The organism is Thalassotalea agarivorans (assembly GCF_030295955.1).
Taxonomy (GTDB): domain Bacteria; phylum Pseudomonadota; class Gammaproteobacteria; order Enterobacterales; family Alteromonadaceae; genus Thalassotalea_D; species Thalassotalea_D agarivorans.
Genome location: NZ_AP027363.1, coordinates 1 through 57,671 on the forward strand (window position 1 = coordinate 1; position 57,671 = coordinate 57,671).

The following is a 57,671-nucleotide window of genomic DNA, read 5'->3' on the forward strand; positions in this document are numbered from 1 at the left end:
CACAGTTTTATAACATTTTAAGTCGCTTATACGTGTTTACTGTTGAATAAGTAACCATATTTATACACAGTTAAGTCGAGGTTGTAGGTAGTAAACACGACTATTTAACTTTAATTTTTATGGGTTTACGAGGTTTAGCGGAAATAAACGTATAAATTACTCTTTTCTATATTGCACTTGTGGATAAGTGGGTAGATAATAGCTTATTCACCAATTCTAATTATAAGAATTTACCAACATTGCCATATGTTAGGTAATTCCGCATAGCGCCATCAAGGAAGCATGGTTTTAGGAGTCATTTTGGATCAATTACTTTGGCAGAGATGTTTATCTGTACTTCAAGAAGAATTGCCCGCTCAGCAGTTTAGTATGTGGATCCGTCCACTCCAATGTGTATTAGACAATAATGTAATGACGCTTTACGCGCCAAATCGATTTGTACTCGATTGGGTTAAAGATAAGTATGTATCGCGCATCAATGAACTTGTTAAGTTACAAGATCCTGATGATCCGCCGCAGCTGCGTTTTGATGTTGGTAGCATAGGTAAAAAGGTAAATGGTAATGACGCTGATACATCTGCAGTTACGCCAATGCCAACGAGCAGTGCACCTGTCAATGTAGAACCTGAAATCAATCTGCCTAAAACCACTAATATTCGAGTTAAGTATACCTTCGATAATTTTGTTGAAGGTAAATCAAACCAGCTGGCTAGAGCGGCAGCGTCTCAAGTAGCAGACAATCCTGGTAGCGCTTATAACCCACTATTTATATATGGCGGCACGGGCCTAGGTAAAACTCACCTTTTGCATGCGGTGGGTAATGGCATTTTAATGAATAACCCAAATGCAAAAATCGCCTATATGCATTCTGAGCGTTTTGTTCAGGATATGGTTAAGGCGTTGCAAAACAATGCTATAGAAAAGTTTAAACAATATTATCGCAGTGTTGATGCATTACTTATAGATGACATTCAATTCTTCGCAAATAAAGAACGCACACAAGAAGAGTTCTTTCATACCTTTAATGCCTTATTAGAAGGTAACCAACAAATAATTTTAACCTCTGATAGATATCCAAAAGAAATTGAAGGGGTAGAAGATAGATTAAAATCTCGTTTCGGTTGGGGTTTAACCATAGCGATCGATCCGCCAGAGCTAGAAACACGTGTAGCCATTCTAAAAAGGAAGGCGCAAGAGAGCAGCATTAACCTAGCCGACGAAGTCGCCTTCTTTATTGCAAAGCGTTTAAGGTCCAATGTTCGTGAACTTGAAGGTGCGCTTAATCGTGTTATTGCAAATGCTAATTTTACCGGCCGTGCAATCACCATAGATTTTGTTAGAGAAGCGTTAAGAGATCTGTTGGCTTTACAAGATAAATTGGTGACCATAGATAACATCCAAAGAACCGTTGCCGAGTATTATAAAATCAAAGTCTCTGATATATTGTCTAAACGAAGAACGCGTTCAATTGCTAGACCTAGACAGATTGCAATGGCATTATCTAAAGAGCTAACAAACCATAGTCTTCCAGAGATTGGAGAGGCGTTTGGTGGTAGAGATCATACTACGGTTTTACACGCGACGAGAAAGGTCGAAGCGCTTCGTCAAGAAGTGCACGACATAAAAGAAGATTATTCAAATTTAATTCGCACGTTATCGTCTTAGAAAAATAAACAAACAGGTGCTTACGATGAAATTTTCGTTAAACAGGGAATCTTTATTAAAACCGCTTTTATTAGTATCAGGTGCAGTAGAACGAAAAAGCACATTACCCATTCTTGGTAATATACTAATGGATGTAAGTGGGCAATCACTTACTTTGACGGCCACTGATTTAGAGCTTGAGATGGTTTCTTACGCAGAAATCGATAATCAAGGTGAAGACGGCAAAGTAACCGTACCTGCTCGCAAGTTACTCGACATATGTAAGAGTCTTCCTGAAGATTCTGTTCTAACGTTTGAATCAGATCACGATGCAATAAAAATTAGTACCGGTAGAAGCCGCTACTCGTTATCAACGTTATCTGCTAATGATTTCCCTAACATTGAACAGTGGCAGGGCGATGTAGAGTTTAGTTTATCTAAAGCTGACTTACTGCGCTTAATAGAAAGCACGCACTTCTCAATGGCAAACCAAGATGTTCGTTACTACCTAAACGGTATGTCGATTGAAACTGAAGGCGATGAAATAAGAAGTGTTGCTACAGACGGTCATAGACTTGCGATTTGTAAGATTAAAGTAGACGGTTTGTCACTACCTGCTCGCCAAGTCATTGTGCCAAGAAAAGGCATTTTAGAAACTATTCGTTTGTTGGACCCAGTTGATGAAACGGTACAAGTTTATTTAGGTGCTAACCACGTAAGAATGGTAGATAAAGCATTTTCATTTACTAGTAAACTTGTGGATGGTCGTTTCCCTGATTATCGCAGAGTGCTGCCACAAAATGGCGATAAGGTACTTGAAACGAATAAAGACGAACTTAGACAAGTGCTTTCTCGCGCGTCTATTTTGTCTAATGAGAAATTCAAAGGTGTTCGTTTAAATTTCGCGGAAAGCGAACTTAAAATTACAGCGAATAATCCAGAGCAAGAACAAGCAGAAGAAGTGATTGAAATTAACTTCCCTTATGAAGCGGTAGAGATTGGTTTCAATGTAAGTTATGTACTTGATGTGCTTAATGCTGTTAAAGACAACGATGTTAAGTTTACCCTTTCTGATGGTAACAGCAGTGTTGTATTAGAAGGTAGTAATTCAAGCGAAGCGTTATACGTAGTAATGCCAATGCGATTGTAATGAGTGTTGTTAAATTTAATACGCAGCATTTTAGAAATTTAAAAGATACGTCAGTAGAGTTCGACCCACAGGTTAATGTTATTCTTGGAAATAACGGCAGTGGTAAAAGCAGTATATTAGAAGCGCTTTTTTTTGTTGGACATGGTAAGTCGTTCAGAACGACCAAGGTTAATAAATTAGCAGCGCTTGGTGAGCAGCAGTTTGTTGTTAGCTTGCTTGACGATAAAAGTAATCGCTTAGGTTTAAGTAGAGACATACAAAGCACTTCCACGTTAATAAAAATTAACGGTGAAAAGTCAAATAAGTTATCTCAACTGGCCAGCCATTTTGCTGTTCAGATTGTGACACCAGAAAGCTTCAAATTGTTTTTTGGTGGCCCAAAAGAGCGCAGAAAATTTGTCGACTTGGGAATGTTTCACGTGAAACATGAGTTTTTGCATTTATGGAAAGACTTTTCTCGAGTGCTTAAACAACGTAACGCTTGTTTAAAAATCAAAGACAAACGAACGTTACAATATTGGGATCAGCAGTTTGTTAGCTTGAGTAATGACATTACTCAGATACGTAAAAAGTATATTGAAGAGTTAACAAGCGAACTTGAAGAGTGGTTAGCCATATTACTGCCACAAGTTAAACAAGATTTAGAAATCGCTTATTTCTATGGATGGAATAAAGCAAAGGCATTAGAAGATCAACTAGCTGATGCTTTAGATAAAGAATTGATGCAAGGATATAGTCAATACGGTGCACATAAGTTTGATTTACGATTTACCTGTAAACAAACACCGGTAGATATATCTTTGTCTCGAGGACAACAAAAGTTGTTTTTACTCGCTCTGACTTTGGCACAAACATCGCTAATAGCCAAAGCACAACGAGTAAAACCAATTTTACTTATAGACGATTTTGGTGCTGAGCTTGATACAACATCAAGAACAGCGGTATCAAAAGCGCTTAGTAAGTTAGATAGTCAAATAATTATTACGGCTATCGAAGAAGGAATATTGAAAGAATTGTATGATTCTATCAAAGGAAATTTTAAAATGTTCCACGTGGAACATGGAACATTAACAGTAAAGAGTGAGTAGGCTATAAGCTATGACAGTTGAAAATGAATATGACTCGTCCAGTATCAAAGTCCTAAAAGGCTTAGATGCGGTAAGAAAAAGACCAGGTATGTATATTGGTGACACGGATGATGGCACTGGTTTACACCACATGGTTTTCGAGGTTTTGGATAACTCGATTGATGAGGCTTTAGCAGGGCATTGTAATGACATTGTAGTGACTATTCACTTAGATGGCTCTGTTTCTGTACGAGATGATGGTCGTGGTATCCCAACAGAAATTCACCCTGAAGAAGGTGTGTCGGCAGCTGAAGTTATCATGACGGTTCTACATGCTGGTGGTAAGTTCGGTGGAGAAGACTCTGGTTATAAAGTCTCTGGTGGTCTACATGGTGTTGGTGTTTCAGTAGTTAATGCGTTAAGTGACAAACTTACGTTAACGATTCGTCGTGGCGGTAAACTTCATGAACAAGAGTATCATTTAGGTGAGCCTAAAGCGCCTTTAGCTGAAGTTGGAACAAGTGACCACACTGGAACAGAAGTTCGTTTTTGGCCAAGCGCTGAAATCTTTTCTGATATTGAATTTCACTACGACATCTTAGTAAAACGTATTCGTGAATTATCTTTCCTAAACTCTGGTGTTTCAATTCGTCTAATCGATGAACGCGAAGAAGGTAAGGAAGAGCACTTCCATTATGAAGGTGGTATTCAAGCGTTCGTTGATTATTTAAATACCAACAAAACGCCAGTTAACGAAGAAATTTTTTATTTCGATTTGGCGCGTGAAGACGGCATTGTGGTAGAAGTTGCCATGCAATGGAATGATGGTTTCCAGGAAAATATTTTCTGTTTTACTAATAACATTCCTCAACGAGATGGTGGTACTCACTTAAGTGGTTTTAGAGCAGCTTTAACCAGAACGCTAAATAGCTATATGGTAAAAGAAGGACTTAATAAAACTAAGAAAGGTGAAACAAATACCTCAGGTGATGACGCACGAGAAGGTTTAACTGCTGTTATCTCTGTTAAAGTACCTGACCCTAAGTTCTCTTCTCAAACTAAAGATAAGTTAGTTTCTTCTGAAGTTAAAACTGCAGTAGAACAAGCGATGGGTGAAAAGCTAGGAGACTACCTACTAGAAAATCCTGGTACTGCTAAAACTATTGTCATGAAGATAATAGACGCTGCTAGAGCGCGTGAAGCAGCACGTAAGGCACGTGAAATGACACGTCGTAAAGGTGCGCTAGATATCGCAGGATTGCCAGGTAAACTTGCAGACTGCCAAGAAAAAGACCCCGCATTATCTGAACTATATATAGTGGAGGGTGACTCAGCGGGCGGTTCTGCTAAGCAGGGTCGTAACCGTAAGAACCAAGCTATTTTGCCACTTAAAGGTAAAATTCTTAACGTAGAGAAAGCTCGTTTCGATAAGATGATTTCTTCTGCTGAAGTAGGTACGTTGATTACTGCTTTAGGCACAGGCATTGGACGCGACGAATATGATCCAGAAAAACTGCGTTATCACAGCATTATTATAATGACCGATGCTGATGTCGATGGTTCTCACATTCGTACGCTATTGCTAACATTCTTCTATCGTCAAATGCCTGAGATTATGGAGAGAGGCCATGTGTTTATCGCTCAGCCACCTCTATATAAGGTTAAGAAAGGTAAGCAAGAACGTTATATTAAAGATGACGAAGCACTTACAGAGTATCTAACAACATTAGCGTTAGAAGGTGCTTCTATCCATGTAAACGAATCTGCGCCAGCTATTTCTGAGGTAGCATTGGAATCTTTAGTTAATCAGTACAGAGATACCATGCATACTATTTCAACGTTAGGCAGAATTATGCCAACTGAGATATTAGAAGAAATGGTTTATACGCAGCCTATCAACGCAGAAGACTTCAATGACAAAGCAAAAGTTGACGCTTGGTCTGCAGACTTATTGAAGTCTTTAGAAAACCTAGACGCCAACGGTTCTTTATATTCGTTAGAAGTAAAAGAAAATACTGAACGTGGTATTTTTGCACCAACATTTAATGTTCGCCAACACGGTATCGATAGACAATACGACATGAGTTTCGATTTAATTCAGTCTAAAGAGTTTGCTTCTATTATTAAGCTAAATAATGCAATTAACGGCTTAATGGAAGAGGGTGCATACGTTAAACGTGGTGAAAAGGTTAAGCCAGTAACATCGTTTGAAGAAGCGCTTAATTGGTTAATGGCTGAATCTCGTCGCGGTCAATACATCCAGCGTTATAAGGGACTTGGTGAAATGAACCCAGATCAACTTTGGGAAACAACCATGGACCCTGAAACACGCCGTATGCTTCGCGTTACGATAGAAGATGCGATAGCTGCCGACCAGTTGTTCAACACGCTTATGGGCGACCAAGTTGAACCAAGGCGAGACTTCATTGAAGACAACGCGTTGAAAGTATCTAACTTAGATATCTAGTATAAAAAATGCCCGGTCACCATATCGGGCATTTTTGTCTTTGCGACAACTTATCTTTCTTTTTTAATTCTTATTTAGTCATCGCTTTGAATAAGTTTCATTTTATCAACAATTGTTCGCTTATTAACCCTAGAGGAATGAGCGCGCAAAAGGTATAATGCCCGACTTTCGATGCTAAAAACCATTAACAGATCAGAGTCATGAGTAACTTTAATATAAAGACGTTTCAAGGCTTAATCCTGCAATTGCAAGATTTTTGGGCCAGACAAGGTTGTGTCATCATTCAGCCACTTGATTTAGAAGTAGGTGCCGGTACTTTCCATCCGATGACATTCTTACGTGCCGTAGGTCCAGAGCCTATGAGTAGCGCATACGTGCAACCGTGTCGTCGTCCTACAGATGGTCGTTACGGTGAAAACCCTAATCGTCTGCAGCACTACTATCAATTCCAAGTAATGCTTAAGCCGTCTCCTAAGAATATCCAGCAACTTTACTTAGACTCATTGCAAGAGCTTGGCATAGACACACTTGTCCATGACATTCGTTTTGTTGAAGATAACTGGGAATCGCCAACACTTGGTGCTTGGGGATTAGGCTGGGAAGTTTGGTTGAACGGCATGGAAATTACTCAGTTTACTTATTTCCAACAAGTTGGTGGCTTAGAGTGTGCACCGGTAACGGGTGAGATTACTTACGGTTTAGAGCGCCTAGCTATGTACATCCAAAATGTGGATAGCATTTATGATCTTGTTTGGACCGACGGTCCAATGGGTAAAGTATTGTATGGCGATGTATTCCATCAGAATGAAGTAGAGCAGTCTACTTACAACTTTGAATACGCAGACGTTGATGCACTGTTTGCGCAGTTTGATCAATGTGAAAAGGAAAGCCAATTACTCATTGAAAAAGGTTTACCGTTGCCAGCATATGAACAAGTAATGAAAGCATCTCATGCGTTTAACTTACTTGATGCTCGCCACGCTATATCTGTGACAGAAAGACAACGTTACATATTACGCGTACGCACCTTATCAAAAGCATGTGCTGAAGCTTACTATGCAGCACGTGAAGCATTAGATTTTCCATTGTGTAAGAATGTTGAGCAAGGTAGTTAATGATGAACAAAGACACATTACTTATCGAACTTGGTACTGAAGAGTTACCACCAAAATCTCTAAAAACATTAGCTACTAGCTTTTTTGAGGGTATTAAAGCTCAACTTGATGATGCTAAATTGTCTTATGACACTATTACGTGGTTTGCGACACCACGTCGTTTAGCAGTAAAAGTAACTTCTCTAGAAGCGGCGCAAGCAGACGCTGTTGTTGAAAAGCGCGGCCCATCAGTAAGTGTTGCTTTTGATGAAAACGGTGTTGCTAGTAAAGCCGCTGAAGGCTGGGCACGTTCTAATGGAATTACTGTAGAACAAGCTGGTCGAGTAAAAACAGATAAAGGCGAGTGGTTGCTTCATAAAGCTACTGTTACTGGTAAGCACGTTTCTGAATTGTTACCTGACATGGTAAATAAAACGCTTTCGAAACTACCTATTCCTAAGCCGATGCGTTGGGGTTCCGCGCGTACTCAATTTATTAGACCAGTACATACTTTAACCATGATGTTTGGTGATAGTGTAATTTCTGGTGAAGCGCTTGGTGTTAAATCAGACAATAAATTGCAAGGCCATCGTTTCCATAGCAACGGTTTGTTGACGCTAGACCACGCTGACAACTATGAATCATTGCTAGAACAGGCTTATGTTTTAGTCGACTATGATCAGCGTAAATCTATGATTGTAGAGCAAGCTAATGCAGCAGCAGACGCTTTAGATGGTGTCGCTTTGGTTGATGCTGACCTACTTGAAGAAGTAACGTCATTAGTTGAGTGGCCAGTTACACTTACAGGTAGCTTTGACGAGGCATTTCTTGAAGTACCGGCTGAACCTTTAATTTATTCAATGAAAGATCACCAGAAGTACTTTCCAGTAAATAGTAAGTCAGGCGAGCTTTTAAATAAATTTATCTTTGTTTCTAACATTGAAAGTAAAGACCCTCAAGAGGTTGTTAAAGGTAACGAAAAAGTTATTCGTCCACGTTTGGCGGATGCAGAATTCTTTTTTAAAACTGATAAAAAACAATCACTTGAATCAAGATTAGATAGCTTGTCCAATGTCTTGTTTCAAAAACAATTGGGCACACTAAAAGACAAATCAGATCGCATAAGTGCGTTAAGTGGTTTAATTGCATCTCAATTGAACGAAGATGAAGCAGCAGCTAAACGCGCTGGTTTATTAAGTAAAACAGACCTTATGTCTGAAATGGTACTCGAATTCCCTCAAGTGCAGGGCACAATGGGTAAGTACTATGCACAGCATGATGGAGAATCAGACGCAATTGCTCAGGCATTAGAAGATCAATATAGACCACGTTATGCTGGTGACGCATTACCTAAAGGCAACATTGGAAGTGCTGTAGCAATCGCAGATAAAATTGACTCTCTTGTTGGTATATTCGGTATTAATCAACCACCTAAAGGTGACAAAGACCCTTTTGCTTTGCGACGTGCAGCTATTGGCGTTATTCGTATTATTATTGAAAAAGACTTACCACTAGACATTGCGACACTTGTAGAGAAGAGCATAGCGCTATATGGAGACAAGCTTACAAACGCTAACACAGCTAGTGATGTAATCGACTTCGTAATGGGACGTTTCAAAGCGTTTTACCAAGAACAAGGCGTTGCAATCGACGTAATTTTAGCTGTACTAGCTAAAGCGCCAACAGCACCGTTAGACTTTGATAAGCGCATTAAAGCGGTAACTTATTTTAGAGGGTTAGAGCAGTCAGCGTCATTGGCAGCGGCAAATAAACGTGTTGGTAATATCCTAGCTAAATACGATGGCGCATTGTCAGATACATTTGACGCATCATTAGCGACTGAAGCGGCTGAAACAGAGCTAGCGACAACCTTTGCTAGTGTAGAGCAGGATATAACACCTAAATTGGCTGCAGCAGATTACCAGGGTACGTTATCTAGCTTAGCTAACTTAAGAGAGCCAGTTGATGCTTTCTTTGATAATGTTATGGTGATGGCAGATGATGAAGCGATTAAAAAGAACCGTTTAACCTTGTTAAATGCGATTAGAGAACGCTTCTTAGCAATAGCGGATATATCATTACTTCAATAAAATAAGGCGCTTCAAGCGCCTTATTTATTGTTCACCTTTTCGAATAACGTAATGAAAGGGTTTTTCATCGGTTTTTTGCGAAACAAGTTGATGGTCCATAAAACGACAAAAACTCGGGATATCTCGAGTCGTTGCCGGATCATCAGCAATAACCAATAACGTTTCACCGATATCCATCTTTCTGACTTTTTGTCTGATCATCATGACTGGCTCTGGGCATCTTAGGCCGAGCGTATCAAGTACATAGTCTGTGGTTTCTGACATATTGTCGCTTAATTAGCTAAAATTAGGCATATTGTAGAGCAACGTATAAAAAGTGCAATTTGCACATCGCAGGATTTTATTATGACAACCTTAGCTTCGCTATATCCAGCTCATCTAGAAACATTGATGAAGCGTGCCAAAGATGCACTTTCCCTACATAAACTGGATAGCTATGTAATTCATTCTGGGCAGGATCTGGGTGTGTTCTTAGATGACATGCATTATCCTTTTAAAGCGAACCCACACTTCAAACATTGGGTACCTGTAACAGATGTTACCAATAGCTATATTATTGTCGACGGTAGTAGCAAACCTACTTTAGTGTATTATCAACCGGTTGATTTCTGGCATAAAGTGTATGAATTACAAGACGATTACTGGACGTCTTTTTTTGACATTAAGCTAATAGCAAAAAAAGAAGATATAGCGCAGTACTTACCTACTAGTTTAAACAATGTTGCCTATGTAGGTGCACATCAAGACTATGCAGCATCTTTAGGCTTTTCTCAGATTAATCCAACGTCTTTTTTACATTACTTGCATTACTACAGAGCGTACAAAACGCCTTATGAGCAAGAATGTATGCGCCTTTCTAATGCTAAAGCGGTAATAGGGCATCAAGCGGCCAAAAATACATTTCTAGCAAGTGGTTCAGAATTTGATATTCAACAAGCTTATCTCGCCGCTACAGGGCATACTGCGAATGAAACACCTTATGGCAATATCGTAGCCCTTAATGAAAATGCTTCGATACTTCATTACACCGCTTTAGAAAAAGAAACACCATTCGAACATCGCTCATTTTTAATTGATGCGGGTGCAAATTTCCATGGCTATGCCTCAGACATTACCCGCACCTATGCATTTGAAAACAATGAGTTTGCCGCGTTAATCGCTAGAATGGATAATTTAATGTTAGCGGCTGTCGAGAAACTACAAGCCGATACTAGCTATGTGGACCTTCACATTCAAACGCATTTTGAAGTCGCAAAAGTATTGTCAGAGTTTAACTTTATTACCGTAGCGCCAGAATCTGCCGTTGAAAGTGGCGTTGTTTCGGCGTTCTTTCCGCATGGTTTAGGCCATCATTTAGGCTTGCAAACACATGACGTTGGCGGCTTTATGGCAGATGATACAGGTACCCATGTTGCAAGTCCGACCGAACATCCGTTCTTACGTACAAGTCGACCTGTTGAAGCTGGTATGGTGTTTACTATAGAGCCAGGTTTGTACTTCATTGATTCACTATTGCAGCAAGCCAAAAACGATGGCTTTGGTGATCAAATTAACTGGACAAATGTCGACTTATTTAAACCGTTTGGTGGTATTCGTATCGAAGACAATATTATTGTTCACCCGCAGGGGAATGAAAATATGACCCGAGATCACGGCTTAGACTAATACACATTTTAATGTCGGCTTATTCTGTACCTGCAACGGCTTTAATTGACGAAACCATCGTTAATAAGAGCCGTTTTATTTGTTATATTGAACATGTCACGTCGCCTAATGAGGCAAAGACGTTTATAGAGTCTATTCAACAAGCTCACCCAACAGCTTCTCACCATTGCTACGCTTTTGTCGCTGGCGCACCCAATAATACCCAAGTTTATGGCTTTTCCGATGATGGTGAACCTAGCGGTACTGCGGGAAAGCCGATGTTTGCTGTGGTTCAAGGCAGTGGCTTAGGCGAGTTGTGCGCCGTTGTTGTAAGGTATTTTGGAGGTGTTAAATTGGGTACTGGCGGATTACAACGTGCCTATGGCGGCAGCGTTAAAGAAGCCTTAGCCAAGTTGCCAACAAAAGTAAAAATTCCTATGGTGCATAGGAGCTTAGCGTGTCAATATACACAAATAAATGATATTCAACGCATTGTTGAATCGTTAGACGGTGCTATTATTAGTCAAACCTTTGCTGAGTCGATTGATTTGGTGGTTGAAATACCGTTAGCTAATGAAACAGCATTTTGTGAAAAAATAACAAATGTATCTGCTGGGCAAATACAACTAAAAGAAACTAGATAAAAAGACACTGTGCAATATAGAAATATAGTAAGGATATTAGGGCTGTTAGTTGCGCTACTGAGCGTTACTATGTTGCCGCCTGCTTTCGTTTCGCTCATTTATCGAGATGGCGGCGGTGTGCCTTTCTTGATGGCATTTGTGTTTTGTATCGTCACCGGTTTGTTAACCTGGTACCCCAATAGAGATCAAAAAAGTGAATTGAGGGCTCGAGAGGGTTTTCTGATCGTAGTCTTGTTTTGGGTGGTTTTAGCAAGCTTTTCAGCAATACCGCTTATTTTAACCAGTGAACCTAATTTAACCATTACCGACGCCTTCTTTGAGTCATTTTCTGGTTTAACTACCACGGGTGCAACCATACTCACCCACATAGATGGCTTACCACATGCAGTATTGTATTACCGACAGCAACTGCAATGGCTTGGTGGTATGGGTATTATCGTTTTAGCGGTAGCCGTATTACCTATGTTAGGTATCGGTGGTATGCAGTTATACAGAGCCGAAACTCCGGGGCCGGTAAAAGACTCTAAGATGACCCCCAGGATTGCCGATACGGCAAAGCATCTTTGGTATATTTATTTAACCTTAACCATATCTTGTGCATTAGCGTTCTGGCTTGCGGGTATGTCAGCTTTTGACGCGATATGTCACGCCTTTTCAACGATTGCAATTGGCGGTTTTTCAACACATGACGCATCGATAGGGTACTTTAATAGCCCAGTTATAAATCTTATTTGTGTGGTATTTCTTATAATTGCCGGTATTAACTTTGCTTTGCATTATGCTGCTGTAACCAATCGCTCGATTAGAACCTATTTTTACGATCCAGAGTTTAAAGTATTCATCGGTATCCAGTTTGCTATTACTTTAATTTGTTTCTTAGTGCTGGTTACTCATGGTACCTACGACAGCGCCAACCAAGCGCTAGATCAGGCGCTGTTTCAATCCGTTTCTATTAGTACTACCGCAGGCTTTGCCACCGACAATTTCGCCGCTTGGCCAACCTTACTACCTTTATTACTTATCTTCTCTAGCTTTATTGGTGGCTGCGCCGGCAGTACCGGTGGTGGTATGAAAGTAGTACGAGTACTACTTCTTTACTTGCAGGGCATTCGTGAACTTAAAAAACTTGTGCACCCTAAAGCAGTGTTCTCTATCAAGCTTGGCGCAAAAGCGCTGCCTAATCGCGTAGTAGAAGCGATATGGGGCTTTTTCTCGGCTTATGCTGCTGTCTTTATTATTTGCATGCTTATTCTAATGGCAACCGGCTTAGACGAGCTTACAGCGTTTACCGCAGTAGTGGCTTGTTTAAATAACTTAGGCCCTGGCTTGGGCGAGGTGGCAGCTAACTTCTCGTCAATCAACGACACTAGTAAGTGGACACTGATTATCGCTATGTTGTTTGGCCGACTGGAAATCTTTACCTTACTGGTTCTGTTTACGCCAGCATTTTGGCGCGATTAAATCCCTCAAAGCATAAGGGCTACTATTAGCACCATTCTTTAAGTCGCTTATTATATTTGATTTTATTGATGCAGGTATTTACCGTTTTCATCGATAAACACAGTACCCCGAACAGTATATACTTGACCTTTTAACCAAGCCTTTGTTGTAAATTCAATCAAATCACCGTCTTTACTAGAACGTAACCATTTAGATGGAAAAGTGACGACGTTGTCATAGTCTTCTTTTGGCGCAATACCCAATTTGCCGATATTTTTGTTCTCAATAGCGCTAACATCGGTGGAAATACCTTCGACTACCACCGTACAGATAGTTTTATTACTTTTATGGCAATAGGCTCTGGCTTGATTGTCTGGGCGCAAAAGTACTTCATTTGCATTTACAGTAAATACAAATAGATAGGACAAAACCAAAACAAACAACTTATTCATCGTTTGATTAGCATTCATGTTTTTTACATCCTGTCGCTTTGTTGCATTGCTATGTGTTTGGCGCAGTTTTTAATACTTTTTTAAACGAAACTTATTTTTTACTTGGCTTCGGAGAAATATAACCTACTACCAACACACAAAGCACACTCAGTACCCAGTAAAATTTTAAATTACCGTCCCAACGGCTAACTAATCGAGTAGATTCTTGTGATCTTACACAATCAGAAAGCAGCTCTTGCTCACAGGATTTCAATGTAGCCATCAAATCGCTAGCTAAGTCTATTTGCCCTACAACTAAGAAAGCCAAATATGTACTTACGCCGACTGCTACTGCTCCAAAAAACCGTCCTTTCAATGTCATTTTTATTGCTAATTCCATCTAGTCATACAAAGCCCGCATGAGGGGCTGATAATAGCTTGCTAATAAGTTCAGCGAAGCGGAACCGAACAATCTTTAGCAGTCCCGCCACTTTATTGGCTTGTTAGCTTTCTTTGATACCTAATTTGCCAATTTCTATTTTTGATCTCTCTTCAAAGTAATCATCAAGCTCAAGCTTTAGGTTTATCGAGTGAACTTCCCATTTATCCTTAGCTTTGTAAAATTCGAGACTTATTAATGCTGGTTGGCGTTTATACTTCAAAACATACCAACGTGTAATAAATGTTCCTTCGATACCTTGTTGATGAATTAATTCTACAGAATAGAATTCACCTAAAACATTTAAATAACCATAAAACTGGCTATCTGTTTGAACTAAATCGGCTTTACTTATGTAATCGCTAATAGAGCTATTGGCTAACGCTTTACTACCAACATTGCTTATATCTCCTTTTTTAAACAACTCTAAAATAGGCTTAGCTAGTAAATCAATTTCCTTACTGTCATCAGCTTTTGCGACTACAGATGCAAATAAAAGAATAGTTATTATTAGATGTTTCAATTTTCTCTCCTTGAAAGCTAATAACTTATTTTTGCGACCTTACAAGGTAAATGCCCCCCCAAGTAAAGACACACCAATAAAGCGTAAAAAATAAAGTAAATCATACACTAATAGAAACAAAGATGGTTCTCAACAGTATGCTAAAACTTTTGTAGATGGAAACTGAAGAAATAACAGATAGGCTGTAACAATTACCTAACCAAAATAAGAAAAATATACTCTACTTCACATATAAAACGAACGTTCGTTCTTTTAATGGCGCCCGCATTTAAGCTTGCTTATCGCCGGCAATAGGTGTGCGATTAGCCAAATATCAGTATGCCTAAAAGTAACTTATTGCACTTACCTGGAACAGCTTCTCTACGTCTGAAATGTACTTCTTGTTGACCAAGAATAGGATGACATGATCTTCTTCATGAATAAGGGTGTTTGAATGGGCTATGACCACTTCGTCGCCACGCACGATGGCACCAATGGTTGTGCCTGGAGGTAATTTCAAAGACTTAACCGTTCTACCCACTACCTTTGAGGACTTTTCATCGCCTTTTGCAACGATTTCTATTGCCTCTGCGGCACCACCACGCAAACTATAGACGTTATCAATCGCACCTTTACGTACGTGGGTAAGGAGTGCTGAAATTGTCGCATGTTGCGGCGAAATGGCAATATCGATATTACTGCCATGAACTAGATCGATGTAGGCATTACGTTGAATAAGCACCATGGTTTTGCGCACACCGAGTTGCTTAGCAAGCAAGGATGACATGATATTAGCTTCATCGTCGTTGGTGACCGCAATAAAAACGTCAAATTGGTCTATGTGTTCTTCTTGTAATAGTTCGTGATCTGATGAATCACCAGAGAATACAATAGTGCTTTCAAGCTCGTTCGCTAATTTTTTAGCACGCTCAGGATTACGCTCTATTAGCTTAACCTGATGGTTCTTCTCTAAAATTCTGGCAAGGCCTGCGCCAATGTTACCGCCACCTGCAATCATGATACGGCTATATGCAGGCTCTAATTTTTGTAGTTCGTTCATTACAGCGCGTATATGCTTACTTGCGGCAATGAAAAATACTTCGTCATCGGCTTCGATAACGGTTGTTCCTAAAGGCCTAATTGGTTTACCGTTACGGTAAATCGCGGCAACGCGGGTATCGACATTAGGAATATGTTCTTTAAGCGCAGATAGGGCATGGCCAACGAGTAATCCGCCATAGTAGGCTTTAACCGCCACGAGAGAGACTTTACCGCCGGCAAAGTCGAGTACTTGTAATGCACCAGGGTAGCTGATTAAGCGGGCAATATCAGATGTGACAAGTTGTTCAGGTGCAATAACGTGATCTACTGGCAGATGTTTATTGTGAAATAACTCGTCGCGCTTTACTAAAACTTGTTCGCTACGTATACGCGCTATCTTAGTAGTGGTTAAGAACAGGGAATAACAAACTTGGCAGGCAACCATATTGGTAGCGTCGTCACTGGTGACCGCAATGATCATGTCGGCGTCTTCAGCACCGGCTTTTTCTAATACATCTGGGTGGAAACCTTGTCCTGTAACCACCTGTAAATCCATTTTGTCTTGAAGCTCGCGCAAACGATCGCCATCAATGTCGATTAACGTAATTTCATTACGCTCACCAACAAGGTTTTCTGCGAGTGTGCCACCAACTTGTCCGGCACCGATAATTATTATTTTCATGATCAGAAACCAAGTATAAGAACAATGCTTATCTTTATGATTTCATTATCTTAGCGTAATAAAATCCATCCATCGAGTGTTCATTCGGTAATATTTGCCAACCGATGTCGTCTTGACTCTGCTCGATAGGTACTAATGTTGCGTCAGATTGTCGTTTTAAAAAGGCATCGACTTGATCTTTGTTTTCTTGAGGCAGAATACTACAAGTCGCGTAAAGTAGGGTGCCGCCAGGCTTAAGCAATTGCCAACTAGCGTCCAATATTTGCTGTTGTAGCTCTACTAGTACGTCGATATCACTGGCTTTACGCAGCCATTTTATATCAGGGTGGCGACGGATAACGCCGGTAGCAGAGCAGGGCGCGTCCAGCAAAATGCGATCAAATTGCTTGCCGTCCCACCAGGTTTTGGGTTGACTGGCATCGGCTTCTATAAGTTCAGCGTTTAGCGATATGCGCTCTAAGTTTTCTTGTACACGAGCCAAACGATTACCGTCGATATCAATTGCCACCATTTCAGCGATATCAGGGGTTAGCTCAAGCATGTGGCAGGTTTTACCGCCAGGAGCTGCGCATATATCAAGAATGCGTTCATTTGCTTGGCAATTAATTAGTGTTGCCGCTTGTTGCGCCGCGCCATCTTGCACGGAAACAGCGCCTTGTTCAAAACCAGGTAATACGCTAACGTCTGTCGGTTTTTCTAATAAAATGGCGTCACTGTTAGAGTCTATACGCACGACACTAATGTTCGCTTGCCCTAGCAAGGATACATACTCTTGTGCGCTATTGGTGCGCGCATTTGCACGCAACCACATTGGCGGCTTGTGTTGATTATTCTCTAGAATGTTTTGCCATTGCTGTGGATACGCGTTTTTGATTTGCTTAATAAACCAAGACGGATGGTTAAATTTAACCGGATCGCTTGCGTTTTCATCAATGGATGGTTGGTTGCGCTGAAGATTACGCAAAACGCCATTAACCATGCCGCGCAGAAAATCTGTTTTTAGCGCTTTTGTAGCATTAACGGTTTCATTAATAGCAGCGTGATCGGGTATGCGCATATATTTTAGTTGGTAAGCGCCAACTAGCATGAGAAAGTGCGTACTTCTTGTTTTCCCTTTGAGCGGTTTGGTCACTAAATCTTTTAATGACGCTTCTAGTTCGGGTAATACGCGCAATACGCCATAACAAATTTCTTGTAGCAGCGCTTTATCTTTAGCTTCGGCCTTTTGCTGAAGCTCGGGCAATACGTCCGATAAACTTCGGCCTTTATCAACTACCTGAAACAACGCTTTTGCTGCTAGTGCACGAATATTTGCCGCCATAGTTAACCTTGCGTAATGTCTTGCCCAACCTGAAACCAATCCGCTCTGCCATTGATGATGTCAGCCGCAGATAAGGGTTTTTTACCAGGCAATTGTAGTTGCTCTAAACGAAGTACTCCTTCGCTAGTGGCAACGTCGATACCTGCTTTTGTTACAGATACTATTGTTCCCGCAGCAGCCGTGGCTGTTTGCGCAATGGCTTGTGCTTTCCACACTCTGATTTTATGGGCTTTATCGCCAACTAGCTTATTAAACTGGCAGATTGGCCAAGGCTGAAGCGCGCGAATCTTTCTATCTAATACGTCCGCCGGTTGGTCAAAATTAAGCTCGGCTTCTTCTTTAGTCAGCTTGTGCGCATAATTTGCCAGCGCATTATCTTGTGGGATGCGAGGGTAGTCGCCACTTGCCATTTTATCTAGCGCTTCAACTAGTGCTTTAGGACCAAGCTCAGCAAGCTTTTGATAAAGGTCGTTACTCGTGTCTTGCAAAGTAATAGGGCAGGTAGCGGTTAAAATCATATCGCCAGTATCAAGGCCTTCGTCCATTTGCATAATGGTGACGCCGGTTTCGCTATCGCCAGCTTCTAACGAACGTTGAATCGGCGCAGCACCTCGCCATTTTGGCAAAATAGAGCCATGGACATTAACACACCCAAGTTTAGGTGTTTCTAATACGGATTTAGGCAAAAGCAAACCATAGGCAACCACCACCATAACATCAGCATTATATGAGGCTAGGTGAGCAACATCTTCCGCTGCTTTGAAGTTAGCAGGTTGTTCTACCGTTAAATCGTGGCTTAACGCTAGCTGCTTTGTTGCGCACGCGGTTAACTTTTTACCGCGTCCGGCAGGTTTGTCTGGCGGACAATAAACGGCAACAACGTCGTGATGAGAATCAATCAGCGCAGCAAGATGCTGCGCCGCAAAGTCAGGTGTTCCTGCGAACACAATACGTAATGGTTTGGTCACATTGAACCCTTTAGATTGTCGATTAGGCGCGTTGGGCTAAACGAGCTTCTTTGTCTAGCTTAGTTTGTATGCGCTTGCGCTTTAAAGGAGATAGATAGTCTACAAATAGAACTCCTGCAAGGTGGTCAAGTTCATGTTGAATACAAATACTCAACAGTTCATCGCCATCTAAGGTGAATTCTTTGCCATCTTTGTCTAGCGCTTTAACGGTAACACGTTCGTGACGAGTAACCTTTGCATAGCAGCCAGGAACAGACAAACAACCTTCTTCGTTAATGAAGGTTTCTTCGCTTTTCTTGATAATTTCAGGATTAATGAATACTTTTGGATCGTTTCCTTCTTCAGAAACATCCATTACAACGATGCGCTTATGGACGTCAACCTGCGTGGCAGCAAGCCCTACACCCTTTTCTGCATACATAGTTTCCAACATGTCTTCAACAATTCTACGAATTTTATCGTCAATTTGCTCGACATTTGTTGCTTTTGTTCTTAATCTTTCATCAGGAAAGCGTAAAACTGGTAATATAGCCATAATTTACTAAAACAAGTCGCTTAAAAATAAATACAGTGTTATGTTTCAATTTTAGCGATTTAATGACAACAATCATAGTTATTTAGGAAAAATGCAGTAACAATAGGCAGGGTTGCATGTTAAAAAAAATAATATTAACAATAATAAGCCTTTGTTTGCCGCTGATGTCAGTGGCTGATGAATTAGCGGTAAATCAAGATGCTCCAAAAACTTACATAGTTAAAAAGGGCGACACTCTTTGGGATATTTCAGGGGTATTCCTTAAGGAACCATGGCTTTGGCCTAAGCTGTGGCGAATCAATCCTGAAGTCAATAATCCACACCTTATTTTCCCAGGCGACGTACTACGACTCGTTTATGACGAGAACGGCGAGCCTATGTTGGTTAAAGAAAAGCCACAATTAAAGTGGTCTCCAGAGTCTCGAAAGGTTGGCAAAGATGAAGGTGCTGTAGGCACTGTACCATTAAGTGAGATCGCACCGTTTTTAAAATACGACAGCGTATTTACAGAGCAGCAGCTAGAAGATCTTCCGTACATCATTGGTAGCGACGAAGGTTACAAACGTAGCATCGATGGCTTCAATGTTTATGTTAACGATGACTTAGTGGTAGGCAAAAGCTACGCGTTCTATCGTAAAGGTGACGAACTATTCGATTTAGAAACAGGCGAATCACTTGGTTACTACGCGGTATTAGTAGGTACAGGTAAAGCACTTGCAACCGGCAATATGGCAGAGAAGAAGCCATCTACTGTTTATGTAGATCAAGCAAACCGTGAAATTAGACAAGGCACTTATGTTCTGCCAGTAAACAGTGTTGAGCCTATCGACTCATACATTGAGATGAAAGCAGCAACAGAAGATCAGCGTGGCGTTATTATTAAGTCGATTAGCGATATTCGTGAATTTGGTCGATTTGACGTTGTTATGATCAACCGCGGTAGCGAAGCCCAAATTGAAGTGGGTCAGGTTATGGCAGTTAAACGTACCAGCCCAGCTGTAGTTGAAACCTCAGGCGGCCCTGTTTATCGTGAAGATGCATCTGCATGGGAGCGCATGGGAGAAGACAGCGGCGAATATGTGATGCCAGAAGAAGATGTTGGCAACTTGATGGTTTTCAAAGTGTATCCTAAAGTGAGTATGGCGATCATCGTTCACTCAAGCAAGCCACTGCGCTTAAAGGATATTGTAACAGCCCCATAACGTATTAGCTTGCAGGCATAGAATCTTAAGGAGAAGAGCATGCCTGATAAATCAACGCTTAAGTGGATAGCTATCAGCAGGATGCCGAAGCTGTCCACTCATATTAATTCCCTTCAAAAAAAGCACCAGTTCGGTGTTATTGCTAATCAAAATCATCAATCTTTTTTGGCGCGTGCGGCGCTCGTTCAGCCGACCCAAACCTGTTTAGCGCAAGCACAACATATAGCCGAGCAGTGCGCTGCATTGGACATAGCCGTGCTAACACCAGACGATGCTGCTTATCCGCCTTTATTAACGACTATTTTTGATCCCCCATTAGTGCTTTATGTGCGGGGCAATAAGCAGTTATTAACAGCGCCACAACTTGCCATAATCGGCAGTCGCAATGCTAGCCCCTTCGGTCGTCAATTTGCTAAAGACATTGCCACTGCGCTATCAATGTGTGACGTTACTATTACTAGCGGCTTGGCTATCGGCATTGACGGGTTTGCACATAGTGGCAGCGTGGCAAGTAATCAGCCGACGATAGCAGTAGTAGCAAATGGCTTGGATACTGTTTATCCCAAAAGGCACCGCCAACTTGCAAAAGCGATATTGGCAGGAGGAGGCGCTATAGTGTCGGAGCAACCGCCAGGTACTCCCGCTTTGCCAGCTTACTTCCCTCAGCGCAATAGAATTATCAGCGGCCTGTCTTTAGGTACCTTGGTGGTTGAAGGAAAGATAAAGAGTGGATCGCTTATCACCGCTCGTTTGGCATTGGAGCAGAGCAGGGAGGTTTTTGCGGTACCAGGCTCGCCTCTGAACCCAAATGCAGAGGGTTGCAATGCACTAATAAGGGATGGTGCCCATGTTGTGCAATCGGCAAAAGATATTACCCATGTTTTGTCAAAGTTAGCCCCAATAAAGGCTTACGAGCCAGCAGTAGAATTACCCTTAAAAAAAATTGAAAAAAAGCGCAGGAAAAGCTTGTCTAGCGATCCATTGTTAGATACTGTGGACTATGAAGTCACCCCCGTGGACGAGGTGATTTCCCGATGTAAACTCCCAACAGAGGAGATACTTTATCGGCTTACAATGCTTGAGCTGCGCGGACTGGTAGCTACGGTACCAGGTGGCTTTATTAGGGTCAAAAGGGGATAAGCTATGTTCGACATTCTAATGTACCTTTTCGAGAACTACATCTATTCAGAATCTGAAGTATTAGTTGATCAAGAAGTATTAACTGACGAGCTCACTCGAGCTGGATTTCATCAAGACGATATCTACAAAGCGCTAAAGTGGATAGAGAAGCTTGCTGCACTTCAAGATACCAATGCCTACCCATACATGACTCGGGTAGGGAAGCCGTCAAATCGCATCTATACGGATGAAGAAAAACAACTGATGGATGTGCAATGCCGTGGCTTTTTAATGTTTTTAGAACAAATTAATGTCCTTGATTTCAGCACACGTGAAATGGTGATTGATCGTGTTATGGAACTAGATACCCCATTTGTCACCATGGAAGATCTTAAGTGGGTAGTGCTGATGGTATTGTTTAATGTACCTGGTAAAGAAAAAGCCTATTCTCAGATGGAAGATCTCGTTTTTGACGAATGTGATGGCCCACTGCATTAATATTCACCAAAATCTATGCGATAATAAAAGCACCTTCGACTAGGTGCTTTTTTTATTTGTATGAGTGACAACAACGATTTATTTTCTCGCCATGAACACGCGTTAGAAAAAGAGTATGAAACCTGCCCAAGTTGCGGCCACGACCTGCATATAAAACATAGCAAATCAGGCTCATTTTTAGGTTGTTCTAACTATCCTACTTGCGACTATACAAGACCCCTAGTTGAACAAGAACGCATGGAACAGCAAGTTCTGCCTGGTTCAGAATGCCCAGCCTGTGGTCATGAGCTTGCCGTAAAACAAGGTCGTTATGGCATGTTCATCGGTTGCACTAACTTTCCAGCATGCAACCATATAGAACATCAAGAGACAGACCAAGAGGTTGATGTTGCTTGCCCAAGCTGCAATAAAGGGCATTTGCAGGCGAAAAATAATCGCTTTGGAAAAACCTTTTATGCGTGCGACAACTACCCATCATGTAAGTATGTATTGAACCATGAACCTGTTGCTGGCGAATGCGAAAAATGTGGTTATCCTTGCTTGCTTAAGCGAACCCTTGCCCGAGGAGAGGCACTGCAATGTGCCGACAAGAAATGTGGGCATATACAAGCCTAGTTGATGCTAGGTCGCTGGTTTATGAATCGTGATAAACAGCAATGACCAATGCATAGGAACCTACATACTTTTCGGCAGTCTGTAATGATGCCTTGTTGTCATATTTTATCTTTTAAATGTGCTTACAAATGTAGTAGTTTGATCAAATTCTCCAGCTTGATTGTCAGAAGACACCAGAGATAGAGCGTGAGCTTGAAACGCGTCGATATGCTGTGGTGTTAGCAGCCAAGGTGGTCCGTTTTCAAAACGACGTTCTTCATCACTGACTTCCGCTACCACTAAAAGCGTACCTTGTGGCGCAACAAAGTTTGCTATAGCACCAATCAGTTGTGATTCATATTGTGGTGGCAGTGCTTGTACCGTATATATTTCCAAAACAAAGTCAAAGGCTTGTCGCCATTTCGGCTGCGGCTTAAGTAAATCAGCTTGTAAAAACGACACCTTTGAATCAGGAAAGCGCTGTTTGCAATAGTTTATGGCAGTTGTTGAGACATCAAAAGCCGTGACATCAAAGCCAAGTGCTTCTAATGCAATGGCATCGTCACCCATGCCACAACCCACAACGAGCGCTGTTTTTCCATTGCCACTAAGAGGATTCATATCTAGCCAGCGTTGGAACAAAGGATGTGTATCCATGTTCGCCCAAGGAACACCTTCACCGTTTAGATCGGCATTTGCATATAACGGTTCAAACCAGTCCGCTGGTTTATCTTTGTCTATGCCAAACTTGTCTATGTTGTCGTTAGCCACGTTGTTTCCTTGTATTGATGTTTTACTATGCTAAGTGTAGGTGAAAAAAAACGAGGCTTAATGCCTCGTTTTTGTTTGATTTGTTGTGCTTAGCCTAAAGAGCGCACATATTGTTGAATATCGCTAAACGCTTCTGCCGGTAATATATCGGCAAGTTGGTTTAAACGTTCAAGTAATACTTGTTTGTCGCTGCCTGAGACATTGATGTGACCCATTTTTCGACCCGCACGCTTCGTTTTACCATACCAATGCATTTTCAGCGAAGGGATAGTGAAAATCTCTTGAGGCAAGTTATCTTCGCCTAACACATTAACCATAGCGGTAGGGCGAACTAATTCGCTGCTACCAAGTGGTAAGTCGCATACGGCACGAATATGGTTTTCAAATTGGCTGCAATCTGCCCCTTGTTGCGTCCAATGACCAGAGTTGTGCACACGCGGCGCTATTTCATTTACCAGGAGTTTGTCGCCTACGTGGAAAAACTCGATTGCCAAAACACCAACGTAGTCGAGCGCATCGGCTACTTTTTCAAACGCAAGCGCTGCTTGTTGTTGCAGAGCTTCATGTTCATTGGTTGCAATAGATACGCTTAGTACACCGTTAGTATGATGATTCTCAGTGATAGGGTAGGCAAACGTATTGCCTTTAGCGTCACGTGCTCCCACCATTGATACTTCGCGATCAAACGGAATCATTTGTTCCGCTACTATGCCTTGCGCAACACTGGTGTTTGCTTCGGCTATGAAGTTGGCCATATCATCCCAAATCGCATTAGCTTGCGACATGTCTTTTAAGCGCCATTGACCTTTACCGTCATAACCTTCCAAAGCGCTTTTGAAAATAATCGGTAGTGACAATGTTTCAATGGCACGATCAAAGTCGGCTTTGTCCGCTATGATGACATGTGGTGCATTTGCTACACCTGCTGCTTCTAGTAAGGCTTTTTCTAAACGGCGGTCGCCACCTGTTTTAATGGCCTGTGCGCTTGGCTTAAGTTTGCCGCTTGCTTCGCATATCGCGAGAGTATCATGATCGATGTGTTCAAACTCAGCGGTAATAACGTCGGCAAATGCTATACCGTCGTTTAAATCACCGTAGCTATTGTCTAACGCTAATGGGTCGACAACTGTTTTACTACCGACATCATAGGCGCGGATAGTGATATTCAATGGCTTTGTTGCCAGCGCCATCATTCTGGCTAGTTGACCTGCACCAAGTACTAGAACATTCATATCTATTAATCTTGTGGATTAGGGTTGTTTAAAATAGTGTCTGTTTGATTCGTCCTAAACGTTTCAATCGCTTCCATAACTTTTTCGTCGTGCGTCGCAAGGATTTGAGCGGCTAACAAGCCAGCGTTTGCTGCACCAGCGGTGCCAATAGCTAATGTACCTACAGCAATACCTTTTGGCATTTGAACGATTGACAGCAAAGAATCTTGACCGCTTAATGCTTTTGATTGTACTGGCACGCCAAGAACAGGAAGTGGCGTAAATGCCGCTGTCATACCTGGTAAATGCGCAGCGCCACCAGCACCAGCGATAATTACTTTAATGCCTCTGTCTTTTGCAGACTCAGCATATTCTGCCAAAAGATGCGGAGTTCTGTGTGCCGAAACAACTTTTGTTTCGTAGCTTACGCCTAGTTGATCGAGCATTTCTGCTGCGTGTTGCATAGTTGGCCAATCTGATTTTGACCCCATAATGATTCCGACTTTCATTACACCATTCCCAAAGCCATTAGAAAGCGCGCAATTATACCTTTGTTTTATCGATTTTTGAAAGTATGTTCATTAAAGCGCCAATTATTTTTCTGTTTGCTATAGGTTAACGAGTGCAAAATTGCTAAAATTCGCCAAAATTTTTGTGAGAATGGTTAACACTTGGACTATCAAGACGTATTAGAGGTGTATCGCCAAGGTGGCGTGATTGCCTATCCGACAGAAGCAGTTTTTGGATTAGGATGCGATCCAGACAATGAAGCTGCCGTTCAAGCGTTATTAAAGATAAAGCAGCGCCCTGTTGAAAAAGGGTTAATTCTGCTTGCTGGCAACTATTCTCAATTATTACCGTATATCGACGATAGTAAAATTCCCCAAGACAAACGTTTTTCAGTGTTATCTCGCTGGCCAGACGGTATTACGCAAGTTATGCCTGCAAATGCAGACACACCGTCATTCTTAACTGGGCAGTTTGACACCATAGCGGTGCGCATAACCAGCCAGAAAGATGTGGTAAATTTATGCAACCTAACCGGTAAACCTATTGTCTCAACTAGTGCTAATCTATCTGGCTTAGAACCAGCGAGGACATGGCAAGAAGCAGAGCAGCGACTAGGTGATAAAGTAGACTACGTGTTGAAAGGAGAAACCTTGGGATATTCGCAACCTTCACAAATCATCGATGCGTTAACAGGAAAAGTATTCCGCGTATGAGTAATGTAGACATAAACCAAGTCATCAGCTTTTTTAAAACGCTTCAAGATGATATCTGCCGTGCGCTAGAAAGTGCAGATGGCGGCGCAACGTTTGTCGAAGACAATTGGACGAGAGAAGAGGGTGGCGGTGGCCGCACTCGTGTGCTCACCAATGGCAACGTTATTGAACAAGGCGGTGTGAACTTTTCTCTAGTATCGGGTGATACTCTGCCGCCATCAGCAACGGCGCATCGTCCTGAGCTTGCTGGCAGAAAGTGGCAAGCATGTGGTGTTTCTTTAGTCATTCACCCTAAAAACCCTCATATTCCAACATCGCACGCAAATGTCCGCTTTTTCATGGCTGAAAAAGAAGGAGAGTCGCCAGTGTGGTGGTTTGGTGGTGGCTTTGATTTAACGCCGTTTTATCCAAACATCGACGACGTGAAGCATTGGCACCAAGTTGCTCATGACTTGTGTCAGCCTTTTGGCGCCACAGTGTATGAAGAACATAAAAAGTGGTGTGATGACTATTTCTTCCTAAAACACAGAAACGAAACTCGCGGTGTTGGCGGGTTATTTTTTGACGATCTAAATCAATGGGGTTTTGACCAAAGTTTTGACTATGTAAAAGCTGTTGGGCAAGGGTACATTGATGCCTACGTGCCGATTATCGAAAAACGTAAGCAAACACCTTTTACCGAACAACAAAGACAGTTTCAATTGTATCGCCGTGGTCGTTATGTAGAGTTTAACTTAGTATTCGACAGAGGCACCTTATTTGGTTTACAGTCTGGCGGCAGAACAGAATCAATACTAATGTCTATGCCACCATTAGCCCGCTGGGAATACAACTATCAAGCACCTGATGGTAGTCCAGAAGCGTCATTGCAAGACTATTTAGTGCCCAGAGATTGGTTGTCGGAGTAGTATCATGGCAAAGCAGAATTATTCACATATTGGTCGCTTGTGGCCAGCGATAAAGCATAGCTGGTTGGGACTAAAAGCAGCCTATAAACATGAAATTGCTTTTCGTCAGGAAGTATTTTTGGCGCTAGTTTTGTTGCCATTGGCCGCATGGTTAGCAGCCGATTTTGTAGAATTTGCCATTCTTGCCTCAGGCGTGTTTGGCATTATGATTACTGAATTGCTTAATAGCGGTATTGAAGCTGCTATTGATCGTATCGGTACTGAGCATCATGAATTAAGTGGAAGAGCAAAGGACTTAGGATCTGCCGCTGTATTTATGTCGATTATTTATTTTGTATTGGTTTGGGGATATAAGCTTGTTACACTGCTTTTCCCTGCTGTTAGTTAAGTTGTTCAAGGATAGTCCATGAAGTCTTTATTTACCGTAACCCTCGCATCAATTGTTTTGCTATCTTCGTTCGCTAGTGACGCTACTCGTTTTCGTGGTGGAAATCAGGTGGTTAAAATTGGTGCTATTGCATCTGTACCGACTGAAACTGAATCAGTATTGTATATCGGTTCTTCAGAAACACTAAATAATGTCGAATTAGAGCAAGGCATTAGTGGCTTTGCTAGCTGGCAGTATTTTTTCAACTATCAATGGGCGATTGAAACGACAGTCGGTGGTCCGATTAAACACGACGTAAACCTTTTTGGTACCGCAAATGAAGCCGCATTTGCCAACTTTAGTTATATGCCCGTCTATGTAGATCTTGTTTACTACATGGATACCCGTAGTCGATTCAAGCCATACATTGGTGGCGGTATGAACTATAGCTTTGTTACCGGCGAAGATTTGAATACGTTTAATACGGCACTTTATTCGAACTTTGAAGCGGACATGGGCTTTGGCTACAACGCGCAACTTGGTATGGATGTGTTTATTACACGCAACCTTATGCTTAACGCTTCTGTCAAATATATGTACACAAAGCTAGATGTAGGCTTTGACGTTACGCTAACGGGCAGAGCTGTCGGTGATTTTGATATGCACCCTGTTGTTGGTCAACTGTCGCTAGGTTATCGTTTTTAGTATTTATCTAGCTGGGTGAAAAGGGCGCTGTTAATGCGCCTTTTTTGATCTACATTAACAAAGTATTGGTTGCTTACTACTTTGCGCATTAGAACTTGACCTAAATCAAGTCTCCTATTGATAGTCTTTTTAAACTTCCCGCTAATTACATTAGAACAAGTGGGATTAACATGTTTAAACGTTCAATTTTATCGGTTGCTCTAGCAACAACTTTATTTTCAACGCCATTGTTAGCAAATCAAGCGGGAGACATTTACCTAAGAGGCGGTATAACGAATGTGTCACCTAATAGCGATCAAAGTGCTATTTTCCTGGCTGACACAGACTCAACCATGTCGTTGTCTGTGGGTGACGATACCCAACTAGGGCTGAATTTTGTCTATTTCTTTACGGCTGAAATTGCTTTAGAGGTTTTAGCGGCAACACCTTTTACGCACGATATCACCTTACATGATCCGCAAGCTGTTTTAGGTGCCGACGGTATTAAACTTGCAGAAGTCACTCATTTACCACCAACGCTCAGTGCGCTTTACTACTTTAATACCGAAGGTCGCTTTCAACCTTACGTTGGCGTTGGTGTGAATTACACCATTTTCTTTGACGAATCATTTACACAAGCTCCAAAGGATCTAGGGCTCAGTAATTTATCGCTCGATGGCTCTTTTGGTATCGCAGGGCAAATTGGCGCGGATTATCATATTGATGATTCATGGCATGTAAACGCATCGATTCGTTATATCAATATTGAAACAGATGCTAGCTTTGATGTTGCCGGCGATGCTATTGGAAGTTCTTCCGTTGACATAAACCCGGTTGTTTACTCTTTAATGGTGGGTTACACCTTTTAATTTGTAGCAGCTAAACGGCTTTATTATCATTCGGCTTAAGCAGGCGATATTCTTTATAAGGTATCGCCTATTTTAGGTTTATTCACTACCAAACATTCGCTAAGCTTATTTAAAAATAATAGATGTATTTGGATATGGATAAATACAGAGTTTTTGGTAACCCCATAAAACAATCTAAATCACCGGTAATTCATCGCGCGTTTGCTCAAGCATTAAATCAGGATATTGAGTATGACAAGTATGCCCCAGAAGTAGATTCCTTTGCACAAGCGGTTCAAGCATTTATTGCTGAAGGCGGAAAGGGTGCAAATGTTACTGCGCCATTTAAAGAAGAAGCTATGCGACTATGTGATGAGCTGTCAGAGGTTGCAGCCAAATCCGGCGCAGTTAACACTTTGTCTTTTAAAGGTGGCAAAATTTATGGTGATAACACAGATGGCTTTGGCCTAGTGCAAGACTTACTTACCCAAGGGGTAAGTTTGTCACAAGCCAACATATTAATGTTGGGAGCTGGTGGTGCAGCAAAAGGCGTTGTTGCGTCTTTACTTGCTGAAAAGCCTTTATCGCTTACCATCGCTAACCGCACAAAAGCAAAAGCCACGTTGTTAGCAGAGCAGGCAGACAGTGATATTGTTTCAGGTTGTGGTTTTGATGAACTAACAGGCAGCTATGACCTGATTATTAATGCAACAAGCTCTAGCTTATCTGGAAAAATACCTGAAATACCGACTAACATTATCAATGAAGATGTTTGTTGCTATGATATGTCATATAGCAAAGCGCCAACGCCATTTTTAACCTGGGCACGTCAGCAAGGTGCAACTAAGGTTATCGACGGCTTGGGTATGCTTGTTGGCCAAGCAGCAAAGAGCTTTTCTATTTGGCGAAATCATATGCCGCAGGTAGCGCCAGTATTAACCATGTTGAGAAAAGAACTACAAACTCAAGAGAGTTAACTATATGAACCAATCTATTTTGTTTAATGATGATCTTTATTTTGACCAACAAAAACATGCTTGGGTGTTTTCAGGCTTACTTGCTGGAGAGAAAATCTTCATTCTTGTAGATGAGAAATATCACCCTGGCACGATGGAAGTGCCAGAGCAAACGCGATTAGATTGGGAAGCTGCTGCAGAGGATTGGCTAGAAAAATTCGAACCTATCGAAAACGAAGTATTACTTAACTTCGAGTTCAGCTAAATAATCGTCTTTAAGCCAAACATAATTGATCGCTGACTGCTTAAGAAAAGCGATTTCTTCTTCACGCAGCGGCCTTACTTGTTTCATTGGGTTGCCCACATATAAATAACCGCTTTTAAGTGTTTTGTTTGGTGGCACTACCGTGCCGGCGCCAATAAAAACGTCATCTTCAACAATTGCGCCGTCCATCACAATTGCACCCATACCAACGAGAATGCGATTACCCAGTGTGCATCCATGTAGCATACACTTGTGTCCAATAGTCACGTCATCGCCAATAATTAATGGAAAACCATCGGGATTTTTTTTGCTTTTGCGTGTTACATGCAAAATCGTACCATCTTGCACGTTTGAGCGTTTGCCTATTCGTATATAGTTAACGTCACCTCTAGCTGCAACCAGTGGCCAAATACTGGCATCATCATCAATACTGATATCGCCTACTAAAATCACATCTTTGTCGATGTAAGTATTTTGTCCAATGTTTGGATAGGTTCCTTTATAGCTTTCTATACGTGGTTTCATTGTTTTGACCAAGGTTTGTAGCAATTTTTATAAGTTTAACAGGCTTGTAGACACTGTCTAAGAAAAATACCACCTAATTGTAATCAAACCGTTAAAACACGGGAACTGTACGTTAATTAGGCAAACAAACAAAAAATTAAAAAAAGGGGTTGCATTGACCCAAAAAATCCCTAAAATGCGCATCCACTTCTCGGGGACAAGCCAAGAAGCTGTTTTGATAAGTTTAGTAAGCGAATATGGTTATTAAGCAGTTAACAAAACCTCACAAAATAAATTAAAGTTTTTTTGTGAAAAAGGTTGACATCAAAACAGGGACGCGTAAAATGCGCATCCGCTCTCAACGGTAGAGCACACGCCGAATACGAATGAGATATTCGGTGAGATTCGCAAGAATCGTTCTTTAACAAATAGTTATCAAGCAATTTGTGTGGGCACTCACGTTAATGTTGGTTTTACCAAATAATTAACTCAGTGAGTGACACAAAGTCTAAATCAATGTTTATATTGATTAGGCGCTTTTGTCAGAAATTCATTGAGCAGTCACTTATGTGACACAAACGATTTTAATTGAAGAGTTTGATCATGGCTCAGATTGAACGCTGGCGGCAGGCTTAACACATGCAAGTCGAGCGGAAACGAAGAGGTGCTTGCACCTCTGGCGTCGAGCGGCGGACGGGTGAGTAATGCTTGGGAATATGCCATAAGGTGGGGGACAACAGTTGGAAACGACTGCTAATACCGCATAATGTCTACGGACCAAAGGAGGGGCTCTTCGGACCTTTCGCCTTTTGATTAGCCCAAGTGAGATTAGCTAGTTGGTGGGGTAATGGCCTACCAAGGCGACGATCTCTAGCTGGTTTGAGAGGATGATCAGCCACACTGGGACTGAGACACGGCCCAGACTCCTACGGGAGGCAGCAGTGGGGAATATTGCACAATGGGGGAAACCCTGATGCAGCCATGCCGCGTGTGTGAAGAAGGCCTTCGGGTTGTAAAGCACTTTCAGTTGTGAGGAAAGGTTAGTAGTTAATACCTGCTAGCTGTGACGTTAGCAACAGAAGAAGCACCGGCTAACTCCGTGCCAGCAGCCGCGGTAATACGGAGGGTGCGAGCGTTAATCGGAATTACTGGGCGTAAAGCGTGCGTAGGCGGTTACATAAGTCAGATGTGAAAGCCCGGGGCTCAACCTCGGAACTGCATTTGAAACTGTGTGACTAGAGTATTGTAGAGGGTGGTGGAATTTCCAGTGTAGCGGTGAAATGCGTAGAGATTGGAAGGAACATCAGTGGCGAAGGCGGCCACCTGGACAAATACTGACGCTGAGGCACGAAAGCGTGGGGAGCAAACAGGATTAGATACCCTGGTAGTCCACGCCGTAAACGATGTCAACTAGTTGTCTGTGCACTTGATGCGTGGGTGACGTAGCTAACGCGCTAAGTTGACCGCCTGGGGAGTACGGCCGCAAGGTTAAAACTCAAATGAATTGACGGGGGCCCGCACAAGCGGTGGAGCATGTGGTTTAATTCGATGCAACGCGAAGAACCTTACCATCCCTTGACATCCAGAGAATTTTCTAGAGATAGATTAGTGCCTTCGGGAACTCTGAGACAGGTGCTGCATGGCTGTCGTCAGCTCGTGTTGTGAAATGTTGGGTTAAGTCCCGCAACGAGCGCAACCCTTATCCTTATTTGCCAGCGAGTAATGTCGGGAACTTTAAGGAGACTGCCGGTGATAAACCGGAGGAAGGTGGGGACGACGTCAAGTCATCATGGCCCTTACGGGATGGGCTACACACGTGCTACAATGGCGTATACAGAGGGCAGCGAGACCGCGAGGTGGAGCGAATCCCAGAAAGTACGTCGTAGTCCGGATTGGAGTCTGCAACTCGACTCCATGAAGTCGGAATCGCTAGTAATCGCGAATCAGAATGTCGCGGTGAATACGTTCCCGGGCCTTGTACACACCGCCCGTCACACCATGGGAGTGGGTTGCAAAAGAAGTGGCTAGTTTAACCTTCGGGAGGACGGTCACCACTTTGTGATTCATGACTGGGGTGAAGTCGTAACAAGGTAACCCTAGGGGAACCTGGGGTTGGATCACCTCCTTATCTTGAAAGGTGAAACGCCTTGACGTTGAGTGTTCACACAAATTGCTTTGATAACGAATGTAAGAGAAGAAATGAAACTGCAGAAGGTCTGTAGCTCAGCTGGTTAGAGCGCACCCCTGATAAGGGTGAGGTCGGCAGTTCAAGTCTGCCCAGACCTACCAATTTAGGCGCCTATCGTCATTTTTTCATGACTCGTTTAGCTAAAGTAAACGTCGCCATAAAAGAACTAACGATATTCATCCTAAATGATTGGATAGAACATGCATACTCAATAGAGCGCACCCCGTCGCGAAGCTATAAAAAGCGGTGAGGTCGGCCTGTTTTTGTTCAAGTCTGCTCAGACCTGCCATAGAAATATGGGGCTATAGCTCAGCTGGGAGAGCGCCTGCCTTGCACGCAGGAGGTCAGCAGTTCGATCCTGCTTAGCTCCACCAATTTCACATACTCTCTTACGCTAGAAATTAAATCTAAATGGCCAGTTCAACAACTTGAGCGACTATTTAGATTTAGTTTCTTTAAGAAACATGCTCTTTAACAATTTGGAAAGCTGATATTAATACCCGGTGTTTATAGTGTCGCGCTATAAATACCAACAGATACATAATCTTCCTTGTTATGTATCACGATAAGTTTAACGACTTATCAGAAAACGTTTTAATTTATTAAGACGTTCTCAAAATTCTTACTCAAGAAGCTCATTATGAGCGCAATCAGTCCACATACACATCCGTGTTGTTTTAGGTTTTTAGCCGTAAAGCGTTAATGATTTTTTCGTTATCGCCTTATCGCTGACAGCTTACAGCAAATAATCGGTAGATTATTTAGGGTTGTATGGTTAAGTGACTAAGCGTATATGGTGGATGCCTTGGCAGTTAGAGGCGATGAAAGACGTGTTAATCTGCGATAAGCTCAGTTGAGGTGATAAAAACCGTTATAGACTGAGATTTCTGAATGGGGAAACCCACCCGTCATCAGGCGGGTATCTTTATCTGAATTCATAGGATAAAGAGGCGAACCGGGAGAACTGAAACATCTAAGTACCCCGAGGAAAAGAAATCAACCGAGATTTCCTTAGTAGCGGCGAGCGAACGGGAATTAGCCCTTAAGCGGGTGTGCGTTAGTGGAATGTTCTGGAAAGGACAACGATACAGGGTGATAGTCCCGTACACGAAAACAAGCACTTTGTGAAAACGAGTAGGTCGGCACACGTGAAATGTTGACTGAATATGGGGGGACCATCCTCCAAGGCTAAATACTCCTAACTGACCGATAGTGAACCAGTACCGTGAGGGAAAGGCGAAAAGAACCCCTGTGAGGGGAGTGAAATAGAACCTGAAACCGTATACGTACAAGCAGTGGAAGCCCTTCGGGGTGACTGCGTACCTTTTGTATAATGGGTCAGCGACTTATGTTTTGTAGCAAGGTTAACCGATTAGGGGAGCCGTAGCGAAAGCGAGTGTTAACTGCGCGTTTAGTTGCAAGGCATAGACCCGAAACCCGGCGATCTACCCATGGGCAGGTTGAAGGTTGGGTAACACCAACTGGAGGACCGAACACACGTATGTTGAAAAATGCGGTGATGACCTGTGGGTCGGAGTGAAAGGCTAATCAAGCCGGGAGATAGCTGGTTCTCCCCGAAATCTATTTAGGTAGAGCCTCGGACGAACACCATCGGGGGTAGAGCACTGTTAAGGCTAGGGGGTCATCCCGACTTACCAACCCTTTGCAAACTCCGAATACCGATGAGTGCTATCCGGGAGACACACTATGGGTGCTAACGTCCATAGTGAAGAGGGAAACAACCCAGACCGCCAGCTAAGGTCCCAAAGTACTAGTTAAGTGGGAAACGATGTGGGAAGGCCTAGACAGCTAGGAGGTTGGCTTAGAAGCAGCCACCCTTTAAAGAAAGCGTAATAGCTCACTAGTCGAGTCGGCCTGCGCGGAAGATGTAACGGGGCTAAACTAGTCACCGAAGCTGCGGATTTATCCTTTTGGATAAGTGGTAGGGGAGCGTTCTGTAAGCCGTTGAAGGTGTGTGGTAACGCATGCTGGAGGTATCAGAAGTGCGAATGCTGACATGAGTAACGATAAAGGGGGTGAAAAACCCCCTCGCCGAAAGACCAAGGTTTCCTGTCCCATGTTAATCAGGGCAGGGTAAGTCGGCCCCTAAGGTGAGACCGAAAGGTGTAATCGATGGGAAACAGATTAATATTTCTGTACTTCTATATATTGCGAAGGAGGGACGGAGAAGGCTAGGCAGGCATGGCGTTGGTTGTCCATGTGAAAGATTGTAGGCTGGTGACTTAGGTAAATCCGGGTCGCCTTAAGGCTGAGAGTCGAGACGATGTTCTACGGAACAGAAGCTGTTGATGCCCTGCTTCCAGGAAAAGCTTCTAAGCATCAGATATATAGGAACCGTACCCCAAACCGACACAGGTGGTTAGGTAGAGAATACTAAGGCGCTTGAGAGAACTCGGGTGAAGGAACTAGGCAAAATAGTACCGTAACTTCGGGAGAAGGTACGCCGGCTAGGGTGATGGGACTTGCTCCCTAAGCTTTGGTCGGTCGAAGTAACCAGGTGGCTGGAACTGTTTATTAAAAACACAGCACTGTGCAAAATCGAAAGATGACGTATACGGTGTGACGCCTGCCCGGTGCCGGAAGGTTAATTGATTGGGTTAGCTTTGCGAAGCTCATGATCGAAGCCCCGGTAAACGGCGGCCGTAACTATAACGGTCCTAAGGTAGCGAAATTCCTTGTCGGGTAAGTTCCGACCTGCACGAATGGCGTAATCATGGCCACACTGTCTCCACCCGAGACTCAGTGAAATTGAAATTGCGGTTAAGATGCCGTATACCCGCGGCTAGACGGAAAGACCCCGTGAACCTTTACTATAGCTTGACAGTGAACATTGCTCCTACATGTGTAGGATAGGTGGGAGGCTTTGAAGCGCAGACGCCAGTTTGTGTGGAGCCAACCTTGAAATACCACCCTTGTATGCGTGATGTTCTAACCTAGGGCCCTTATCGGGCTTGGGGACACTGTCTGGTGGGTAGTTTGACTGGGGCGGTCTCCTCCCAAAGCGTAACGGAGGAGCACGAAGGTTGGCTAAGTATGGTCGGACATCATACGGTTAGTGCAATGGCATAAGCCAGCTTAACTGCGAGACAGACACGTCGAGCAGGTGCGAAAGCAGGTCATAGTGATCCGGTGGTTCTGTATGGAAGGGCCATCGCTCAACGGATAAAAGGTACTCCGGGGATAACAGGCTGATACCGCCCAAGAGTTCATATCGACGGCGGTGTTTGGCACCTCGATGTCGGCTCATCACATCCTGGGGCTGAAGTCGGTCCCAAGGGTATGGCTGTTCGCCATTTAAAGTGGTACGCGAGCTGGGTTTAGAACGTCGTGAGACAGTTCGGTCCCTATCTGCCGTGGGCGTTTGAGAATTGAAGAGGGCTGCTCCTAGTACGAGAGGACCGGAGTGGACGAACCTCTGGTGTTCGGGTTGTCATGCCAATGGCATTGCCCGGTAGCTACGTTCGGAACTGATAACCGCTGAAAGCATCTAAGCGGGAAACAGGCTTTGAGATGAGTTCTCACTGGACCTTTAAGGTCCCTAAAGGGTCGTTGGAGACTACGACGTTGATAGGCGGGATGTGGAAGCACTGTGAGGTGTTGAGCTAACCCGTACTAATTGCCCGTGAGGCTTAACCATACAACACCTAAATGATTTAGGCCTTGTATGAAGATTGATTGAATCGATAAGAATTGAGTATTAGTAGACGCTTTCCAAGTTAACAAGTTTTTGCTTAGCGACAATAGCACTGTAGAACCACCTGATCCCATGCCGAACTCAGAAGTGAAATGCAGCAGCGCCGATGGTAGTGTGGGAGGTCCCATGTGAGAGTAGGACATCGCTAAGCTTCTTATTTAAAACCCAGCCAAGGCTGGGTTTATCCCATTTTGGAGGGGTTCCCGAGTGGCCAAAGGGATCAGACTGTAAATCTGACGGCTCCGCCTTCGGTGGTTCGAATCCACCTCCCTCCACCATATAAATAAAGCTCGACTACGGTCGGGCTTTTTTTATGCCTGGAGCAAGGTACAAGTACGCTTACGCTATAGGGACGAGGGACGCGCAGCACAGCTGCTGGGAACAAGGAACGTGGTGTCTTTTTACACGTAGCTCATAGCCCGGAGCTCGTAGCCATAAACTTAATAGCCTAAAACCTATAGCTAGCTATCTCATCGTAATCCCGCAATGTCGTTATACGGGATCTCTTTCGTCTTAAACGTTGTACCTATGATTTTTATAGGCAAACATGCCAACGATGTTTTAAAGTAACCTCAACGATAAAAACAATTTTAATGGTTGGATAACTATGAATTTTACATTTAAAAAGGGCGCGTTAAGCTCATTATTATTTATTGTAATTTATCTAATTTATTCCACGCCTGGTTTAACAGCGTCTAAACCACGTTTTCCAAGGACTCCACCAAATTTCAGTAAAATATGGGCAGGCTCGCCAGATGGACTTTGTGAACGTTTGCTGCAAAGTGTGAACTCTGGTGGGTTTAAAGGAATAGTTAACTCTATAAACAAACACTACGGTGACGAACGTGAGTTTTTCTATCAATATGCGTTCGGTTACCCTTGTTTAAGTAGGGCAAGCTTGGCTGACCATATGTTTCAAGATGAAGAAAAGGTATATGATTCTTTAACTGTCTCGTTAACGAAATTTGGCAAAATAAATCCTAATGCCTTTATACGCTTGAACAGAGAGGGCAAGTTGTTTGAAGGGCCTTTGCATGTTGTGTATACCCATCTTGAGAAGCACTACAAGGATTCTGACAGTTATGGCTATGAATATCGCAAGATAAAAAGAATGTTACGACCGTCTAAATTTGATCGTTATTTTCTCGAAACACCCTTAAGTTGCGAAGAGCTTCAAAAAGAAGAGCCATTGTTTGTTTGCACACTACCTATGCCTGATGAAAAATAGATTTGCAAAAGCTGTTTGTTTATTTGCAAAACCATAACAGTTAACCACAACTTTAACTGCGCAGTAGCACCTACTGCGCTATAATACGGCCACTAACACCTCATTGAGAAAACCATGTCATTTGATTCTCTTGGCCTATCATCGACCACACTGAAAGCTGTGTCTAAAACAGGCTACACCGAACCTTCTCCTATCCAACAAAAAGCCATCCCAGCCGTATTAAAGGGCAAAGATGTAATGGCTGCTGCGCAAACCGGTACGGGTAAAACGGCCGCGTTTACACTGCCAATCATCGATCGCTTAATCGCCAAAGGTAAACGCACAGCTAACCAAGCAAGAGCATTGGTATTAGCACCGACCAGAGAGTTAGCGGCACAAATAGGAGAAAGCGTAGAAAAGTATAGTGAAGGGACGGATCTGCGCTCTACGGTTGTTTTTGGTGGTGTAAAAATCAATCCTCAAATGCAACGCCTACTTGGTGGTGTCGATATTCTCGTTGCTACGCCAGGTCGTTTATTAGATTTGTTTAATCAAAATGCAGTTAAGTTTGATAGCTTAGAAGTGTTTGTTTTAGATGAAGCTGATCGCATGCTAGACATGGGCTTCATTCGTGACATACGTAAAATCATTAAGCTATTACCTCAGCAGAAGCAAAGCTTGATGTTCTCAGCAACGTTTTCGCCTGAAATAAAAGACTTAGCTAAGACGATTGTCCACCATCCTACTGAAATAGCGGTAAACCCAGAAAACACAGCGGCAAAAACGGTAGAACAATGGGTCTATCCGGTTGATAAAAAGAAGAAAGCCGACTTGGTGGTTCATCTTATTGCAGAACATAGATGGCAGCAGTTGCTTATTTTTACCAAAACTAAGCACGGGGCAAATCGTCTTACCCGCTACCTAGAATCGTTCAACATTAAAGCTTCAGCGATTCACGGCAATAAAAGCCAGGGTGCTAGAACGCGTGCATTAGCTGAATTTAAGTCAGGAGAGATACAAGTATTAGTGGCAACTGATATTGCCGCTAGAGGCCTAGATATCTCTCAACTACCGCAAGTCATTAATTATGAGTTACCTAACGTTGCAGAAGATTATGTGCACCGTATTGGTAGAACAGGTCGTGCTGGTGAAGCTGGAGCTGCCATATCACTCGTTTGTGCCGACGAACTTAAACTGCTGCAAGATATAGAACAAGTCACGCAACAACATATCCCGAGAGAAACGATTAAAGGCTATGAGCCGGTTAACGAATTGGGTGAGTCTAAGCCTATTCGCCCGCTTAAAAAGAAAAAGCCAAAGAAACCTAAAAAGCCAAAGGTAAAACAAGAACAGTCGCAACCAACGAAAACAAATAAACCTAAATCAGGTACGCAAGATAAAACCAAGCCTAAGAGAAAACCAAAACCTTGGGCAAAGATACGCGCTGAAAAAGCGAAGAAGAACAAAAATAATCAGTAACGTCTAACGCCTAGCAAGCCACTTATCCAATTCATTAGCAAAGCGCTGTTTGTCTTGTTGGTTAAGTGGCGCAGCACCTTTAGTTTCGATACCGCTCGATCGCAGCGTATCAAAAAAGTCCCGCATATTAAGCCGTTGCTTGATGTTCTCTTTGGTATATAGCTCGCCACGAGGATTGAGAGCTAAGCAGCCTTTATCAATGACTTCAGAGGCCAGTGGTATATCTGAGGTAATCACCAAATCGCCTTTATTGGCCCTTACAACAATTAAGTTGTCTGCCACATCAAAACCGCTTTCTACTCGCACAAACTTGATATGTTGCGACGGTGGAATGCGCATAGCATGGTTTGCTACTAAGGTTGTTTCTTCCTTGGCTCGGTCGGCCGCTCTAAAAATGATGTCTTTGATCGGTACAGGACATGCGTCTGCGTCAACCCAAATCGCCATGGTAAAAATTTGCATCTCGTCAACTAGTTGTTATGGTAAAAGTAAAGGAGAAACGATATGAATAAAAGAGTTATTGGTATTATTTTAATTATTGTCGGTGTTGCCCTAGCTTATTGGGGTTATGATCTCTACGAATCGGCAGGGTCACAAATGACACGCGCCTTTGACGGAGACGCACCATTAGAAGCTTGGGCCGCGATGATAGGTGGCATTTTACTGGTGCTTTTTGGTATTGGTAAAGTGAAGTAGGCTTAGTAGTGTCCTTTAATCTAAGCACCATTGTAGTTAAGCAGTACAGCAATGGGCTATTTGCTCATATTGTTGTTGGTTTTAGCTTTATCGCATTTGGTGTTTTTTCTGTAGTGCATGGCTTTGTTACCGATGACACAATATCTGCCAATATAAAAAGTGAAATCATGGGGCTAGCGATCGCTTTCTTTTTTTATTGCGGCTTTCTTCGGCGGTTCTTAGATGTCAAAAAACATTTTCTGAGTATTTTAGAGCCAACGCACAAAGTAATGAGAGCGCTCTTTATCATTGGTGGTATTGGTATGCTTGTTAGTCTATTGCTCCATTCGATATTCGGCGCTTTAACGATAGGCTTTATAATTAAATCGTTGTTTTGGAGCGGAGAAAATATAGATATTTGGATTACATCCACGCTGTTAGGCTCTATGATGTTCTTTCCTTCATTTTTATTGATAGAAATTTCTCGCAAAACATCAGTAAACAAAAGAAAGCAGTTACAGGCGAGTTAGCATAGTAGGAATATAAATGACTAAACCACAACGAGAGATAACCTTACGATTTTTAGCCGAACCACAAGATGTAAACTTTGGCGGTAAAGTCCATGGTGGCGCAGTAATGAAGTGGATCGACTTGGCTGCTTATGCGTGTGCGGCAGGTTGGAGCGGCAAGTACTGCGTAACTGCTTATGCTGGTGGCATTAAGTTTGTCGCACCAATTCACGTGGGCAGCTTAGTAGAAGTCACATCAAAGGTTATTTTGACGGGTAGCTCTTCTATGCACATTGCGATTGAAGTGGTTGCTTGTGATCCTAAATCGCTTAATCGCAGAAAGACAACGCATTGTATTGTGATCATGGTTGCGGTTGATGAAACAGGCCAGAAAGTGCGAGTACCTGAGTGGATTCCTGAATCAGACGAAGATAAAGCACAACATGAATCTGCGAAAAAATTAATGGATATGCGAAAAATTATTAGTGAAGAAATGGAAGTATTTGGTCATTAGTGACTATTGCTTCATTTATTTTTATCAAAAGAACGGCTCGTTAGGGCCGTTTTTTGTGTGTTTTCGAAGAAATTTAGCGCAATTGTGTTATTAGTTCGTAAAAAAACCATTTTTTTTAAGTTTAACAGTTGAAACAACATACTTCGTCACCATACTATCTTTAACCTCACATTTATCGCCGCCACATTGGTTAGCGAATAAAGATTATAAAGAAGAGAAGTATTTTATTATGACTAACATTGTTCCACTTAAAAAAGAGCAACTCGCTAATATCAAAGTTGCCAGCAAACGCACTTTAGCTCATGCAGAAAACCAACACCTTTTACCTATCCAAGCACGTGAATTCAATCAAGCGTGTACAAGCTACCCAATTATCATTGTAAAAGACCCAGAGTCTGATCGTTTCCGTACGGTTGTTATGCTTGGTTTAGAAGGCGGTGAAAACCTTTATTATGAAGAAGAAAAGTGGAACGCTATTTATGTACCGCAAAGTATTTCAATGGTGCCATTTGCTCTAGGTTTAGACCCTGAAAAAGAAAAAACACTTACAGCTTGTATCGACTTAGACAGCCCTTGGGTTGGCGAAGACAAAGATATGGAGCTTTTCGATGCAGAAGGTAACGAAACAGAGTTAACAAAAGGTGTTCGTGAATCTCTTGGTCGTTTATATGAAGATGAAGTAACGACAGAAAAATTCATCGCAGAATTAGAAGAGAACGGTCTATTAATGGAGCTTGAGCTTCAAATCAATTTAGCCAACGGTGAAAACAAGAAACTTGTTGGTTTACATGGTATTGATGAGCAAAAGCTACAAGAACTACCTGATGAGAAGATCGTTGATTTCCATAAGCGTGGTTTATTTATTCCTATTCACGCAATGTTAGCTTCTTCTGGCCAAATTAACCGCTTAGCACAATTACGTAACCTAAGTGCTTCAGAAGTTAAGGTATCTGGTCTTCGTTTCGCTCGCCCAGAAGCTAGTGAATAATAAGAAGTTTTTCGTACTTTAAAAGGGGCCTTTTGGCTCCTTTTTTGTTTCTAAAAAGCTTTAACCACTTAATCAACTTGTGCTAACGTAGTGTTAATTTATGGTCCATAAGTTGTAACGGGTTTCATATGGCTAAGCAGAAACTTCCAGTAGAATTAGAAGAACAAATACAGGTACTGGCAGGCGATTTTTTTATTCAGATCGAAGAAAAACTTGCCGAATTTGTTGCGCAACAAAATAAACCAGAAGTGGTTGCGGACGAACTGATACTGGCCCACCCTTTATACATCTCTCTTGAGCAAACATTAGCACAAACACAACAAGGCAATGACGCCTTATCTTCAGCGGCAGACAGCAAAGAAAAACAATTATTAGAAGAAATCGATGCGTTGTCGGCACAGCTCAAAGAAAAAACGCAAATTATTGAAAATGCTGAAACGTTAGAAGACGCTAAATTGTCTGATAGCGAACAAACATTGAAAGAGCATATTGAGGCGCTCGCTGAGAGTGAAAAAATAAAAGATGCTGCCTTACGTTCTGAACAAAAATTGACAGAGTCATTAGCGTCAGTAACCAAGGAACTTGATGCACTGAAATTGACTGAAGCGCAGTCTTCTGATGTTGCAAACCAGTTGGATAAAGAACTCAAAGGTAAAACAGCAACCATTGAAGTACAAAACCAACAGATTTCTGAATTAAGAATGAAATTGGACGACGCGGAAGCCGACCTAGGTACACTGCGTAGTCAAAAAGCCCAATCTGTCGAATCGATGTCTGACGAACTGACTAGTGCCCAACAGCAAGCGCAATCGTTGCAAAATAGAGTGATGGACTTAACCATTGACCTTGAACAAGCTCAGGAAGATGCCAAGCAGGCACGTGAACAGCTTAATATGGCAGGTGATAAAATCGAGCAATTGATTGCGTCACAAGAACAAACTACAGAAGCTAACAATGAAAGTGGCGAAGAACTGTCGTCTGTTCAACAAGCGTTAGAACAAGCAAACGAAAACAATAAAGCATTGGAGGAACAGCTTTCACTTGCTAAGGAACAGATCCAGCAACAAGATGAATTACTGTCCCAACAAAGTAGCGAGCAGCAAACAGTATTTGATAGTGCGCAAAAAGAGTCGCAAAAACTTAAATCATCATTGGAAGAGGCGCAAAAAGCTGAGCAAGATATCTTGCTGAAGAATGATGCATTAACACAAGAACTAGCTGATTTAACTGCTTCATTAGAGGCGGTTGAGTTACAAAGAAATCAATTGCAAGAGACGTTAGACGATACTTTGCAACAAGCAGAAGATAACCAAAAACAAGCGGATAAAGAACGCGAAACTTTGGTTAAAGATAACGATAGTATTCAGCAAAGCCTTACGCAGTTGCAACAGGCGTTAGAAGCAAGTTCTGCGCAAATCCATGAACTTGAACAGGCACAACTGAAAAGTGAAGAGGGCGCTGCGCAGCAAGCAGAGCAATTGACTCAGTTACAAGAAAATTTGTCGCAAGAACAACAAGAAAAAGCGGCACAAGCCGAGGCTATTGCGAACCTAGAAAGTGAACTTTCTCGTTGGCAAAAAAGTCATCATGATGAAGTGGAGCTTAACAAGCAAACTCAACAAAAACTTGATGATTCACAAACACGCATTCAATCGCTTATCGATGAAGTGGCAGAGGTTAAGAAAAAATCTGACGCGAAAGAACAGTGGTTGGAGTCAAATCGTGCTAAGCAAGAAGTGGAATACAACAAAGCACGTGAGACCATAAAGTTCCTGCGCGATGAAAACTTAGAGCTAAGTAAAAAAATGGATGAACAAGTGGCTGAGCTTGAGGAAAAGATCACAGAATATCGCTTGCGCTTTGAATATGCACAAAAACAGTTAGCTAAACAGTAAGCCAACTTATTCGTAATATATACAGGCTGTAAGCTTGTTGCGTTATAATGCGGCTAACATCACATAAAACGTTAGTCGTATGTTTCATTTACCCTACAAAAAACTATCTCATTGGCAACAAATGGTGTTTGCTTCGGCACTGCTGGAAAGAATGCTACCTCACTACGCGATGTTTGCACGCGCCAGTGACTTTGGTGACGCTCACTTACTGCGTAATCAATTGAACCTGGTTTGGCAAAAGCTAGACAGCAAGCAATCGCCAAAGATTAACGTTGAAGCCCAACTATTAAAATTAGAAGAGCATATACCGTCTCCAGAAGACTACGACATGTATGCCGCTTATCCGGCGTTAGATGCTGCTATGGCATTACTTGCTTTATTACAAGCGGTTAATGATAAGGACGCAAACGTCGCAGAAACAATCAGTCGATTATCTCAGGCATCAGTAACTGGTTATGTCGAGCTTGATTTAAGTCAGCAAGCGCAAGCAGGTGACACTATCCTGCAGTCGCAAATTAAAGCTCACCCGTTATCTGAATGGGAAAAAGCTATTCAAAATGAACTCTTTGATTTGGTCAAAGACACCGACACGCAGCAGGTGATCGAACAAGCCAAGAGCTTGGTGCTTGAAGAAGGCTTGTCTAGCTTAGGGTTTGAGATCGACTAACATGAATATCAGGCTGGATGATTTTTCGAGCCCACAAGTGGCACAGCTGTTACAAGAGCACTTGGCAGATATGCGCAGAATATCGCCGCCAGAATCAGTCCATGCATTAGATCTCGAAAAGCTAAAGACAAAAGATATCCATTTTTGGACAGCCTGGGAGGATGATACCTTGTTAGCATGTGCTGCAATTAAACGGTTGTCACAGGCTCATGGCGAAATTAAATCTATGCGCGTTGCCCAAGTACATCAGGGCAAAGGCATTGCGTCTAACTTGATGGTGTTTCTATTGAATCAAGCTAAGCAACTTGGCTATTCAAAGCTAAGCCTTGAAACGGGAACGCAATCATTTTTTAAACCAGCCCACCAGCTTTACCAAAAGTTCGGGTTTAAGGCGTCTGCGCCATTTGCCGATTACAAGCTTGATCCCAATAGTTGTTTTTTTACCTGTAATTTAAGTGAGACTGCTTACTCGTTAAGGATGTAAGATGCTTTTAATGAAAACAGAATGTCAGCAAAGCCAAGCTACAACGTTGGAAAATGGCGAGGCTTACATTTGCTCTTATGAGTGTACCTTTTGCACACCTTGTGCTGTTTCTTTTGATTATATTTGCCCAAATTGCCAGGGTGAACTTGTTCCTCGACCAAAACGCGCCGCTCAACCATCAAGCTAAGGATGACGTTGCACTATTGCTCTTAGTCTGTGCGTTCAATGATTCAATCTAGTGCAAAATCCAATCTATTTAGTTTGTAAACAAAGTTAAGTTATTGTTTTTTATGATTATTTAATCAATGGCATCGAATCTGCATTGTTCTCAATATAGCGACCAATGGCGGTCCAACAATTAAAAAAAGCATTTTTAGGCAGAGAAGCCACCAAATACGTCATGGTATTTGGTGGCTTTTTTGATGAATTTTTTAGCATTACATTAGAGTAACCCAATGAGTACGTCAGAAACGAGTTCTACATTTAATCTGTTTTCATTTTCAGGAAAAATGAAAACCCTGCATCTTAGCTGGATGGCATTTTTCATCACTTTTGTGGTTTGGTTCAACTTTGCTCCGCTGCTTCAAGCGGTAAAAGAAACGCTTGGTTTAACTACCGCAGAAATTAAAACCCTGCTTATTCTAAACGTTGCGTTCACCATCCCTGCACGTGTAATTATCGGTATGCTTACTGACAAATATGGCCCTAGATTAGTGTTTTCGGGTTTATTGGCAATTTGTTCTATTCCTTGTTTTGCTTTTGCCTTTGCCGATAACTTTACGCAAGCTGCTATCGCTCGATTTGCATTGGGTTTAATTGGCGCCGGTTTTGTTGTAGGTATTCGCTTGGTTTCTGAGTGGTTTCCACACAACGAATTAGGCACAGCAGAAGGCATTTATGGTGGTTGGGGTAACTTTGGTTCAGCCGCAGCCGCCTTTACATTGCCAACTGTCGCTGTCATGTTTGGTGGTGATGATGGATGGCGCTATGCCATGGCGATCACCGGTTTAATGAGCTTAGCCTTCTCATTTGTCTTTTTTAAAAATGTTACCGATACACCGAAAGGCGCAACCTACTACAAGCCTAAAAATTTAGGGGCAATGGAAGTCACATCTAAAGGCGACTTTTACCTATTATTAGTGATGAAGGTGCCAATGTATGCGGCGCTAGCATTGCTTGCATGGAAACTATCGCCAACTGGCGTGTCGTTATTATCAGATATGGCGGTTAACGGTATTTATCTTGGTTTAGCTGCATTGTACTTGCTCGATATTACTAAGGTGTACAAGGTCAACAAACATATCTTTGACACACCAGTACCTGAAATTCATCAATATAAATTCAAGCAAGTTGCCGTACTAAATGTACTTTACTTTGCGACGTTTGGCTCTGAGTTAGCTGTTGTTTCGATGCTTCCTTTGTTCTTTTCTGAAACCTTTGAGCTAACACCTGTGGTTGCCGGTATGGTGGCATCTGCTTATGCCTTTATGAATTTGATGTCTCGTCCTGGTGGTGGTTGGTTGTCTGATAAGTTTGGACGCAAACCCGTGTTGATTATTTTAACGGCGGGACTAGCGGTAGGTTACTTTGTTATGGGCCTTGTTGATAGTTCATGGCCAGTTTGGTTAGCCGTGATCGCAGCGATGACCTGTTCTTTCTTTGTACAGTCAGGCGAGGGCGCTGTATTTGCAGCTGTTCCTTTAATCAAGCGTCGCATGACAGGACAAATCGCAGGTATGACAGGGGCCTATGGTAATGTCGGAGCGGTTACTTATTTAACTGTGCTTTCTCTTGTTGATTACAGTACTTTCTTCTATGTGATTTCGGGCACTGCAGTATTAGGTTTAATTGCGTTGCTATTGATGGAAGAGCCTAAAGGCCATATTGCTGAAGTTCAGGAAGATGGTACAGTAGAACTCATTTCGGTTAGTTCATAGCACAGCATTATTTTGCAAGTAGATAACAAAGTTTCAGAAGCGGCGCTAGACGTCGCTTTTGGCGGATATTCTCACCAAGGCGTCAAGGAGGAAAACCAAGACGCCTTTGCTGCTTTTCAGCCAAGCGCAAGTGTGCGGCAATGGAAAGGCAGTGTTGCTTGCATAGCGGATGGTGCAAGTTGCAGCGACAAAGCGCAAGTAGCGAGCCAAACTACTGTAACTACCTTCATAAATGATTATTACAGTACGCCGGAAGCTTGGAGCATTAAGGATTCGGTTTCGCGTATCCTGTCTTCCCTAAATGCCTGGTTGTTTCATCACGGCCAGCAGATGCAATCTCGCCAAAATGAACTGGTAACCACGTTTTCAGGGATTGTCTTTAAATCAAAAACGGCTCATATCTTTCATGCTGGCGATAGCAGAATTTATTTGTATCGTAAGGGTAAGCTAACGCAACTTACCAAGGACCATACTCATTTCTATCGCAAGGAAAAACACTTTCTAACGCGTGCGCTGGGCATGGATAGCCACTTACAAGTTGATAATATCTCGCATGAACTGGCGCCGGATGATCAGTATGTATTAACAACTGATGGTGTTCATGAAGCGTTGTCCCATGAACAGATGACTCAACTATTGGCGACCGCGACAAGTGACAGTGAACAGGTGGCAAAAGCCATTTGCGAAGAAGCGGTAGCGGCAGGCAGTCAAGATAATGTCAGTTGTTTGATTGCGCATGTTGTCAATTTACCTAATCCGGATTTGGCTGAAGTCCACCGCCAGTTAACGGCGCGCACCATACCGCCAGTGATGAGCACGGGCAATAAAATAGATAACTTTGTGATCGAGCGAGTGATACACAGTGGCACGCGAAGTCATGTTTATTTAGCAAGGGATCAGCACGACAAGAAGCTTTATGTGTTAAAAGCGCCTTCAGAAAACTTTGCAGATGATTTAGCTTATCTTGACGGATTTATGCGCGAACAATGGGTAGGTAGCCGAATTAATCACCCGTCGATTATGAGGATTTATCCGCGTGACGAACACAATGTGGGTAGCCCTTTTCTATATCATGTTTGCCAGTATATAGAAGGTAAAACGCTTAGGCAGTGGATGTATGATAATCCCAAGCCAAGCTTAACGCAGGTGCGTGAAATTACATCTGCAATTATCGTCAGCTTACGTGTGCTGCAACGACAAAGTATGGTGCATCGCGACATAAAGCCTGAGAACATTATGATCACAGAATCCGGCAGTGCGGTGCTCATCGACTTCGGTACGGTGCAGGTAAGTGGGTTGGAAGAAATTAACTCTGTGATTGCTGATGAAACGCCAGTGGGCGCGATTGGCTATATGGCACCAGAGTACTTGCTTGGTCAAAAAGGGAATGTTGCGTCCGATTTGTTTTCATTGGGCGTGATTGTATATGAAATGCTGACCGGGCAGTTGCCTTATCAAAAGTCGCTAGGTCAACATGCTGACAATAAACCATTGCATCTATGGAATTACATTAGTGCCCGCAAACATCGTGGCGATATACCGTCTTGGCTTGATCTAACTTTAGAAAAAGCGACTCATCCGACACTATCAAAACGCTATCCGGCTTATTCTGAATTTTTGGCTGATTTAAATACCCCAAACCAAACCATGGTAGATAAAATAGAACATGCGCCTTTGATAGAGCGCAACCCATTGGTATTTTGGAAATTTCTGTCGCTTATTCTCTTTTTGCTTTTAATTGTTCAAACCATATTCAATACTAATTAACGAGAGTAATTCGAATAACTTTGACCAGAGTCGCGGTCATATAAGGTAATTAAAGCAAATAGGAAAGTGTAATGAGCAAACTGGTGGTAGTAGCGCGATTCTCATACCCACTTAATGCCAATATCGCTAAAGCGGCTTTAGATACTGCTGGTATTGATAGTTTTGTTGCTGATGAGCATACGATAAACATGCAATGGTTATATTCTGATGCCATGGGCGGAGTGCGGCTTTATGTTAATGAGGATAAGCTAGAACAAGCTCGATCCATTCTTGCGACAGACTTTAGCGACGATGTTGTAGATGTTGCCGATACAAAGCCACATTGCCAAAACTGTGGTAGTGAAGACATGGTGGCTTATACTCAAGGCAAGAAACCAGCATTCGTTGTTTTTTTACTTCTAGGCTTTCCGCTATTTTTTTACCGCCATGGTATGCGCTGCAATCAATGTGGCGCCTTTCAAGAATACTAATTTTTAACTAATGTGCTCGACTTTTTTTGTCTTAACCATGTAAGGTAGGACTATTGTTCTCAATGTAAATCAGCCAGTGCGCTAGTATGTTTGAACATTAGATTCGTCAACATTGGAGTAGTTATGGTTTATCAACACAAACAACTCGGCGTAGCTCTGCTGTGTTTAATGACTTTGCCGGCGATTATCATCGCCATAGTCGGTGTGGTTGCTCAACAGCCCAACATCATTCTACCCGTATGTGCACTGATTGCTGTTGTGGCTTTTCTTTTTTCTTCGCTAAATATATCTATCGATGAAACTAGCTTGTATTGGAGCTTTGGTCCCGGGTTTTGGCGAAAGTCGATTAGCTTATCTGATATAGCGTCTGCTCGAATAGTTGATGCAAAATGGTACTACGGTTTAGGGATTCGACTTATTCCAACAGGATGGTTGTACATTGTGTCAGGTACAAAAGCTGTTGAGGTCACGCTAACCTCGGGTAAGCGTATTAGCCTAGGTAGTGACGAAACTGATGCGCTACTGGCAGCAATCCAACAAGCGACTTCTGGTAACTAAAGGTTATTGGGTTTGGAACAACCTAAAGGCCACTTGTCCGGCAATTTTTTCCTTTATTAACTGCCAGTTTGCAGGCAGATCATCTAAAGGTGTGTTGCTTTCCATTTCTATGTAAATCAACGCATCTTCTGCTAGCCAACCATTGTTTAGCGCAGCGATGGTTTTAGCGACTAATTGTTGATTGAAGGGCGGATCTACAAAGACAATATCAAATTGCTGATTAGGCTGTTTTAAATGCGTCAGCGCATCCCCTTGTTCAATAGTTAAGTTATTGGCTTGTAAAACTTGCTTATTGTTTTCGAGCTGACTAGCCGCTTGTCCATTTAACTCTATCGCTACCGCACTGGCAACACCACGAGATATTGCTTCAAAGGTAAGGCTACCAGCACCGGCAAAGCAGTCTAAACAAGATGCGTCTTGGAGATAGGGCATTAGCCAGTTAAACACCGTTTCTTTTACGCGATCGGTTGTCGGTCTTAACCCTTGTGCGTCAATTACTGATAGCTTTCTGCCACGGTGTTTTCCCGCAATGATTCTGATCGAACCTGTCGCCTTTTTTGTTTTCTGTCCGCGTTTGTTCATAACTTTGTTATTGCCTGTTTTTTGACGCTTATTTCAATGGTAAACTAATGCCCAGCAAATTTTCGAGATTAGGCATATACATGTCTAAGCACGTATTATATTCATTTTTTGGCTAGTTGTTAGGTCTTATACATAGCATTAGCTTATTACGATTGTTAAAGCATTATGGCAAAGAAAAAAGGCATGTTTTCCTGGTTGGGCATTGGTAGCGAAAACAAAGACGAAAACGCAACAACCGAAGTGCAAGAGGAAACTGTTGAACAGCATGAAGATGCTGAAGAAACTGTTTTAGAAACAGAAACAGAAACAGAAACAGAAACAGAAACAGAAACAGAAACAGAAACAGAAACAGAAACAGAAACAGAAACAGAAACAGAAACAGAAACAGAAACAGAAACAGAAACAGAAACAGAAACACCTAAGAAAGCGGGTTTTTTCGCACGCTTAAAATCTGGTCTATCCAAAACACGTAGCAATTTTAGCGACGGTTTACTTGATTTGTTTGCAGGTAAAAAGATCGACGATGAATTGTTCGAAGAGTTGGAAACACAACTGTTAATGGCCGATTTGGGTGTTGAAACCACTATGAAGATCATTGACTCGCTAACGGAATCAGCATCAAGAAAAGCATTAAACGATGCCGAAGCATTGTACGACTTGCTAAAAATCGAACTGGCAAAAGTATTAGAGCCGGTAAACAAACCGTTAGAAATCGAAAACAATGATGGCCCATTTGTTATCTTAATGGTCGGCGTTAATGGTGTTGGCAAAACAACAACCATAGGTAAGCTTGCTAAACAGTATCAAGCGCAAGGCAAGTCAGTCATGCTGGCGGCAGGAGATACTTTCAGAGCGGCGGCTGTTGAACAGTTGCAAGTGTGGGGTGAGCGAAATGATATCCCTGTTATCGCACAGCACACAGGTGCTGATAGTGCGTCAGTGTTGTTTGACGCGCTAAGTGCAGCTAAAGCAAGAAATGTCGATGTGCTAATCGCCGATACCGCAGGCCGCTTGCAAAACAAAGCTCATTTGATGGAAGAATTGAAGAAAGTCGTGCGCGTGATGAAAAAGCAAGACGTTAATGCGCCTCATGAAGTGATGCTCACCATAGATGCGGGTACAGGACAAAACGCTTTGAGCCAGGCGCAATTGTTTGATGATGCGGTTGGTTTGACCGGATTAACATTGACCAAGTTAGATGGTACAGCAAAAGGTGGTGTTGTCTTTGCAGCCGCCGATAAATTTGGTATACCTATTCGTTACTTAGGTGTTGGAGAAGGTATCGATGACTTAAGGCCATTCAACAGTGACGATTTTATTAACGCGTTATTTACCAAGGACAGCTAGCGTATTAATAAACTGTTGACCCCCACGTTTGTAGGAGACTAAACAAACGTTATAGTGATAAACATAAAGAAACGTCTAGTTAGGTATCTTTGTGTTTGTCGCTCATTTAAGGCTGACGCATCGAATAAAGGATAAGAATAACAACAATGATTAAATTTGATAATGTCAGCAAAACTTACCCCGGCGGATTCGCTGCGCTGAAACAGGTAAGCTTTGAATTACAAGCTGGCGAGATGGCCTTTCTTACCGGTCACTCTGGTGCAGGTAAAAGTACCTTATTAAAACTGATTAGCTTGATGGAGAAGCCAAGCAATGGCCAAATCTTTATCAATGGTAAAAATCTTTCAAACGTAAAGTACAAACAAATCCCTTATGCGAGACGCGGCATAGGCATGATTTTTCAAAATCATAATTTGCTGATGGACCGCACCGTTTTCGACAACGTTGCCTTGCCACTCATTATCGAGGGGTTTAGTCAGAAAGAAATCAAAAAACGCGTTGAAGCAGCTCTTGATAAGGTACATTTAGGCAGCAAGCTTAAGTGTTATCCCTTTATGCTTTCTGGTGGTGAACAACAGCGTGTCGGTATTGCTCGTGCCTTAGTTAATAAACCACCAATTCTGCTTGCCGATGAGCCCACAGGTAACCTAGATCCCAAGTTATCCCTCGATATTATTCGATTGTTTGAAGAGTTTAATGCCGTTGGTGTTGCCGTGTTAATCGCAACCCATGATTTAGGCTTAATTGCTCGCATGCGCTATCGCACCTTAACTTTGAAGCAAGGACAAATGATCACCGACGGCCTTACTGACGGCTTAGCCGTAACAGGAGGCGAACATGGTTAATCCTGCTGCAACACAGAGAGATAAGAAACCAGGTGTGTTTGCCCGTTTTATTGCTTGGATGCTCAGGCACGCACAACAATCGGTAGGTAGCTTAGGAGACCTTTGGCGCACACCGTTTACCTCTGTTATGACTATTTTGGTGCTTGGTATTAGTTTGTCTTTACCTGCGTCACTTAATTTGTTTGTTAAAAATGCCGAGCGAGTATCGTCACAATGGGAAAGTGCATCTGAAATATCACTTTTTTTGAAGCTTTCCGTTACCGACAGAGCCGCGCAAAACTTAGTTAATCGTATTCAGCTGATGCCGGAAGTAGATAGCGTTGTGTTTATTTCAAAAGAGCAGGCGCTTGAAGATTTTAAACAACACTCGGGCTTTGGTGGCGTATTGGAGTATTTGGCGTCTAACCCTTTACCCGCAACTATTTTAGTGACACCAACGCAACGTTTTAGCCAGGCTAGTGCCGCACAAGAGTTGCTAACAAAGCTTGAGGGCATTAGAGAAGTAGAAAAAGGGAAACTAGATTTAGCTTGGCTATCACGCTTAGAAGCGATGGCGAAGCTTATAGAAGACGTGGTCATTGGTGTTGCAACACTACTGTGTTTATCGGTGATCTTAATCGTAAGTAATACCATACGTCTTCAAATACTGAATCAGAAAGATGCTATAGCGGTGATGAAGCTTGTCGGTGCAACAGATGGCTTTATTCAACGGCCTTACCTATATGCTGGTTTATGGTATGGCATTATTGGCGGACTTGTCGCCTGCCTTGCGGTAGAAGGATTGCGGGCGTTTCTTTCTAGTGCTATCGCCCATTTATCTGCACAGTACGACAGTAATTTCGAGCTCGCAGGTATGACGCTACAAGAAATATCATGGCTAATTTTGTTTGCCATTATACTGGGCTGGGTAGGTAGTTATTTGTCTGTGCGCAAACATATTCGAGAGATAGAACCAACTGCCGAGTAGCCTACAGTGCCTTAAAAATAAGCAGGTCTGGCAAAAAACGATGTTTTTTCATTTAATAAAGAAAAAATTTATCGATTTAAAAAACTTGAAAATTTAAAGGCTTATCCCCATCTTTACAAAAAGTTGCAAACTTTTAGCAATTTAACGGGTCATAAGCATTGAAATTAACGTCTGACTTCGATATGGTCACACGTCCGACCCTTGCGTAATAGCTGATTCAAAAAGCGATGCGCGTGGATTTAACGAATAACAGAAAATGAATTGTGAGGTAATTTATGCAATCAATGGCGTTAACCGTCCCTCAAAGCGGCAGCATTGAAGCATATGTACAATCAGCGTACAGCATTCCAGTGTTGAGTGCGGATGAAGAGTATGCGCTAGCCTCTCGTCTTCATGAAGAGGATGACTTACAAGCGGCGCAAAGCTTGATCATGTCACACCTACGTTTTGTCATTCATATAGCGAAAGGCTATTCAGGCTATGGTTTGCCTCAAGCCGATTTAATCCAAGAAGGTAATGTAGGCCTGATGAAAGCGGTAAAACGCTTTGACCCAGCTGTGGGTGTGCGCCTTGTATCATTCGCCGTGCATTGGATAAAAGCAGAAATCCACGAGTATGTATTAAAGAACTGGCGTATTGTTAAAGTTGCGACAACTAAAGCGCAACGTAAATTGTTTTTTAACCTACGTAAAAACAAGAAACGTTTAGGCTGGTTTAGCAAAGAAGAAGTGTCAACGGTAGCAGAAACGCTCGGCGTAACAGAAAAAGATGTGTTGGAAATGGAATCTCGTATGGGCAGCCAAGACCAAGCATTTGACTTAACGTCAGACGATGATGATGCCGGTTCAGCACCAGGCAGTTTTGCTCCGGTACAGTTTTTGGAAGACAAACAGTCTGATCTAGCGACATCGGTAGAAAACGAAAACTGGGAATCTCATGCTAATAACCGCTTAGCCTCAGCGATGGTTAACTTAGATGAGCGCAGCCAACACATCGTTAAAACACGTTGGTTAGATGAAGACAAAGCAACCCTGCAAGAACTTGCTGACAAGTATTCAATTAGTGCTGAACGTGTTCGCCAATTAGAAAAGAACGCGTTAAACAAGCTGAAAAATGCAATGGTGCTATAAATAGTTTAATTCTAGAAAGCCGGCGTTATGCCGGCTTTTTTTATGCCTAATTTTTGTACAGCCCAGTAAACACCGCATTTTCTACCCCAACACACAAACTACGAAGATTGTCGTTAACCTATTAATATATAAACTAATTATCAATAAATACTGGTGAAAATTTAACTTTTTTATTAGACTGAATACTTAACAATAATAAGCGCAAATTCGGAAGACGTTAAATGGAGCCTGGTAGTACGGATAGACCCCAAGCTGCACGTCAGTTATCTAATTTAGAGTCGTTGGTAAATAAATATCGACACTTACAAACCGTTCAGTCTGGTTTGTTGCGTTTGTCAGAAATGGCAAAAACAACAAACAACTTGGACGCGTTTTTTGCTGCCCTTGAAATAGCGCTAAAATCCCTCTTTGTTTCCGACAACTTTCATATCGCATTGATCGACGAAGACAGTGAGCTTGTCATGGCTTACTGCCACAATCCTCAAGAATCTGTTGTCGTTGATGTTGTCGAGCAAGAAGAACAGCATAGCTGGCGTCAAAGCTTAACAGGCATTGTTGTTCAATCCGGAGAATTACTTCATTGCGATGCAGCCCAGCGATTGGCGCTTACCCAAGCTGGCAAATTAAGCCAGTATCAATCAATGTGCACAGATTGGTTAGGTGTACCTATTCATGTAGGCGACAAAGTATTAGGCGCTATTGCACTGCAAAGCTATGAACAGGAAGTTTTCTTTGATGAAGCAGACGGCCAACTGCTGAAGGTTATTGCTGGTTTTATTGCACAAGCGATGCATCGTATATCGTCGCAGCGAGAAGTCGTTTCAGATAGTGGTCACCAGTCCGCAGCGTTGCATGATGAAAATCAACAGTTGAAACAACAGTTAACGGAACGAGACCGTTTATTAAAGATCCATAGTGCTTTGCTAAACATTGCGCAGTCGAGCTCATATCAGGCGGGTGACAAGGCTTTTTATCGCAAGATACATACTGAAATAGAACGTGTGTTATGTGCTAAGAAAATGACCATTGCCGCGTTGACCAAAGATCGCAAATCATTGAATTTTCCCTACGTGTTCGATGGTGAAGTAATCACCCGAGAGAAAACACTTCTTCAAGATGATTTAGTTAAGCTAACGATAGATACTGGTGCGCCAATTATGGTGAGACAGGGTATTGTGCATAGCTTATCAAGTGCCGACGATGTCATTGTTCAGCCATTAAAATTAAAGCTTAAACAATATCCAATTGCCTTTTTAGCAACGCCACTTGTTGTTAAAGATAAGATTGTTGGTGTGCTGACACTTGAAGATACTCATCAGCAAAATGCCTATGAAGAGGGCGATTTAAAGCTTATTCGCTTTATCGCAAAACATGTTGCCGTAACCATCGAGCGATTTAACCAACTAACCAATATTAATGCGTCTAGAGATGAACTAGAGAAACGAGTTGAACAGCGCACCAAAGCATTAGAAGCAACCAATGTTAGTTTAAGAAAACAGATAGAAGAGCGCGGTAAAGCAGAAGAGCAGCTTTATCATGATGCTCATCACGATGCGCTGACCAAACTTCCTAATAGAGCGCTCTTTTCTGATCGATTAGATTACGCCTTAAAGCATGTTAAACGTCATCCACAGCACAACTTTGCTGTGTTATTTATCGACTTGGATCGCTTTAAGGTGATCAATGATACCTTAGGGCATCATATGGGCGACTTGTTCTTAATGGAAATCGCCAATCGACTACAAGAATGCGTGCGTGAGCACGACGTCTTAGCGCGTTTAGGCGGTGATGAATTTGTGGTGTTGCTTAGCGCCTTTAACCATCAAGAAGATGTTGAAGATGTGTGCACGCGAATTATCGATAAGATAACTGTTCCTTATGAACTTGAAGGTCAAACGCTACATTCCGGTGCAAGCATTGGTATTGCAATGTGTACACCAGAATACCAAGACAGCAATGCTGTGCTGCGAGATGCTGATACCGCAATGTATCAGGCCAAAAGCTTAGGCAAAGGCCGCTACATGTTTTTTGACGAAAGCATGCGAGAGCAGCTCGTTGCTTCACTTAATTTGGAACAAGAGCTCCGAGACGCCGTTGCTGAAAATCAATTTGAGCTGCACTTTCAAAAAATTAATGCATTAAACACAGGTCAAACGATTGGCTTTGAAGCATTCTTACGTTGGCAACATCCAACAAAAGGTGTGCTGACACCAAGTAGCTTCTTGTTTATGGCGGAAGAACTAGGTTTAGTGCAAGAGATTGAACAATGGGTGATTGAGCACGTTTGTGATCAACTTAACCTATGGCACGAACAAAAAGAGTTCAAAGATACCTTTATTAGCATTAATTTGTCGCCACAGCAGTTAACCAAAGCGGGGCAGACTGCTAAATTGATCAAGAAAGTGAAGTCACTCACTAAGCATCATGATCGTCTTATTTTAGAGTTCAATGAGTCGGCGTTTATTGAACAAGAAGATGCTGCGCTTAAGAGCTTGCGTCAATTACGTAACTTTGGCGTTAAATTGGCGCTGGATGATTATGGTAAAGGCGTCTCGTCATTTAACTTTATTCACAACTATCCGTTTGAATTCATCAAACTCGATAGAAGCTTTACCCGCAGCTTGATGCATAATGAGAAAAATTTGCCACTGATTAAAGCGCTAAATGAATTGGGCAACCAATATGGTTATCGCATTGTGGCAGAGGGCATTGAGTCGCAAGCACTTTATGAAAAACTGGTGGCAGCGGGTTGTGAATTTGGTCAAGGCTTCCATCTCCACCGTCCACAAAACATTGCGTACAACAGTGCGCCGCTATTTAGCGATCTGAAAAAACAAGCCTAATCACGTAACTTGTCTTAGGTAATTCATCATTACCTTGGTATAATTTTGCGTTAAACACGAGTAAACTGAAGCTTAAACGACGCTTAAACCTTTGAGGAGCTTTTCATGGGTGGTATTAGTATTTGGCAATTATTAATTATTGCTGTAATTGTAATTTTGCTTTTTGGTACAAAGAAACTGCGTAACCTAGGTGGTGATTTGGGTTCAGCTGTAAAAGGCTTTAAGAAGGCTGTTACAGACGACGAGTCAAAAGACGCGATCCAAGACAAGTCAGCGCCAACAGAACAAGCAGAAGACGAAACATCTAAAGAGCAAGAAAAGGCAAAATAGATGTTCGATATTGGCTTTTGGGAGCTAATACTTATCGCAATTATTGGCTTAGTTGTGTTGGGACCAGAGCGTTTGCCTGTTGCCATTAGAACAGTTAAGTCGTGGATAAATAGCGTAAAACGATTTAGCGACGGCGTGAAAACAGAACTTAATGAAGAATTAAGAATTCAAGAACTTCACCAAAACTTAAAAAAAGCTGAACAAGCAAATATGGAAAACTTAGCGCCTGATGTGGCTAAGTCTGTAGAGTCTTTGCAAGAAGCTG

General features: G+C 42.3%; 55 protein-coding genes, 3 tRNA genes and 3 rRNA genes (1 of these 61 running past the window's edge). 47 read left to right on the forward strand and 14 right to left on the reverse strand.

The features are described 5' to 3' along the window. The first annotated feature begins 369 nt into the window (after window positions 1-369). From dnaA to glyS, 6 genes are all read left to right on the forward strand, one after another. A complete protein-coding gene (dnaA, locus tag QUD85_RS00005; protein ID WP_407705102.1) occupies window positions 370-1,665 on the forward strand; it encodes a chromosomal replication initiator protein DnaA in 1,296 nt (431 codons plus the stop codon). Window positions 1,666-1,690: 25 nt separating this feature from the next. After that, window positions 1,691-2,794, forward strand: a complete 1,104-nt coding sequence (dnaN, locus tag QUD85_RS00010; RefSeq protein ID WP_093330765.1) for a DNA polymerase III subunit beta — start codon at window positions 1,691-1,693, stop codon at window positions 2,792-2,794. Continuing rightward, window positions 2,794-3,882, forward strand: a complete 1,089-nt coding sequence (gene recF, locus QUD85_RS00015) for a DNA replication/repair protein RecF (protein ID WP_093330767.1) — start codon at window positions 2,794-2,796, stop codon at window positions 3,880-3,882. Before dnaN ends, recF begins: the two co-directional genes overlap by 1 nt. Before the next feature lie 10 nt (window positions 3,883-3,892). Beyond that, entirely contained in the window at window positions 3,893-6,328 is a 2,436-nt protein-coding gene (gyrB, locus tag QUD85_RS00020; protein WP_093330770.1) for a DNA topoisomerase (ATP-hydrolyzing) subunit B, read from the forward strand. Between the two features lie 200 nt (window positions 6,329-6,528). After that, the gene (gene glyQ, locus QUD85_RS00025; protein ID WP_093330773.1) at window positions 6,529-7,443 is read left to right on the forward strand and encodes a glycine--tRNA ligase subunit alpha; all 915 of its coding nucleotides are present in this window, start codon (window positions 6,529-6,531) and stop codon (window positions 7,441-7,443) included. Between the two features lie 2 nt (window positions 7,444-7,445). Further along, window positions 7,446-9,512 (forward strand): glycine--tRNA ligase subunit beta, encoded by a 2,067-nt coding sequence (gene glyS / locus QUD85_RS00030; protein WP_093330776.1) that lies wholly within the window; start codon window positions 7,446-7,448, stop codon window positions 9,510-9,512. Between the two features lie 24 nt (window positions 9,513-9,536). On the opposite strand, the gene tusA is transcribed toward glyS, so the two are convergent. Further along, on the reverse strand, window positions 9,537-9,776 hold the full coding sequence (gene tusA, locus QUD85_RS00035) for a sulfurtransferase TusA (protein WP_093330779.1): 240 nt from the start codon (window positions 9,774-9,776) through the stop codon (window positions 9,537-9,539). 81 nt (window positions 9,777-9,857) lie between these two features. Here tusA and pepQ point away from each other — a divergent pair, with 81 nt between their 5' ends. From pepQ to QUD85_RS00050, 3 genes are all read left to right on the forward strand, one after another. After that, the gene (pepQ, locus tag QUD85_RS00040; protein ID WP_093330781.1) at window positions 9,858-11,177 is read left to right on the forward strand and encodes a Xaa-Pro dipeptidase; all 1,320 of its coding nucleotides are present in this window, start codon (window positions 9,858-9,860) and stop codon (window positions 11,175-11,177) included. Between the two features lie 11 nt (window positions 11,178-11,188). Next, on the forward strand, window positions 11,189-11,800 hold the full coding sequence (locus QUD85_RS00045; protein WP_093330783.1) for a YigZ family protein: 612 nt from the start codon (window positions 11,189-11,191) through the stop codon (window positions 11,798-11,800). Window positions 11,801-11,869: 69 nt separating this feature from the next. Then, window positions 11,870-13,261, forward strand: coding sequence for a TrkH family potassium uptake protein (locus QUD85_RS00050; RefSeq protein ID WP_407705082.1), 1,392 nt, complete (start codon window positions 11,870-11,872; stop codon window positions 13,259-13,261). Between the two features lie 62 nt (window positions 13,262-13,323). Here QUD85_RS00050 and QUD85_RS00055 read toward each other — a convergent pair whose 3' ends face one another. The 7 genes from QUD85_RS00055 to def all read right to left on the reverse strand — a co-directional run bounded on the left by QUD85_RS00055 (window position 13,324) and on the right by def (window position 19,159). Continuing rightward, window positions 13,324-13,710: a hypothetical protein gene (locus QUD85_RS00055; protein ID WP_093330788.1), complete on the reverse strand. Its 387-nt coding sequence runs from the start codon at window positions 13,708-13,710 to the stop codon at window positions 13,324-13,326. A 73-nt stretch (window positions 13,711-13,783) separates the two neighbouring features. Further along, a complete protein-coding gene (locus QUD85_RS00060) occupies window positions 13,784-14,071 on the reverse strand; it encodes a hypothetical protein (protein ID WP_143047959.1) in 288 nt (95 codons plus the stop codon). Between the two features lie 103 nt (window positions 14,072-14,174). Continuing rightward, entirely contained in the window at window positions 14,175-14,633 is a 459-nt protein-coding gene (locus tag QUD85_RS00065; protein WP_093330794.1) for a hypothetical protein, read from the reverse strand. Between the two features lie 322 nt (window positions 14,634-14,955). Continuing rightward, the gene (gene trkA / locus QUD85_RS00070; RefSeq protein ID WP_093330796.1) at window positions 14,956-16,335 is read right to left on the reverse strand and encodes a Trk system potassium transporter TrkA; all 1,380 of its coding nucleotides are present in this window, start codon (window positions 16,333-16,335) and stop codon (window positions 14,956-14,958) included. A 34-nt stretch (window positions 16,336-16,369) separates the two neighbouring features. Beyond that, window positions 16,370-17,656: a 16S rRNA (cytosine(967)-C(5))-methyltransferase RsmB gene (rsmB, locus tag QUD85_RS00075; protein WP_093330800.1), complete on the reverse strand. Its 1,287-nt coding sequence runs from the start codon at window positions 17,654-17,656 to the stop codon at window positions 16,370-16,372. Window positions 17,657-17,658: 2 nt separating this feature from the next. Further along, a complete protein-coding gene (fmt, locus tag QUD85_RS00080; RefSeq protein ID WP_093330805.1) occupies window positions 17,659-18,624 on the reverse strand; it encodes a methionyl-tRNA formyltransferase in 966 nt (321 codons plus the stop codon). A 22-nt stretch (window positions 18,625-18,646) separates the two neighbouring features. After that, a complete protein-coding gene (gene def / locus QUD85_RS00085) occupies window positions 18,647-19,159 on the reverse strand; it encodes a peptide deformylase (RefSeq protein WP_093330808.1) in 513 nt (170 codons plus the stop codon). A gap of 116 nt (window positions 19,160-19,275) precedes the next feature. On the opposite strand from def, the gene QUD85_RS00090 reads away from it, so the two are divergent. The 4 genes from QUD85_RS00090 to QUD85_RS00105 are packed head-to-tail and all read left to right on the forward strand — an operon-like array spanning window position 19,276 to window position 22,593. Further along, on the forward strand, window positions 19,276-20,361 hold the full coding sequence (locus QUD85_RS00090; RefSeq protein ID WP_093330813.1) for a LysM peptidoglycan-binding domain-containing protein: 1,086 nt from the start codon (window positions 19,276-19,278) through the stop codon (window positions 20,359-20,361). Window positions 20,362-20,400: 39 nt separating this feature from the next. Beyond that, window positions 20,401-21,501, forward strand: a complete 1,101-nt coding sequence (gene dprA, locus QUD85_RS00095) for a DNA-processing protein DprA (RefSeq protein WP_093330817.1) — start codon at window positions 20,401-20,403, stop codon at window positions 21,499-21,501. Window positions 21,502-21,504: 3 nt separating this feature from the next. Continuing rightward, entirely contained in the window at window positions 21,505-21,978 is a 474-nt protein-coding gene (locus QUD85_RS00100; protein ID WP_093330820.1) for a DUF494 family protein, read from the forward strand. 60 nt (window positions 21,979-22,038) lie between these two features. Next, on the forward strand, window positions 22,039-22,593 hold the full coding sequence (locus tag QUD85_RS00105) for a DNA topoisomerase family protein (RefSeq protein ID WP_093330824.1): 555 nt from the start codon (window positions 22,039-22,041) through the stop codon (window positions 22,591-22,593). Between the two features lie 105 nt (window positions 22,594-22,698). Here the strand turns inward: QUD85_RS00105 and QUD85_RS00110 are convergent, their stop codons facing one another. From QUD85_RS00110 to purE, 3 genes are all read right to left on the reverse strand, one after another. Then, on the reverse strand, window positions 22,699-23,343 hold the full coding sequence (locus QUD85_RS00110) for a class I SAM-dependent methyltransferase (RefSeq protein ID WP_093330827.1): 645 nt from the start codon (window positions 23,341-23,343) through the stop codon (window positions 22,699-22,701). 89 nt (window positions 23,344-23,432) lie between these two features. Then, window positions 23,433-24,575 carry a 5-(carboxyamino)imidazole ribonucleotide synthase gene (locus tag QUD85_RS00115; protein ID WP_093330829.1) on the reverse strand — a complete coding sequence of 381 codons (1,143 nt, stop codon included), beginning with the start codon at window positions 24,573-24,575 and terminating at the stop codon, window positions 23,433-23,435. A gap of 5 nt (window positions 24,576-24,580) precedes the next feature. Beyond that, complete coding sequence (gene purE / locus QUD85_RS00120) at window positions 24,581-25,063, reverse strand: 5-(carboxyamino)imidazole ribonucleotide mutase (RefSeq protein WP_093330831.1); 483 nt, start codon at window positions 25,061-25,063, stop codon at window positions 24,581-24,583. Between the two features lie 162 nt (window positions 25,064-25,225). Between purE and QUD85_RS00125 the strand changes: the two genes are divergently transcribed. The 7 genes from QUD85_RS00125 (at window position 25,226) to QUD85_RS00155 (ending at window position 29,805) form a co-directional block, all read left to right on the forward strand. Next, window positions 25,226-25,777 (forward strand): L-threonylcarbamoyladenylate synthase, encoded by a 552-nt coding sequence (locus QUD85_RS00125; protein ID WP_093330834.1) that lies wholly within the window; start codon window positions 25,226-25,228, stop codon window positions 25,775-25,777. Next, a complete protein-coding gene (hemF, locus tag QUD85_RS00130; protein WP_093330837.1) occupies window positions 25,774-26,685 on the forward strand; it encodes an oxygen-dependent coproporphyrinogen oxidase in 912 nt (303 codons plus the stop codon). Before QUD85_RS00125 ends, hemF begins: the two co-directional genes overlap by 4 nt. A 4-nt stretch (window positions 26,686-26,689) precedes the next feature. Further along, window positions 26,690-27,073 (forward strand): diacylglycerol kinase, encoded by a 384-nt coding sequence (locus tag QUD85_RS00135; RefSeq protein WP_093330840.1) that lies wholly within the window; start codon window positions 26,690-26,692, stop codon window positions 27,071-27,073. An 18-nt stretch (window positions 27,074-27,091) separates the two neighbouring features. Next, complete coding sequence (locus tag QUD85_RS00140; protein WP_093330842.1) at window positions 27,092-27,757, forward strand: OmpW/AlkL family protein; 666 nt, start codon at window positions 27,092-27,094, stop codon at window positions 27,755-27,757. Between the two features lie 170 nt (window positions 27,758-27,927). Further along, on the forward strand, window positions 27,928-28,605 hold the full coding sequence (locus tag QUD85_RS00145) for an OmpW/AlkL family protein (RefSeq protein ID WP_093330845.1): 678 nt from the start codon (window positions 27,928-27,930) through the stop codon (window positions 28,603-28,605). Window positions 28,606-28,739: 134 nt separating this feature from the next. Continuing rightward, a complete protein-coding gene (aroE, locus tag QUD85_RS00150; RefSeq protein ID WP_093330848.1) occupies window positions 28,740-29,561 on the forward strand; it encodes a shikimate dehydrogenase in 822 nt (273 codons plus the stop codon). 4 nt (window positions 29,562-29,565) lie between these two features. Beyond that, complete coding sequence (locus QUD85_RS00155; protein WP_093330850.1) at window positions 29,566-29,805, forward strand: hypothetical protein; 240 nt, start codon at window positions 29,566-29,568, stop codon at window positions 29,803-29,805. Here the strand turns inward: QUD85_RS00155 and QUD85_RS00160 are convergent. Then, a complete protein-coding gene (locus QUD85_RS00160) occupies window positions 29,782-30,330 on the reverse strand; it encodes a gamma carbonic anhydrase family protein (RefSeq protein WP_093330853.1) in 549 nt (182 codons plus the stop codon). The genes QUD85_RS00155 and QUD85_RS00160 overlap by 24 nt on opposite strands. A gap of 564 nt (window positions 30,331-30,894) precedes the next feature. Here QUD85_RS00160 and QUD85_RS00165 point away from each other — a divergent pair. The 8 genes from QUD85_RS00165 (at window position 30,895) to QUD85_RS00200 (ending at window position 38,898) form a co-directional block, all read left to right on the forward strand. Further along, window positions 30,895-32,437 (forward strand): 16S ribosomal RNA (locus tag QUD85_RS00165). An 84-nt stretch (window positions 32,438-32,521) separates the two neighbouring features. Beyond that, window positions 32,522-32,598 (forward strand) — tRNA-Ile (locus tag QUD85_RS00170). 197 nt (window positions 32,599-32,795) lie between these two features. Continuing rightward, window positions 32,796-32,871, forward strand: a tRNA-Ala gene (locus QUD85_RS00175). Between the two features lie 399 nt (window positions 32,872-33,270). Continuing rightward, window positions 33,271-36,155, forward strand: a 23S ribosomal RNA gene (locus QUD85_RS00180). Between the two features lie 93 nt (window positions 36,156-36,248). Then, a 5S ribosomal RNA gene (gene rrf / locus QUD85_RS00185) occupies window positions 36,249-36,363 on the forward strand. Together the 16S, 23S and 5S rRNA genes with 3 tRNA genes alongside form the textbook arrangement of a ribosomal RNA operon. A 42-nt stretch (window positions 36,364-36,405) precedes the next feature. Beyond that, window positions 36,406-36,490, forward strand: a tRNA-Tyr gene (locus QUD85_RS00190). Window positions 36,491-36,819: 329 nt separating this feature from the next. Continuing rightward, complete coding sequence (locus tag QUD85_RS00195; protein ID WP_093329429.1) at window positions 36,820-37,440, forward strand: hypothetical protein; 621 nt, start codon at window positions 36,820-36,822, stop codon at window positions 37,438-37,440. Window positions 37,441-37,554: 114 nt separating this feature from the next. Next, window positions 37,555-38,898 carry a DEAD/DEAH box helicase gene (locus tag QUD85_RS00200; protein ID WP_093329427.1) on the forward strand — a complete coding sequence of 448 codons (1,344 nt, stop codon included), beginning with the start codon at window positions 37,555-37,557 and terminating at the stop codon, window positions 38,896-38,898. A gap of 3 nt (window positions 38,899-38,901) precedes the next feature. On the opposite strand, the gene QUD85_RS00205 is transcribed toward QUD85_RS00200, so the two are convergent. Next, on the reverse strand, window positions 38,902-39,345 hold the full coding sequence (locus QUD85_RS00205) for a YaiI/YqxD family protein (protein WP_093329425.1): 444 nt from the start codon (window positions 39,343-39,345) through the stop codon (window positions 38,902-38,904). A gap of 57 nt (window positions 39,346-39,402) precedes the next feature. Here QUD85_RS00205 and QUD85_RS00210 point away from each other — a divergent pair, with 57 nt between their 5' ends. The 12 genes from QUD85_RS00210 to QUD85_RS00260 all read left to right on the forward strand — a co-directional run bounded on the left by QUD85_RS00210 (window position 39,403) and on the right by QUD85_RS00260 (window position 49,362). Next, window positions 39,403-39,594 carry a DUF3185 family protein gene (locus QUD85_RS00210; protein WP_093329423.1) on the forward strand — a complete coding sequence of 64 codons (192 nt, stop codon included), beginning with the start codon at window positions 39,403-39,405 and terminating at the stop codon, window positions 39,592-39,594. Window positions 39,595-39,602: 8 nt separating this feature from the next. After that, entirely contained in the window at window positions 39,603-40,103 is a 501-nt protein-coding gene (locus QUD85_RS00215) for a hypothetical protein (protein ID WP_093329421.1), read from the forward strand. 16 nt (window positions 40,104-40,119) lie between these two features. Then, window positions 40,120-40,596 carry an acyl-CoA thioesterase gene (locus QUD85_RS00220; protein WP_093329419.1) on the forward strand — a complete coding sequence of 159 codons (477 nt, stop codon included), beginning with the start codon at window positions 40,120-40,122 and terminating at the stop codon, window positions 40,594-40,596. Window positions 40,597-40,825: 229 nt separating this feature from the next. Then, window positions 40,826-41,584: a SapC family protein gene (locus tag QUD85_RS00225; protein WP_093329417.1), complete on the forward strand. Its 759-nt coding sequence runs from the start codon at window positions 40,826-40,828 to the stop codon at window positions 41,582-41,584. Window positions 41,585-41,712: 128 nt separating this feature from the next. Then, window positions 41,713-43,479 carry a coiled-coil domain-containing protein gene (locus tag QUD85_RS00230; RefSeq protein WP_093329415.1) on the forward strand — a complete coding sequence of 589 codons (1,767 nt, stop codon included), beginning with the start codon at window positions 41,713-41,715 and terminating at the stop codon, window positions 43,477-43,479. Between the two features lie 79 nt (window positions 43,480-43,558). After that, window positions 43,559-44,146 (forward strand): DUF416 family protein, encoded by a 588-nt coding sequence (locus QUD85_RS00235; RefSeq protein WP_093329413.1) that lies wholly within the window; start codon window positions 43,559-43,561, stop codon window positions 44,144-44,146. 1 nt (window position 44,147) lies between these two features. Next, complete coding sequence (locus tag QUD85_RS00240; protein WP_093329412.1) at window positions 44,148-44,630, forward strand: GNAT family N-acetyltransferase; 483 nt, start codon at window positions 44,148-44,150, stop codon at window positions 44,628-44,630. Window positions 44,631-44,640: 10 nt separating this feature from the next. After that, window positions 44,641-44,817, forward strand: a complete 177-nt coding sequence (locus QUD85_RS15270) for a DUF1272 domain-containing protein (protein WP_218139596.1) — start codon at window positions 44,641-44,643, stop codon at window positions 44,815-44,817. 268 nt (window positions 44,818-45,085) lie between these two features. Beyond that, a complete protein-coding gene (locus tag QUD85_RS00245) occupies window positions 45,086-46,567 on the forward strand; it encodes a NarK family nitrate/nitrite MFS transporter (protein ID WP_093329408.1) in 1,482 nt (493 codons plus the stop codon). A 12-nt stretch (window positions 46,568-46,579) separates the two neighbouring features. Continuing rightward, window positions 46,580-48,334 (forward strand): bifunctional protein-serine/threonine kinase/phosphatase, encoded by a 1,755-nt coding sequence (locus QUD85_RS00250; RefSeq protein ID WP_093329406.1) that lies wholly within the window; start codon window positions 46,580-46,582, stop codon window positions 48,332-48,334. A 71-nt stretch (window positions 48,335-48,405) separates the two neighbouring features. Next, the gene (locus QUD85_RS00255) at window positions 48,406-48,804 is read left to right on the forward strand and encodes a putative signal transducing protein (RefSeq protein WP_218139595.1); all 399 of its coding nucleotides are present in this window, start codon (window positions 48,406-48,408) and stop codon (window positions 48,802-48,804) included. A gap of 123 nt (window positions 48,805-48,927) precedes the next feature. Then, on the forward strand, window positions 48,928-49,362 hold the full coding sequence (locus QUD85_RS00260) for a hypothetical protein (protein ID WP_093329404.1): 435 nt from the start codon (window positions 48,928-48,930) through the stop codon (window positions 49,360-49,362). Between the two features lie 3 nt (window positions 49,363-49,365). On the opposite strand, the gene rsmD is transcribed toward QUD85_RS00260, so the two are convergent. Then, entirely contained in the window at window positions 49,366-49,944 is a 579-nt protein-coding gene (rsmD, locus tag QUD85_RS00265) for a 16S rRNA (guanine(966)-N(2))-methyltransferase RsmD (RefSeq protein WP_093329403.1), read from the reverse strand. Between the two features lie 165 nt (window positions 49,945-50,109). Here rsmD and ftsY point away from each other — a divergent pair, with 165 nt between their 5' ends. From ftsY to tatB, 7 genes are all read left to right on the forward strand, one after another. After that, window positions 50,110-51,291, forward strand: a complete 1,182-nt coding sequence (gene ftsY, locus QUD85_RS00270; RefSeq protein WP_286219616.1) for a signal recognition particle-docking protein FtsY — start codon at window positions 50,110-50,112, stop codon at window positions 51,289-51,291. 146 nt (window positions 51,292-51,437) lie between these two features. Continuing rightward, the gene (gene ftsE, locus QUD85_RS00275) at window positions 51,438-52,136 is read left to right on the forward strand and encodes a cell division ATP-binding protein FtsE (protein ID WP_093329401.1); all 699 of its coding nucleotides are present in this window, start codon (window positions 51,438-51,440) and stop codon (window positions 52,134-52,136) included. After that, window positions 52,129-53,103, forward strand: coding sequence for a permease-like cell division protein FtsX (gene ftsX / locus QUD85_RS00280; RefSeq protein WP_093329400.1), 975 nt, complete (start codon window positions 52,129-52,131; stop codon window positions 53,101-53,103). Before ftsE ends, ftsX begins: the two co-directional genes overlap by 8 nt. Window positions 53,104-53,378: 275 nt before the next feature. Beyond that, window positions 53,379-54,233: an RNA polymerase sigma factor RpoH gene (rpoH, locus tag QUD85_RS00285; protein ID WP_093329398.1), complete on the forward strand. Its 855-nt coding sequence runs from the start codon at window positions 53,379-53,381 to the stop codon at window positions 54,231-54,233. 221 nt (window positions 54,234-54,454) lie between these two features. Continuing rightward, a complete protein-coding gene (locus QUD85_RS00290; RefSeq protein ID WP_093329396.1) occupies window positions 54,455-57,076 on the forward strand; it encodes an EAL domain-containing protein in 2,622 nt (873 codons plus the stop codon). 105 nt (window positions 57,077-57,181) lie between these two features. Beyond that, window positions 57,182-57,406, forward strand: a complete 225-nt coding sequence (gene tatA, locus QUD85_RS00295; RefSeq protein ID WP_093329394.1) for a Sec-independent protein translocase subunit TatA — start codon at window positions 57,182-57,184, stop codon at window positions 57,404-57,406. Continuing rightward, a protein-coding gene (tatB, locus tag QUD85_RS00300; protein ID WP_093329392.1) for a Sec-independent protein translocase protein TatB crosses the window boundary here: on the forward strand, window positions 57,407-57,671 show its 5' portion. It continues 89 nt past the right edge of the window; the window shows 265 of its 354 coding nt (coding positions 1-265); it begins with the start codon at window positions 57,407-57,409; the stop codon falls past the right edge of the window.

What these genes read in the sequence shown, in the direction of transcription:
- trkA (WP_093330796.1), bottom strand. Translation starts at nt 16,335, where the DNA reads ATGAAAATAATAATTATCGGTGCCGGACAAGTTGGTGGCACACTCGCA.
- purE (WP_093330831.1), bottom strand. Translation starts at nt 25,063, where the DNA reads ATGAAAGTCGGAATCATTATGGGGTCAAAATCAGATTGGCCAACTATG.
- QUD85_RS15270 (WP_218139596.1), top strand. Translation starts at nt 44,641, where the DNA reads ATGAAAACAGAATGTCAGCAAAGCCAAGCTACAACGTTGGAAAATGGC.
- QUD85_RS00115 (WP_093330829.1), bottom strand. Translation starts at nt 24,575, where the DNA reads ATGAATGTTCTAGTACTTGGTGCAGGTCAACTAGCCAGAATGATGGCG.
- QUD85_RS00200 (WP_093329427.1), top strand. Translation starts at nt 37,555, where the DNA reads ATGTCATTTGATTCTCTTGGCCTATCATCGACCACACTGAAAGCTGTG.
- QUD85_RS00225 (WP_093329417.1), top strand. Translation starts at nt 40,826, where the DNA reads ATGACTAACATTGTTCCACTTAAAAAAGAGCAACTCGCTAATATCAAA.
- pepQ (WP_093330781.1), top strand. Translation starts at nt 9,858, where the DNA reads ATGACAACCTTAGCTTCGCTATATCCAGCTCATCTAGAAACATTGATG.
- QUD85_RS00195 (WP_093329429.1), top strand. Translation starts at nt 36,820, where the DNA reads ATGAATTTTACATTTAAAAAGGGCGCGTTAAGCTCATTATTATTTATT.
- QUD85_RS00255 (WP_218139595.1), top strand. Translation starts at nt 48,406, where the DNA reads ATGAGCAAACTGGTGGTAGTAGCGCGATTCTCATACCCACTTAATGCC.
- QUD85_RS00060 (WP_143047959.1), bottom strand. Translation starts at nt 14,071, where the DNA reads ATGGAATTAGCAATAAAAATGACATTGAAAGGACGGTTTTTTGGAGCA.
- dnaN (WP_093330765.1), top strand. Translation starts at nt 1,691, where the DNA reads ATGAAATTTTCGTTAAACAGGGAATCTTTATTAAAACCGCTTTTATTA.
- QUD85_RS00160 (WP_093330853.1), bottom strand. Translation starts at nt 30,330, where the DNA reads ATGAAACCACGTATAGAAAGCTATAAAGGAACCTATCCAAACATTGGA.
- dprA (WP_093330817.1), top strand. Translation starts at nt 20,401, where the DNA reads ATGCCTGATAAATCAACGCTTAAGTGGATAGCTATCAGCAGGATGCCG.
- QUD85_RS00245 (WP_093329408.1), top strand. Translation starts at nt 45,086, where the DNA reads ATGAGTACGTCAGAAACGAGTTCTACATTTAATCTGTTTTCATTTTCA.
- rsmB (WP_093330800.1), bottom strand. Translation starts at nt 17,656, where the DNA reads ATGGCGGCAAATATTCGTGCACTAGCAGCAAAAGCGTTGTTTCAGGTA.
- gyrB (WP_093330770.1), top strand. Translation starts at nt 3,893, where the DNA reads ATGACAGTTGAAAATGAATATGACTCGTCCAGTATCAAAGTCCTAAAA.
- ftsE (WP_093329401.1), top strand. Translation starts at nt 51,438, where the DNA reads ATGATTAAATTTGATAATGTCAGCAAAACTTACCCCGGCGGATTCGCT.
- QUD85_RS00230 (WP_093329415.1), top strand. Translation starts at nt 41,713, where the DNA reads ATGGCTAAGCAGAAACTTCCAGTAGAATTAGAAGAACAAATACAGGTA.
- QUD85_RS00220 (WP_093329419.1), top strand. Translation starts at nt 40,120, where the DNA reads ATGACTAAACCACAACGAGAGATAACCTTACGATTTTTAGCCGAACCA.
- QUD85_RS00210 (WP_093329423.1), top strand. Translation starts at nt 39,403, where the DNA reads ATGAATAAAAGAGTTATTGGTATTATTTTAATTATTGTCGGTGTTGCC.
- QUD85_RS00290 (WP_093329396.1), top strand. Translation starts at nt 54,455, where the DNA reads ATGGAGCCTGGTAGTACGGATAGACCCCAAGCTGCACGTCAGTTATCT.
- rpoH (WP_093329398.1), top strand. Translation starts at nt 53,379, where the DNA reads ATGCAATCAATGGCGTTAACCGTCCCTCAAAGCGGCAGCATTGAAGCA.
- QUD85_RS00140 (WP_093330842.1), top strand. Translation starts at nt 27,092, where the DNA reads ATGAAGTCTTTATTTACCGTAACCCTCGCATCAATTGTTTTGCTATCT.
- QUD85_RS00145 (WP_093330845.1), top strand. Translation starts at nt 27,928, where the DNA reads ATGTTTAAACGTTCAATTTTATCGGTTGCTCTAGCAACAACTTTATTT.
- aroE (WP_093330848.1), top strand. Translation starts at nt 28,740, where the DNA reads ATGGATAAATACAGAGTTTTTGGTAACCCCATAAAACAATCTAAATCA.
- QUD85_RS00240 (WP_093329412.1), top strand. Translation starts at nt 44,148, where the DNA reads ATGAATATCAGGCTGGATGATTTTTCGAGCCCACAAGTGGCACAGCTG.
- QUD85_RS00260 (WP_093329404.1), top strand. Translation starts at nt 48,928, where the DNA reads ATGGTTTATCAACACAAACAACTCGGCGTAGCTCTGCTGTGTTTAATG.
- QUD85_RS00100 (WP_093330820.1), top strand. Translation starts at nt 21,505, where the DNA reads ATGTTCGACATTCTAATGTACCTTTTCGAGAACTACATCTATTCAGAA.
- tusA (WP_093330779.1), bottom strand. Translation starts at nt 9,776, where the DNA reads ATGTCAGAAACCACAGACTATGTACTTGATACGCTCGGCCTAAGATGC.
- QUD85_RS00235 (WP_093329413.1), top strand. Translation starts at nt 43,559, where the DNA reads ATGTTTCATTTACCCTACAAAAAACTATCTCATTGGCAACAAATGGTG.
- recF (WP_093330767.1), top strand. Translation starts at nt 2,794, where the DNA reads ATGAGTGTTGTTAAATTTAATACGCAGCATTTTAGAAATTTAAAAGAT.
- glyQ (WP_093330773.1), top strand. Translation starts at nt 6,529, where the DNA reads ATGAGTAACTTTAATATAAAGACGTTTCAAGGCTTAATCCTGCAATTG.
- QUD85_RS00050 (WP_407705082.1), top strand. Translation starts at nt 11,870, where the DNA reads ATGTTGCCGCCTGCTTTCGTTTCGCTCATTTATCGAGATGGCGGCGGT.
- QUD85_RS00090 (WP_093330813.1), top strand. Translation starts at nt 19,276, where the DNA reads ATGTTAAAAAAAATAATATTAACAATAATAAGCCTTTGTTTGCCGCTG.
- QUD85_RS00135 (WP_093330840.1), top strand. Translation starts at nt 26,690, where the DNA reads ATGGCAAAGCAGAATTATTCACATATTGGTCGCTTGTGGCCAGCGATA.
- dnaA (WP_407705102.1), top strand. Translation starts at nt 370, where the DNA reads ATGTGGATCCGTCCACTCCAATGTGTATTAGACAATAATGTAATGACG.
- QUD85_RS00105 (WP_093330824.1), top strand. Translation starts at nt 22,039, where the DNA reads ATGAGTGACAACAACGATTTATTTTCTCGCCATGAACACGCGTTAGAA.
- tatA (WP_093329394.1), top strand. Translation starts at nt 57,182, where the DNA reads ATGGGTGGTATTAGTATTTGGCAATTATTAATTATTGCTGTAATTGTA.
- rsmD (WP_093329403.1), bottom strand. Translation starts at nt 49,944, where the DNA reads ATGAACAAACGCGGACAGAAAACAAAAAAGGCGACAGGTTCGATCAGA.
- glyS (WP_093330776.1), top strand. Translation starts at nt 7,446, where the DNA reads ATGAACAAAGACACATTACTTATCGAACTTGGTACTGAAGAGTTACCA.
- def (WP_093330808.1), bottom strand. Translation starts at nt 19,159, where the DNA reads ATGGCTATATTACCAGTTTTACGCTTTCCTGATGAAAGATTAAGAACA.
- hemF (WP_093330837.1), top strand. Translation starts at nt 25,774, where the DNA reads ATGAGTAATGTAGACATAAACCAAGTCATCAGCTTTTTTAAAACGCTT.
- QUD85_RS00205 (WP_093329425.1), bottom strand. Translation starts at nt 39,345, where the DNA reads ATGGCGATTTGGGTTGACGCAGACGCATGTCCTGTACCGATCAAAGAC.
- ftsY (WP_286219616.1), top strand. Translation starts at nt 50,110, where the DNA reads ATGGCAAAGAAAAAAGGCATGTTTTCCTGGTTGGGCATTGGTAGCGAA.
- QUD85_RS00045 (WP_093330783.1), top strand. Translation starts at nt 11,189, where the DNA reads ATGTCGGCTTATTCTGTACCTGCAACGGCTTTAATTGACGAAACCATC.
- QUD85_RS00155 (WP_093330850.1), top strand. Translation starts at nt 29,566, where the DNA reads ATGAACCAATCTATTTTGTTTAATGATGATCTTTATTTTGACCAACAA.
- QUD85_RS00055 (WP_093330788.1), bottom strand. Translation starts at nt 13,710, where the DNA reads ATGAATGCTAATCAAACGATGAATAAGTTGTTTGTTTTGGTTTTGTCC.
- ftsX (WP_093329400.1), top strand. Translation starts at nt 52,129, where the DNA reads ATGGTTAATCCTGCTGCAACACAGAGAGATAAGAAACCAGGTGTGTTT.